At 72.1% G+C, this 51,497-nt stretch carries 51 protein-coding genes and 2 pseudogenes; 24 read left to right on the top strand and 29 right to left on the bottom strand.

Features of this window, described 5'->3' with window-relative positions:
- Positions 1-925: acetyl-CoA carboxylase biotin carboxylase subunit (locus OTB16_RS03765; RefSeq protein ID WP_267718352.1), on the bottom strand; the 925-nt coding region annotated here is incomplete at its 3' end.
- A 380-nt stretch (positions 926-1,305) separates the two neighbouring features.
- On the opposite strand from OTB16_RS03765, the gene OTB16_RS03760 reads away from it, so the two are divergent.
- Entirely contained in the window at positions 1,306-1,770 is a 465-nt protein-coding gene (locus tag OTB16_RS03760) for a hypothetical protein (RefSeq protein ID WP_267718351.1), read from the top strand.
- On the opposite strand, the gene OTB16_RS03755 is transcribed toward OTB16_RS03760, so the two are convergent.
- The 4 genes from OTB16_RS03755 to OTB16_RS03740 form a co-directional block, all read right to left on the bottom strand.
- Positions 1,751-2,365: a Maf family protein gene (locus OTB16_RS03755; RefSeq protein ID WP_267718350.1), complete on the bottom strand. Its 615-nt coding sequence runs from the start codon at positions 2,363-2,365 to the stop codon at positions 1,751-1,753. The two genes, OTB16_RS03760 and OTB16_RS03755, sit on opposite strands and share 20 nt — an antisense overlap.
- Positions 2,366-2,443: 78 nt before the next feature.
- Entirely contained in the window at positions 2,444-2,575 is a 132-nt protein-coding gene (gene mmpB / locus OTB16_RS03750) for a morphogenic membrane protein MmpB (protein WP_267718349.1), read from the bottom strand.
- An 89-nt stretch (positions 2,576-2,664) separates the two neighbouring features.
- Complete coding sequence (locus OTB16_RS03745) at positions 2,665-2,874, bottom strand: acyl-CoA carboxylase epsilon subunit (protein WP_267718348.1); 210 nt, start codon at positions 2,872-2,874, stop codon at positions 2,665-2,667.
- 26 nt (positions 2,875-2,900) lie between these two features.
- A complete protein-coding gene (locus OTB16_RS03740) occupies positions 2,901-4,496 on the bottom strand; it encodes an acyl-CoA carboxylase subunit beta (RefSeq protein WP_267718347.1) in 1,596 nt (531 codons plus the stop codon).
- Positions 4,497-4,627: 131 nt separating this feature from the next.
- On the opposite strand from OTB16_RS03740, the gene OTB16_RS03735 reads away from it, so the two are divergent.
- The 5 genes from OTB16_RS03735 (at position 4,628) to hutH (ending at position 10,806) form a co-directional block, all read left to right on the top strand.
- Complete coding sequence (locus tag OTB16_RS03735; protein WP_267718346.1) at positions 4,628-5,494, top strand: biotin--[acetyl-CoA-carboxylase] ligase; 867 nt, start codon at positions 4,628-4,630, stop codon at positions 5,492-5,494.
- 256 nt (positions 5,495-5,750) lie between these two features.
- Positions 5,751-6,908 (top strand): adenylate/guanylate cyclase domain-containing protein, encoded by a 1,158-nt coding sequence (locus tag OTB16_RS03730; protein WP_420717602.1) that lies wholly within the window; start codon positions 5,751-5,753, stop codon positions 6,906-6,908.
- A 152-nt stretch (positions 6,909-7,060) separates the two neighbouring features.
- Positions 7,061-7,864 carry an enoyl-CoA hydratase/isomerase family protein gene (locus OTB16_RS03725; RefSeq protein ID WP_267718410.1) on the top strand — a complete coding sequence of 268 codons (804 nt, stop codon included), beginning with the start codon at positions 7,061-7,063 and terminating at the stop codon, positions 7,862-7,864.
- A 159-nt stretch (positions 7,865-8,023) separates the two neighbouring features.
- Positions 8,024-9,136, top strand: coding sequence for a GGDEF domain-containing protein (locus OTB16_RS03720; protein WP_267718345.1), 1,113 nt, complete (start codon positions 8,024-8,026; stop codon positions 9,134-9,136).
- 128 nt (positions 9,137-9,264) lie between these two features.
- Positions 9,265-10,806 carry a histidine ammonia-lyase gene (gene hutH / locus OTB16_RS03715; protein ID WP_267718409.1) on the top strand — a complete coding sequence of 514 codons (1,542 nt, stop codon included), beginning with the start codon at positions 9,265-9,267 and terminating at the stop codon, positions 10,804-10,806.
- Positions 10,807-10,915: 109 nt separating this feature from the next.
- Here hutH and OTB16_RS03710 read toward each other — a convergent pair whose 3' ends face one another.
- Entirely contained in the window at positions 10,916-11,266 is a 351-nt protein-coding gene (locus tag OTB16_RS03710) for a hypothetical protein (protein ID WP_267718344.1), read from the bottom strand.
- Positions 11,267-11,430: 164 nt separating this feature from the next.
- Here OTB16_RS03710 and OTB16_RS03705 point away from each other — a divergent pair, with 164 nt between their 5' ends.
- Together OTB16_RS03705 and OTB16_RS03700 are read left to right on the top strand one after the other, a co-directional pair.
- On the top strand, positions 11,431-11,715 hold the full coding sequence (locus OTB16_RS03705) for a hypothetical protein (protein ID WP_267718343.1): 285 nt from the start codon (positions 11,431-11,433) through the stop codon (positions 11,713-11,715).
- Between the two features lie 146 nt (positions 11,716-11,861).
- Positions 11,862-13,121 (top strand): L,D-transpeptidase, encoded by a 1,260-nt coding sequence (locus OTB16_RS03700; RefSeq protein ID WP_267718342.1) that lies wholly within the window; start codon positions 11,862-11,864, stop codon positions 13,119-13,121.
- A 125-nt stretch (positions 13,122-13,246) separates the two neighbouring features.
- Here OTB16_RS03700 and OTB16_RS03695 read toward each other — a convergent pair whose 3' ends face one another.
- Complete coding sequence (locus tag OTB16_RS03695; RefSeq protein WP_267718341.1) at positions 13,247-14,176, bottom strand: helix-turn-helix domain-containing protein; 930 nt, start codon at positions 14,174-14,176, stop codon at positions 13,247-13,249.
- A gap of 263 nt (positions 14,177-14,439) precedes the next feature.
- Between OTB16_RS03695 and OTB16_RS03690 the strand changes: the two genes are divergently transcribed.
- The gene (locus OTB16_RS03690; protein ID WP_267718340.1) at positions 14,440-15,486 is read left to right on the top strand and encodes an NAD(P)-dependent alcohol dehydrogenase; all 1,047 of its coding nucleotides are present in this window, start codon (positions 14,440-14,442) and stop codon (positions 15,484-15,486) included.
- 164 nt (positions 15,487-15,650) lie between these two features.
- Positions 15,651-16,088: pseudogene (locus OTB16_RS03685) on the top strand (sulfatase-like hydrolase/transferase); the annotation flags it as partial.
- 93 nt (positions 16,089-16,181) lie between these two features.
- On the opposite strand, the gene OTB16_RS03680 reads toward OTB16_RS03685, so the two are convergent.
- The 3 genes from OTB16_RS03680 to OTB16_RS03670 all read right to left on the bottom strand — a co-directional run bounded on the left by OTB16_RS03680 (position 16,182) and on the right by OTB16_RS03670 (position 18,505).
- Positions 16,182-16,508: a hypothetical protein gene (locus tag OTB16_RS03680; protein WP_267718408.1), complete on the bottom strand. Its 327-nt coding sequence runs from the start codon at positions 16,506-16,508 to the stop codon at positions 16,182-16,184.
- 136 nt (positions 16,509-16,644) lie between these two features.
- Complete coding sequence (gene msrA / locus OTB16_RS03675; RefSeq protein WP_267718339.1) at positions 16,645-17,307, bottom strand: peptide-methionine (S)-S-oxide reductase MsrA; 663 nt, start codon at positions 17,305-17,307, stop codon at positions 16,645-16,647.
- 91 nt (positions 17,308-17,398) lie between these two features.
- A complete protein-coding gene (locus OTB16_RS03670) occupies positions 17,399-18,505 on the bottom strand; it encodes a hypothetical protein (RefSeq protein WP_267718338.1) in 1,107 nt (368 codons plus the stop codon).
- A 75-nt stretch (positions 18,506-18,580) separates the two neighbouring features.
- On the opposite strand from OTB16_RS03670, the gene OTB16_RS03665 reads away from it, so the two are divergent.
- A complete protein-coding gene (locus OTB16_RS03665) occupies positions 18,581-19,738 on the top strand; it encodes a cystathionine gamma-synthase (protein WP_267718337.1) in 1,158 nt (385 codons plus the stop codon).
- Positions 19,739-19,935: 197 nt separating this feature from the next.
- Here OTB16_RS03665 and OTB16_RS03660 read toward each other — a convergent pair whose 3' ends face one another.
- The 3 genes from OTB16_RS03660 to OTB16_RS03650 are packed head-to-tail and all read right to left on the bottom strand — an operon-like array spanning position 19,936 to position 21,190.
- Positions 19,936-20,190 (bottom strand): hypothetical protein, encoded by a 255-nt coding sequence (locus OTB16_RS03660; RefSeq protein ID WP_267718336.1) that lies wholly within the window; start codon positions 20,188-20,190, stop codon positions 19,936-19,938.
- Positions 20,187-20,609 (bottom strand): sigma factor-like helix-turn-helix DNA-binding protein, encoded by a 423-nt coding sequence (locus tag OTB16_RS03655; RefSeq protein ID WP_267718334.1) that lies wholly within the window; start codon positions 20,607-20,609, stop codon positions 20,187-20,189. Before OTB16_RS03655 ends, OTB16_RS03660 begins: the two co-directional genes overlap by 4 nt.
- Before the next feature lie 59 nt (positions 20,610-20,668).
- Positions 20,669-21,190 carry a MarR family winged helix-turn-helix transcriptional regulator gene (locus OTB16_RS03650; protein WP_267718332.1) on the bottom strand — a complete coding sequence of 174 codons (522 nt, stop codon included), beginning with the start codon at positions 21,188-21,190 and terminating at the stop codon, positions 20,669-20,671.
- Between the two features lie 236 nt (positions 21,191-21,426).
- On the opposite strand from OTB16_RS03650, the gene ilvA reads away from it, so the two are divergent.
- The 3 genes from ilvA (at position 21,427) to OTB16_RS03635 (ending at position 24,803) form a co-directional block, all read left to right on the top strand.
- Positions 21,427-22,659 carry a threonine ammonia-lyase gene (ilvA, locus tag OTB16_RS03645; protein WP_267718331.1) on the top strand — a complete coding sequence of 411 codons (1,233 nt, stop codon included), beginning with the start codon at positions 21,427-21,429 and terminating at the stop codon, positions 22,657-22,659.
- Positions 22,660-22,905: 246 nt separating this feature from the next.
- Complete coding sequence (locus OTB16_RS03640; RefSeq protein WP_267718330.1) at positions 22,906-23,937, top strand: ATP-binding cassette domain-containing protein; 1,032 nt, start codon at positions 22,906-22,908, stop codon at positions 23,935-23,937.
- Positions 23,934-24,803, top strand: a complete 870-nt coding sequence (locus OTB16_RS03635) for an ABC transporter permease (RefSeq protein WP_267718329.1) — start codon at positions 23,934-23,936, stop codon at positions 24,801-24,803. The genes OTB16_RS03640 and OTB16_RS03635 overlap by 4 nt, the downstream gene beginning before the upstream one ends.
- Before the next feature lie 90 nt (positions 24,804-24,893).
- Here OTB16_RS03635 and greA read toward each other — a convergent pair whose 3' ends face one another.
- Together greA and OTB16_RS03625 are read right to left on the bottom strand one after the other, a co-directional pair.
- Positions 24,894-25,391, bottom strand: a complete 498-nt coding sequence (gene greA / locus OTB16_RS03630) for a transcription elongation factor GreA (protein WP_267718328.1) — start codon at positions 25,389-25,391, stop codon at positions 24,894-24,896.
- 259 nt (positions 25,392-25,650) lie between these two features.
- The gene (locus OTB16_RS03625) at positions 25,651-26,070 is read right to left on the bottom strand and encodes a DUF4307 domain-containing protein (protein ID WP_267718327.1); all 420 of its coding nucleotides are present in this window, start codon (positions 26,068-26,070) and stop codon (positions 25,651-25,653) included.
- A 121-nt stretch (positions 26,071-26,191) separates the two neighbouring features.
- On the opposite strand from OTB16_RS03625, the gene mca reads away from it, so the two are divergent.
- Together mca and OTB16_RS03615 are read left to right on the top strand one after the other, a co-directional pair.
- The gene (gene mca / locus OTB16_RS03620; RefSeq protein ID WP_267718326.1) at positions 26,192-27,073 is read left to right on the top strand and encodes a mycothiol conjugate amidase Mca; all 882 of its coding nucleotides are present in this window, start codon (positions 26,192-26,194) and stop codon (positions 27,071-27,073) included.
- A gap of 2 nt (positions 27,074-27,075) precedes the next feature.
- The gene (locus tag OTB16_RS03615) at positions 27,076-27,306 is read left to right on the top strand and encodes a hypothetical protein (protein ID WP_267718325.1); all 231 of its coding nucleotides are present in this window, start codon (positions 27,076-27,078) and stop codon (positions 27,304-27,306) included.
- A 34-nt stretch (positions 27,307-27,340) separates the two neighbouring features.
- On the opposite strand, the gene OTB16_RS03610 is transcribed toward OTB16_RS03615, so the two are convergent.
- Entirely contained in the window at positions 27,341-30,709 is a 3,369-nt protein-coding gene (locus OTB16_RS03610) for a tetratricopeptide repeat protein (RefSeq protein ID WP_267718324.1), read from the bottom strand.
- 156 nt (positions 30,710-30,865) lie between these two features.
- Here OTB16_RS03610 and OTB16_RS03605 point away from each other — a divergent pair, with 156 nt between their 5' ends.
- On the top strand, positions 30,866-31,654 hold the full coding sequence (locus tag OTB16_RS03605; protein ID WP_267718323.1) for a DUF4344 domain-containing metallopeptidase: 789 nt from the start codon (positions 30,866-30,868) through the stop codon (positions 31,652-31,654).
- 31 nt (positions 31,655-31,685) lie between these two features.
- Here OTB16_RS03605 and OTB16_RS03600 read toward each other — a convergent pair whose 3' ends face one another.
- The gene (locus OTB16_RS03600) at positions 31,686-32,252 is read right to left on the bottom strand and encodes a Uma2 family endonuclease (RefSeq protein WP_267718322.1); all 567 of its coding nucleotides are present in this window, start codon (positions 32,250-32,252) and stop codon (positions 31,686-31,688) included.
- 333 nt (positions 32,253-32,585) lie between these two features.
- On the opposite strand from OTB16_RS03600, the pseudogene OTB16_RS03595 reads away from it, so the two are divergent.
- Together OTB16_RS03595 and OTB16_RS03590 are read left to right on the top strand one after the other, a co-directional pair.
- Positions 32,586-33,386 (top strand): annotated as a pseudogene (locus tag OTB16_RS03595) (thioredoxin domain-containing protein); the annotation flags it as partial.
- Between the two features lie 55 nt (positions 33,387-33,441).
- Positions 33,442-35,100: a recombinase family protein gene (locus tag OTB16_RS03590; protein ID WP_267718320.1), complete on the top strand. Its 1,659-nt coding sequence runs from the start codon at positions 33,442-33,444 to the stop codon at positions 35,098-35,100.
- Positions 35,101-35,374: 274 nt separating this feature from the next.
- Here the strand turns inward: OTB16_RS03590 and OTB16_RS03585 are convergent, their stop codons facing one another.
- From OTB16_RS03585 to OTB16_RS03575, 3 genes are read right to left on the bottom strand one after another with little or no spacing between them, the layout of a single operon-like run.
- Positions 35,375-36,223, bottom strand: coding sequence for a helix-turn-helix domain-containing protein (locus OTB16_RS03585; protein ID WP_267718319.1), 849 nt, complete (start codon positions 36,221-36,223; stop codon positions 35,375-35,377).
- A 14-nt stretch (positions 36,224-36,237) separates the two neighbouring features.
- Positions 36,238-36,753 carry a DUF6879 family protein gene (locus tag OTB16_RS03580; protein ID WP_267718318.1) on the bottom strand — a complete coding sequence of 172 codons (516 nt, stop codon included), beginning with the start codon at positions 36,751-36,753 and terminating at the stop codon, positions 36,238-36,240.
- Positions 36,725-36,979 carry a hypothetical protein gene (locus tag OTB16_RS03575; protein ID WP_267718317.1) on the bottom strand — a complete coding sequence of 85 codons (255 nt, stop codon included), beginning with the start codon at positions 36,977-36,979 and terminating at the stop codon, positions 36,725-36,727. The genes OTB16_RS03580 and OTB16_RS03575 overlap by 29 nt, the downstream gene beginning before the upstream one ends.
- A 180-nt stretch (positions 36,980-37,159) precedes the next feature.
- Between OTB16_RS03575 and OTB16_RS03570 the strand changes: the two genes are divergently transcribed.
- The 3 genes from OTB16_RS03570 to OTB16_RS03560 all read left to right on the top strand — a co-directional run bounded on the left by OTB16_RS03570 (position 37,160) and on the right by OTB16_RS03560 (position 40,257).
- Positions 37,160-37,567 (top strand): ATP-binding protein, encoded by a 408-nt coding sequence (locus OTB16_RS03570; RefSeq protein WP_267718316.1) that lies wholly within the window; start codon positions 37,160-37,162, stop codon positions 37,565-37,567.
- Positions 37,564-37,839 (top strand): hypothetical protein, encoded by a 276-nt coding sequence (locus OTB16_RS03565; protein WP_267718315.1) that lies wholly within the window; start codon positions 37,564-37,566, stop codon positions 37,837-37,839. The genes OTB16_RS03570 and OTB16_RS03565 overlap by 4 nt, the downstream gene beginning before the upstream one ends.
- A gap of 333 nt (positions 37,840-38,172) precedes the next feature.
- Positions 38,173-40,257: a thioredoxin domain-containing protein gene (locus OTB16_RS03560; RefSeq protein ID WP_267718313.1), complete on the top strand. Its 2,085-nt coding sequence runs from the start codon at positions 38,173-38,175 to the stop codon at positions 40,255-40,257.
- Positions 40,258-40,378: 121 nt separating this feature from the next.
- Here OTB16_RS03560 and trhA read toward each other — a convergent pair whose 3' ends face one another.
- The gene (trhA, locus tag OTB16_RS03555; protein WP_267718407.1) at positions 40,379-40,996 is read right to left on the bottom strand and encodes a PAQR family membrane homeostasis protein TrhA; all 618 of its coding nucleotides are present in this window, start codon (positions 40,994-40,996) and stop codon (positions 40,379-40,381) included.
- 373 nt (positions 40,997-41,369) lie between these two features.
- Here trhA and OTB16_RS03550 point away from each other — a divergent pair, with 373 nt between their 5' ends.
- A complete protein-coding gene (locus tag OTB16_RS03550; RefSeq protein ID WP_267718312.1) occupies positions 41,370-43,214 on the top strand; it encodes a phosphoenolpyruvate carboxykinase (GTP) in 1,845 nt (614 codons plus the stop codon).
- Between the two features lie 74 nt (positions 43,215-43,288).
- On the opposite strand, the gene OTB16_RS03545 is transcribed toward OTB16_RS03550, so the two are convergent.
- From OTB16_RS03545 to OTB16_RS03530, 4 genes are read right to left on the bottom strand one after another with little or no spacing between them, the layout of a single operon-like run.
- Positions 43,289-43,894: a hypothetical protein gene (locus OTB16_RS03545; protein WP_267718311.1), complete on the bottom strand. Its 606-nt coding sequence runs from the start codon at positions 43,892-43,894 to the stop codon at positions 43,289-43,291.
- Positions 43,881-45,524, bottom strand: a complete 1,644-nt coding sequence (locus OTB16_RS03540) for a substrate-binding and vWA domain-containing protein (RefSeq protein ID WP_267718310.1) — start codon at positions 45,522-45,524, stop codon at positions 43,881-43,883. Before OTB16_RS03540 ends, OTB16_RS03545 begins: the two co-directional genes overlap by 14 nt.
- Positions 45,521-46,714 (bottom strand): toxic anion resistance protein, encoded by a 1,194-nt coding sequence (locus OTB16_RS03535; protein WP_267718309.1) that lies wholly within the window; start codon positions 46,712-46,714, stop codon positions 45,521-45,523. The genes OTB16_RS03540 and OTB16_RS03535 overlap by 4 nt, the downstream gene beginning before the upstream one ends.
- On the bottom strand, positions 46,711-47,802 hold the full coding sequence (locus tag OTB16_RS03530; RefSeq protein ID WP_267718308.1) for a substrate-binding domain-containing protein: 1,092 nt from the start codon (positions 47,800-47,802) through the stop codon (positions 46,711-46,713). The genes OTB16_RS03535 and OTB16_RS03530 overlap by 4 nt, the downstream gene beginning before the upstream one ends.
- A 137-nt stretch (positions 47,803-47,939) precedes the next feature.
- On the opposite strand from OTB16_RS03530, the gene OTB16_RS03525 reads away from it, so the two are divergent.
- A complete protein-coding gene (locus OTB16_RS03525) occupies positions 47,940-48,422 on the top strand; it encodes a hypothetical protein (protein ID WP_267718307.1) in 483 nt (160 codons plus the stop codon).
- A 68-nt stretch (positions 48,423-48,490) separates the two neighbouring features.
- Here the strand turns inward: OTB16_RS03525 and OTB16_RS03520 are convergent, their stop codons facing one another.
- The 4 genes from OTB16_RS03520 to OTB16_RS03505 form a co-directional block, all read right to left on the bottom strand.
- A complete protein-coding gene (locus tag OTB16_RS03520) occupies positions 48,491-48,883 on the bottom strand; it encodes an SCO4983 family protein (protein ID WP_267718306.1) in 393 nt (130 codons plus the stop codon).
- A gap of 129 nt (positions 48,884-49,012) precedes the next feature.
- Entirely contained in the window at positions 49,013-50,224 is a 1,212-nt protein-coding gene (locus OTB16_RS03515; RefSeq protein ID WP_267718305.1) for a pyridoxal phosphate-dependent aminotransferase, read from the bottom strand.
- Between the two features lie 301 nt (positions 50,225-50,525).
- The gene (locus tag OTB16_RS03510) at positions 50,526-51,125 is read right to left on the bottom strand and encodes a hypothetical protein (protein ID WP_267718304.1); all 600 of its coding nucleotides are present in this window, start codon (positions 51,123-51,125) and stop codon (positions 50,526-50,528) included.
- Positions 51,122-51,487, bottom strand: a complete 366-nt coding sequence (locus tag OTB16_RS03505; RefSeq protein WP_267718303.1) for a hypothetical protein — start codon at positions 51,485-51,487, stop codon at positions 51,122-51,124. The genes OTB16_RS03510 and OTB16_RS03505 overlap by 4 nt, the downstream gene beginning before the upstream one ends.
- Positions 51,488-51,497: the final 10 nt, after the last annotated feature.

The following is a 51,497-nucleotide window of genomic DNA, read 5'->3' as shown; positions in this document are numbered from 1 at the left end:
GGACGAGGTCGATGCCGGAGACTTCTTCGGTGACGGGGTGTTCGACCTGGAGGCGGGTGTTGACCTCGAGGAAGGAGATGTAGCCGTCGGCGGAGACGAGGAATTCGACGGTGCCGGCGCCGACGTATCCGGCTTCTTTCAGGATGGCTTTGGACGCGGCGTACAGCTCGGCGTTCTGGGCGTCCGTCAGGAACGGGGCGGGGGCTTCCTCGACCAGTTTCTGGTGGCGTCGCTGGAGGGAGCAGTCGCGGGTGGAGACGACGACGACGTTGCCGTGGGTGTCGGCGAGGCACTGGGTTTCGACGTGGCGGGGCTTGTCGAGGTAGCGCTCGACGAAGCATTCGCCGCGGCCGAAGGCGGCGACGGCTTCGCGGACGGCGGAGTCGTAGAGTTCGGGGATTTCTTCGAGGGTGCGGGCGACTTTGAGGCCGCGGCCGCCGCCGCCGAAGGCGGCTTTGATGGCGATGGGGAGGCCGTGTTCCCTGGCGAACGTGACGACTTCGTCGGAGCCGGAGACGGGGTCGGGGGTGCCGGCGACGAGGGGGGCTCCGGCGCGTTGGGCGATGTGGCGGGCGGCGACTTTGTCGCCGAGGTCGCGGATCGCCTGGGGCGGGGGTCCGATCCAGGTGAGGCCGGCGTCCAGGACGGCCTGGGCGAAGTCGGCGTTCTCGGAGAGGAAGCCGTATCCGGGATGGATGGCGTCCGCTCCGGAGTCGGTGGCGGCCTGGAGGACTTTGGTGATGTCCAGGTAGCTGGTGGCCGGGGTGTCACCGCCCAGCGCGAACGCTTCGTCGGCCGCGCGGACGTGCAGGGCGTCCCGGTCCGGATCGGCGTAGACGGCTACGCTCGCGATCCCGGCGTCCCGGCAGGCCCGGGCAACGCGGACAGCGATTTCGCCACGGTTGGCGATGAGCACCTTGCGCACGATGGCTCCCTCCTTGAAAACAAGCTGAGTTTAGGGACAGCCCACACGGCCTTTCGACCCTTCCCCGGTGGTGACCTTGCCCACACGGAATGTGACGCGTGGTCGGATTCACCGGAAAACCCTTGTGGCGCCCCAGGTCAGGGGGATCCCCGACTGCACAGTAACCCTGTCGTGTGGCCGAGGTCTCTGTCCGGCCGGTCAGCGGGCCCGGGTGATTCTTTGTGGGGTCCCTACGAACGGGCCCTGATTTCTTTGCTTGATCGACACGCTCGGGGGTTCCGCCGCAACGAAGCGGGCCCGACCCCTTGTTCCGACGTTTACCCGTTAGTAGCCTCCAACCGTCGAACACGCTTGTGGCGTGTGGTGGGGGGGTGGACGTCGTGCTGCGCAGACTCGTGGCCGGGCTGGCCGCGATCGTGCTGGTCGCGGAAGCGGCGCTGCTCGTGCTGGTCCACGTCGTGCTGGGCCGGACCACGCAGAACCAGTCGATGTCCATCGCGGGCAGCGACCCGGAGCTGATGTCCAAGGCGACGTACGGACTCGGCGCCGGCATGGGCGTCTTCCTCGTGCTGTGCGCCGTGCTCGTCGCCGTCGCCGCCGTGCGCGACCGGGCTCCCGGCCGTTTCGCCCGCATCGTCCTGTTCACCGCCGCCGTCACCCACGGAGTGCTCGGGATCCTCACCGTCGCACTCGTCGGCTGGGCCGCCTTCGTGGCGATGATGCTGATCCTGTGTCTGCTCGTCCTGATCCTGATGCTCTACGCCGCCGAGCCCGCGGGCCGTGCGAAGGCCGGGGACACGCCGCCGTCACCGCCGTTCGGGGAGCTCAGGCCCACAAATCCGTGATGGATACACCCAGTTCGCCGAGCAGGGAGCGCAGCAGCGGCATCGACAGGCCGATCACGTTCCCGGGGTCCCCGTCGATGCCGTCGATGAACGGCGCCGACAGCCCGTCCAGCGTGAACGCGCCCGCCACGTGCAGCGGCTCGCCGCTGGCCACGTACGCCGCGACCTCCGCGTCCGTCGGCTCGCCGAACCGGACCGTCGTGGACGCCGTGGCCGACACCCGGCGGCCGTTCGCCGTGTCGATCACGCAGTGCCCGGTGCGCAGTACGCCCGCCCGCCCGCGCATCGACTTCCAGCGCGCGGTGGCCTCCTCGGCGTCGGCCGGCTTGCCCAGGGCCTCGCCGTCCAGCTCCAGTACGGAGTCGCAGCCGATCACCAGGGCGCCCGCGGCCTCCTCCAGGCCCGCCACGACGCCCGCCTTGGCCTCGGCGAGGGCGAGGGCCAGTTCGGACGGGGAGTCGGCCTGAAGCGCGTCCTCGTCGAAGCCGCTGACGATCACGTGCGGGGCGAGGCCGGCCTGCCGCAGCAGGTTCAGCCGGGCGGGGGAGGCGGAGGCGAGGACGAGCGAGCGCGGTTCGGCAGTCATGGGGGCCATCGTAGGGGCGCGGACGGGGCCCCCGGAGGGCGGTCCGGCCTCGCCGACGGTGACCGGGAGAGCGGCGCGGGACGCGGTCTAGAAGCCGACGCCCAGGACGTAGACCACCACGAGCATCGCGAGCCCCAGCACCAGGGTCAGCCGCCGGATCATCGCCTGGGCGTCGCGCATGTCCTTCGGGGGCTCGTTCTTCGGATCGGACCAGAGCATGCCCCGATCCTGGCCCCCGGGACAGGCGTGGCGCCTGAGTACCCGTACTCAGGCGCCACCCTCCGTTCACACCATCTTTCGCGCGCGGGCTAGCCCGGCCAGTACGTACGGCCCCACGCGGCCGGTCCCGGCTGCGGCAGCCGGTGCGCCGCCACCCGGGACGGTGCGGACCACGCGTCGGGCACCCGTGGCGCGCCCGGGGGCGCCGACGCCAGCGCCGCCGCGCGCGCCTGGACCACCGCCAGTGCGGCGGCCAGCTCCTCCGGGGTCGGATTGCCCTTGACGACCTTGATCACCACTGTGCGCTCCTCGCGGTCTGGGCGGTTTAGAGGGGGATGTTGCCGTGCTTCTTCGGCGGCAGGGACTCCCGCTTGGTGCGCAGCTGGCGCAGCCCCTTCACCACGTGCGCGCGCGTCTCGGACGGCATCACCACCGCGTCGACGTACCCGCGCTCGGCGGCCGTGTACGGGTTGAGCAGTGCGTCCTCGTACTCCGCGATGAGCCGCGCCCGGGTCTCCTCGCCCTCACCGGCGGCCTCCGCCTCGGCGATGGTCCGCCGGTGCAGGATGTTCACCGCGCCCTGCGCGCCCATGACGGCGATCTGGGCGGTCGGCCAGGCCAGGTTGAGGTCGGCGCCGAGGTGCTTGGACCCCATGACGTCGTACGCGCCGCCGAAGGCCTTGCGGGTGATGACGGTGATCAGGGGGACGGTGGCCTCGGCGTACGCGTAGATCAGCTTCGCGCCGCGCCGGATGATCCCGTTGTACTCCTGGTCGGTGCCCGGGAGGAAGCCCGGTACGTCCACGAACGTCAGCACCGGCACGTTGAACGCGTCGCAGGTCCGGACGAAGCGGGCCGCCTTCTCGGAGGCGTCGATGTCCAGACAGCCGGCGAACTGCATCGGCTGGTTGGCGACGATGCCGACCGGGTGGCCCTCGACCCGGCCGAAGCCGGTGAGGATGTTCGGGGCGAACAGGGACTGCGTCTCCAGGAACTCCGCGTCGTCCAGCACGTGCTCGATCACGGTGTGCATGTCGTACGGCTGGTTCGCGCTGTCCGGGATCAGGACGTCGAGCTCGCGGTCGGTGTCCGAGACCTCGGTGTCGGCGTCCTCGGGGAAGGCGGGGGCCTCGGAGAGGTTGTTCGACGGGAGGTAGGAGAGCAGCGACTTGACGTACTCGATCGCGTCCTTCTCGTCCCCGGCCATGTGGTGGGCCACGCCGGAGGTCGCGTTGTGCGTCCGGGCGCCGCCCAGCTCCTCGAAGCCCACGTCCTCGCCGGTGACGGTCTTGATGACGTCCGGGCCGGTGATGAACATGTGCGAGGTCTGGTCGACCATGACCGTGAAGTCGGTGATGGCGGGGGAGTACACGGCGCCGCCCGCGCACGGCCCGACGACGAGGCTGATCTGCGGGATCACCCCGGACGCGTGCACGTTGCGGCGGAAGATCTCGCCGTACATGCCCAGGGCGCTGACGCCCTCCTGGATGCGGGCGCCGCCGGAGTCGTTGATGCCGACGAGCGGACAGCCGGTCTTCAGCGCGAAGTCCATGACCTTCATGATCTTCTGGCCGTAGACCTCGCCGAGGGCCCCGCCGAAGACGGTGAAGTCCTGCGAGAACACGGCGACGGGCCGCCCGTCCACGGTGCCGTATCCGGTGACGACGCCGTCGCCGTACGGGCGGGTCTTCTCCAGCCCGAAGTTCGTGGAGCGGTGCCGGGCGAACTCGTCGAGTTCGACGAAGGACCCTTCGTCCAGCAGCAGGGCTACCCGCTCACGCGCCGTCAGCTTCCCCTTGGCGTGCTGCTTCTCCACGGCCCGTGCGGACCCGGCGTGGGTGGCTTCGTCGACGCGGCGCTGCAGATCCGCGATCTTGCCCGCGGTGGTGTGCATGTCGATCGGCTCTGACGGTTGTGACATCGGGGTCGCGGCTCCCTGCGTGGTGTCAACGGCCTGGTCAATTGATTGACTACTGCTGGCTACTGGTGCGTAGCGTATCGGCGGGCATGGCGCTCGGCAGTGCGGCGTTTGACACACCTACATTGGGTTGCATGACGCCTTCAGATGCATCAGCCGGAGCTTTTGCCGGCCGCTGGTCGAGCCTGGACCGGCCGCCGCTCAACGCCGCGGGCCTGCGGCGGGCCCTCGTCACCGACGGGGGGCTGTGGACCTCCCTGGAGGTGGTCGCCGCCACCGGGTCCACCAACAGCGACCTCGCCGCCCGGGCCGCGGAGCTCCCCGAGGGGGCCGTGCTCGTCGCCGAGGAGCAGACCGCCGGACGCGGGCGCCTCGACCGCAGCTGGGTCGCTCCGCCCCGGTCCGGCCTGTTCTTCTCCGTCCTGCTCAAGCCGGGCGACGCGGTGCCGCAGGAGCGCTGGGGGTGGCTGACCCTGCTGGCGGGGGTGGCCACCGCGACCGGGCTGTCCCGGGCGGCGGGCGTGGACACCGCCCTCAAGTGGCCCAACGACCTGCTGGTCACCGTGGACGGGGAGGAGCGCAAGACCGGCGGGATCCTCGCCGAGCGGGTCGCCGAAGGAGTGGTTCTCGGGATCGGGCTCAACGTCACCCTCACCGAGGACGAGCTGCCGGTGCCCACCGCCGGGTCCCTCGCCCTGGCCAAGGCCGCCGTGACCGACCGTGACCCGCTGCTGCGGGCCGTGCTGCGCTCCCTGGAGCAGTGGTACGGGAACTGGCGCGCGGCCGGCGGCGACCCCGCCGCCAGCGGCCTCCAGGAGACCTACGCGGCGGGCTGTGCCACCCTCGGCCGGCACGTCCGCGCGGACCTCCCGGGCGGGCGCACCCTCACCGGAACGGCCGAAGCGGTGGACGCCGACGGCCGCCTGGTGATCCGTACGGCCGAGGACCGGCACGAGGCGGTCGGTGCGGGCGACGTGATCCACCTGCGTTCCGTCCACTGAGCCGCCGCCCGGGGCCGCCTCCCCGCCCGTTTCCCGCCCCTGCCCGCCGTCCGCGCCGGCCCGGGCGGGTCCCCGCCGGTTTCCCCCGTACGGCCCAGGCGCCCTGGCGGGGAGGGCGCGGGCGGGGGAGTGCTCAAAGAACGAGTAGGGGGAGTGAGCTACGGCACACCTGCCGTATGGTTTAGGCGATCCCAGTGCTCGTGGTGATCAACCGGTTCGGCAGGGCATTGCGCACGGAATGGACAGGAGGCGGCCCTTGACCGTCGACGACCCTTCACCCAGCGCCTCCCCCAACGGGCCCGGGACCGGTCCCGGCACCCCCATCGGGCGGGACCAGCACACCTCCCACCACGAGGTCGACTACACGGCGCAGCCGACCGCGGATCCGCTCGCCATCCGGCTGGAGCAGCTGATCCTCGGCGCCGAGCGCCGCTACACCCCCTTCCAGGCCGCCCGCAGCGCCGGTGTCTCGATGGAGCTGGCCTCGCGCTTCTGGCGGGCCATGGGCTTCGCCGACATCGGTCAGGCCAAGGCGCTGACGGAGGCGGACGTACTGGCGCTGCGCCGCCTCGCGGGCCTGGTGGAGGCCGGGCTGCTGTCCGAGCCGATGGCGGTGCAGGTGGCGCGGTCCACCGGGCAGACCACGGCGAGGCTGGCGGAGTGGCAGATCGACTCGTTCCTGGAGGGGCTGACGGAGCCGCCGGAGCCGGGGATGACCCGTACGGAGGTCACGTACCCGCTGGTCGAGCTGCTGCTGCCGGAGCTGGAGGAGTTCCTCGTCTACGTGTGGCGCCGCCAGCTGGCGGCCGCCACCGGGCGCGTGGTGCAGGTGGCGGACGACGAGGAGATGGTCGACCGGCGCCTCGCGGTGGGCTTCGCGGACCTGGTGGGCTTCACCCGGCTGACGCGGCGGCTGGAGGAGGAGCAGCTCGGCGAGCTGGTCGAGGCCTTCGAGACGACGGCGGCGGACCTGGTGGCCGCGCACGGCGGCCGGCTGATCAAGACGCTGGGCGACGAGGTGCTGTACTGCGCCGACGACGCGGCGACGGCGGCAGAGATCGCGCTGCGGCTCATCGAGACCATGGAGGTGGACCCGCAGATGCCCGAGCTGCGGGTGGGGATCGCCTTCGGCACGGTGACGACCCGGATGGGCGACGTCTTCGGGACCACGGTGAACCTGGCGAGCCGGCTGACGTCGATAGCGCCGAAGGACGCGGTGCTGGTGGACGGCGCGATGGCCGAGGAACTGGGCCGGACCGGGGCCGCACCGGTGTCGGAGAAGGAAGCCGAGTCGGAGGAGGGCGGCGGCGTGTACCGCTTCGCGCTCCAGCCGATGTGGCAGCGGCCCGTCCGCGGGCTCGGGGTCGTGGAGCCGTGGTCGCTGACGCGGCGGAAGCGGGCGGGCTCCGCGTAGGCCGTCCCGGCCGGGCGGGCGAGGGCGGGTGCCGGTGCGGGCCTGGCCGTGCCGGCGGGTGTGGGCCTGGTCCGGGTGCGGGCCTGGTCCGGGTGCGGGCGGGCCCCCTAGGATCCCCCGGTAACGTTCGTTAACCGGGAGGGCCTGTGCCAGTGGAACCGTCGGCTGTCGAGTCGGAATTCGTATCGGTGCGCCGCCACGGCGATGACGGGGTCGTGGAGCTGGTCCTGGACCGCCCCAAGGCCATGAACGCGGTGTCGACCGAGATGGCCCGCGCCATCGGGGCGGCCTGCGCCGGCCTCGCCGCCGATCCTTCCGTACGGGTGGTCGTGGTCTCCTCGGCCGCCGAGCGGGCCTTCTGCGTCGGGGCGGACCTCAAGGAGCGGAACTCCCTCTCGGACGCCGAGCTGGTACGGCAGCGGCCGACCACGCGGGGGGCGTACGGGGGCGTGCTGGAGCTGCCGATGCCCACGATCGCGGCGGTCCACGGCTACGCCCTGGGCGGCGGCTTCGAACTGGCGCTGGCCTGTGACGTGATCGTCGCCGACGAGACGGCGGTGGTCGGCCTGCCCGAGGTGTCCGTGGGCGTCATCCCCGGCGGCGGGGGCACCCAGCTGCTGCCGCGCCGGGTGGGCGCGGCCCGGGCCGCCGAGCTGATCTTCACGGCGCGCCGGGTGGAGGCCGCCGAGGCGCTCGCCCTGGGGCTGGTGGACTCGGTGGTCGCGGCCGGTACGGACACCGCGGAGGCGCTGGCGCTGGCGGGCCGGATGGCGGCGAACTCCCCGGTGGGGCTGCGCGCGGCCAAGCGGGCGTTGCGGCTGGGGCACGGGATGGACCTCCAGGCCGGTCTGGAGATCGAGGACGCGGCCTGGCGCACGGTGGCCTTCTCGGGGGACCGCGCGGAGGGTGTGGCGGCGTTCAACGAGAAGCGCAAGCCGAACTGGCCGGGGCAGTAGCCCCGGCGCGGCCCGGGGCGGTCCGGGCCGGGCCGGCCCGGGGCGGTCCGGCGCGGCGCGACCTGGCGCGGCCCGGCTCGGGCGCCGCTCGGGGCTTCCGGGCGGTGGAACATCGCGCCAAATTGTCACTAAATCAGACAAACCCCCTAACCTGGTGTGATGGGCGTTGACGCACGGCTGCGGGCCGTGGTGGGACTCGCGCAGGCGATGGCCGCGGCGTGCGCGCCGCAGGACAGTGTGCGAGCGGCCGCGCGGGGCGCGCGGGTGGCGATGGGCGGGTCGTTCGCCGCGATCTCCGCGTGGGAGCGGGAGCGGGGCCGGCTGCGGGTGCTCGTGAACGAGGGGGAGCGGCGGGCGGGCGAGGAGGAGTTCCCCGAGGACGAGTCCTACCCGGTGCACGACTTCCCGGAGATCACCGAGTTCCTGCACGAACGCTGGGCCGGCGGCGGCGGACCGCACGCCTGGGTCGAGAGCGCCGTGGACAGCCGCCCCGGACGGCGCGGTCAGGCCCTGCGCCGCCGCGGGCGCGGTACGTGCGTGGTCGCCCCGATCGTGCTCAGCGGGCGGGCCTGGGGCGAGCTGTACGTGGCCCGGGACCAGGGCCTCCCGGACTTCGACGAGGACGACGCGGAGTTCGCGACCGTCCTGGCGGCGGTGGTCGCGGCGGGGCTCGCGCAGAACGAGCGGCTGGCGGAGGCCCGGCGCCTCGCCTTCACCGACCCGCTGACCGGGCTGGCCAACCGGCGGGCCGTGGACATGCGGCTCGACGAGGCGCTGGAGGAGCACCGGCGCACCGGGGCGGTGGTGAGCCTGGCGGTCTGCGACCTCAACGGGCTCAAGAAGGTCAACGACACCCTGGGCCACGCGATGGGCGACCGGCTGCTGGAGCGGTTCGGGTCGGTGCTGAGCCTGTGCGGGGCCATGCTGCCGGGTGCGCTGGTGGCGCGGCTCGGCGGGGACGAGTTCTGCCTGGTGAGCGCGGGTCCGACGGCGGACGAGGTGGTACGGGTCGCCGAGGAGGTGTGCGTCCGGGCCGGCGAGCTGGAGCTGGGCGACGGCGTGGCCTGCGGGGTGGCGTCGACCGGGGATCCGATCGGGCTCGTGAAGTCCTCCCGGCGGCTGTTCCGGCTGGCGGACGCGGCCCAGTACAAGGCGAAGGCCGCGCGCTCCGCGAAGCCGGTGGTCGCGGGCCGGGACACCGCCGTCGTCCGCCTCGCGGACGCCCCGCCCCGGGGTCCGGGCGACCGCCGCCGCTTCCGTGGCCGCGAGTGAGCCCCCGGGCCGGGGCGGGAGCACGGCCCGCCCCGGCTCCCGCCCCGGCTCACGCATCGCGTAAGGGGCCCTCGTCGAAGTCGCTAGTGACATGAAGGGATTCAGTCCGTAGGGTGCTGAATATGGATATGCACACTGTCGTGGTGGGGACGTCCGGGGTCACCGCCGAGGACGTCATCGCCGTCGCCCGCGGCAACGCCCGGATCGAGCTGTCCGGCGAGGCGCTCGACGCGCTCGCCCGCGCCCGCGAGATCGTCGAGGCCCTCGCCGCCAAGCCCGAGCCCGTCTACGGGGTGTCCACCGGGTTCGGCGCCCTCGCCTCCCGGCACATCAGCCCCGAGCTGCGCGCCCAGCTCCAGCGCAACATCGTCCGCTCGCACGCCGCCGGCATGGGTCCGCGCGTCGAGCGGGAGGTCGTCCGCGCCCTGATGTTCCTGCGGCTGAAGACCGTCGCCTCCGGGCACACCGGAGTCCGTCCCTCCGTCGCCCAGACCATGGCCGACGTGCTGAACGCGGGCATCACTCCCGTCGTCCACGAGTACGGCTCCCTCGGCTGCTCCGGCGACCTCGCGCCGCTCTCCCACTGCGCGCTCGCGCTCATGGGCGAGGGCGACGCCGAGGGCCCGGACGGGACCGTCCGCCCGGCCGGCGAGCTGCTCGCCGAGGCCGGCATCGAGCCCGTCGAGCTCCGCGAGAAGGAGGGCCTGGCCCTCCTCAACGGCACCGACGGCATGCTCGGCATGCTGGTCATGGCCCTCGCCGACCTCGGCAAGCTGTACACCTCCGCCGACATCACCGCCGCGCTCACCCTGGAGGCGCTGCTCGGCACCGAGAAGGTCCTCGCGCCCGAGCTGCACGCCATCCGCCCGCACCCGGGCCAGGGCGCCTCCGCCGCCAACATGGCCGCCGTACTGGCGGGCTCCGGACTCACCGGGCACTTCCAGGAGGAGTCCGCCCCGCGCGTCCAGGACGCCTACTCGGTGCGCTGCGCCCCCCAGGTCGCCGGCGCGGGCCGCGACACCATGGCGCACGCCGCCCTCGTCGCCTCCCGCGAGCTGGCCGCGTCCGTCGACAACCCCGTCGTCCTGCCCGACGGGCGCGTCGAGTCCAACGGCAACTTCCACGGCGCCCCGGTCGCCTACGTGCTGGACTTCCTCGCCATCGCCGCCGCCGACCTCGGCTCCATCGCCGAGCGCCGCACCGACCGGCTGCTCGACAAGAACCGCAGCCACGGCCTCCCGCCGTTCCTCGCGGACGACGCCGGCGTGGACTCCGGGCTGATGATCGCCCAGTACACGCAGGCCGCCCTGGTCAGCGAGATGAAGCGGCTCGCGGTCCCGGCCTCCGCCGACTCCATCCCCTCCTCCGCCATGCAGGAGGACCACGTCTCCATGGGGTGGTCGGCGGCGCGCAAGCTCCGTACCGCCATCGACAACCTGACCCGGATCATCGCGATCGAGCTGTACGCGGCCACCCGCGCCATCGAGCTGCGCCACGGGCTCACCCCGGCGCCGGCCAGCCGCGCCGCCATCGCCGCCGCCCGCGCGGCGGGCGTGCAGGGCCCCGGGCCGGATCGTTTCCTCGCCCCTGACCTGGCCGCCGCCGACGAGTTCATCCGTACGGGTGCTCTCCTCGCCGCCGTGGAGCCGGTGACGGGACCGCTGGCCTGACCCGGCCGGTGCGGTGCGGTGCGGCGCAAGGGGCCGCCTCCTGTCGGGGGCGGCCCCTTGCGTCTTCGTTTCCGTTTCCGCCGCCCGCGCGGCGCCCGCCGGCCCCGGGTCAGGGCGTCCGGGAGCGGCGTACCGAGAAGGCCACGAACCCCGCCCCGAGGCCCAGGCAGGCCGTACCGCCCAGCAGGTAGGGGGCGGTGTCCACGGAGCCGGTGTCCGCGAGCAGCAGCGGCGCGGGCTTCCCGGCGGCGTGCGGGACGGTTCCGCCCGCGGCGGTTCCGCGCGTGATGGTTCCGGTCGTCGCCGTGGCGGCGGGACCCGCGCTGTTCGCGGCGTCGGGCGCACCGGAACGGCTCGTGCCGGTACCCGGCGCGGTGGCACCCGCCGAGGGCACGAACCACAGGGCGGCGAGGAGGGTGGTCGCTCCGAGAGCGGTGAGCAGCGGTCGGCGTGCGGACACGGTGCGATCCCCCTTGTGGCAGCAGCGAATTGGCCGTGTGCGGTGATGCTACGGAAAGGGGCGGGTCGTGGGAAAGCCGGGGGTTCCCCGGGCTTACTCTCCGTCGTATGAACCCTTCTGAGACATCACGGTACGTACGACTTCGGGTTGATTTGGTACTGGAGGTGCCCGATCCGGAAGCACTCACCGGAGCGGCCCTCGCGCACATCAAGGACGACGAGTTCATGCCGGACGAGGAGCGCGGCCACGCCGAGACCGCCGTCCGCGAGGACGAGTCGGAGGCCCTCGCGTACCTCGTCGACCCCACTGACCTGGTCGTGGACATCCCGGGGGTGGAACTCGCGCAGGCCTCTTGGAGCAGCGAGCCCGTCGAATACGACCCCGAGTCCATGGAGTGGGACCTGGACGAGGAAGATGGGGACTTCGACCAAGAAACCGACAACGCCTGACCGTGGGGTTGCCCACATCCCAACGGATGATGGAACCGATCTCCAACGTTAACGCGTTGTCAGGGACGAGGCAGGGGGCTCTGCCCCCTGCCCGGCCAACCCCGCGACGGCAGCCGCGGGGTACCCGGCGACGATGGAGTGACGTGTTGAGGACGGACAGCAAGCGGCGGAGAAGGTCCCTGGTGGCCGTATCCGCCGTGCTCGGCGGCGTACTGGTGCTCTCGGCCTGCAGCGGCGAGGGCGGTGACAAGCCGAACGCGAGCGAGACCAGCAAGTCCCAGGCGGACGTCGACGCGGCCGCGGCCAAGGACGCGTCCAAGGCCCGAATAGCCATCACTCCCAAGGACGGCGCCACCAACGTCGGCCTCAACGACGCGACCAACGTGGCCGTCACCGACGGCACCCTGACCAAGGTCGAGCTGAAGAGCGCCGAGGGCGGCGCGGCCGTGGCGGGCAAGATCGCCGCCGACGGCAAGAGCTGGAAGCCCGACGGCGCCCTGAAGCGCTCGACGAAGTACGCGCTGGCGGCGACCGCGAAGGACGCCGACGGGCGCGAGGCGCACGAGAACGCCTCCTTCACCACCGTCTCCCCGGAGAACAGCTTCGTCGGCTCGTTCATCCCGGACGAGGGCCAGACCGTCGGCGTGGGCATGCCGGTCTCGATCACCTTCAACAAGCCGATCAAGGACCAGAAGGCCGTCCAGTCGGCCATCGAGGTGAACTCCAGCAGCGGCCAGGAGGTCGTCGGCCACTGGTTCGGGTCGCAGCGCCTCGACTTCCGCCCGGAGCAGTACTGGCAGGCGAACTCCACCGTCACGCTGAAGCTGGCGCTGGAGGGCGTGCAGGGGGCCCCCGGCGTCCAGGGCGTCCAGAGCAAGACGGTCACCTTCAAGATCGGCCGCAGCCAGGTCTCCACGGTCGACGCGAAGACCAAGCAGATGACGGTCACCCGGGACGGCGCGGTCCTCAAGACCATCCCGATCTCGGCGGGCTCCCCGGAGAACCCGACGTACAACGGTCAGATGGTGATCTCCGAGAAGTTCAAGGAGACCCGGATGAACGGCGCCACCGTCGGCTTCACGGACGACGACGGCAAGGGCGAGTACGACATCAAGGACGTCCCGCACGCGATGCGGCTGTCGAACTCCGGCACCTTCATCCACGGCAACTACTGGGGGTCGGACTCGATCTTCGGCAGCGCCAACACCAGCCACGGCTGTGTCGGCCTGAACGACGCCAAGGGCGCCAACGACCCGAACCAGCCGGGCGCCTGGTTCTTCGACAACTCGCTGATCGGCGACGTGGTCACCGTGGTCAACTCCCCGGACAAGACCATCCAGCCCGACAACGGCCTCAACGGCTGGAACATGAGCTGGGACAAGTGGAAGGCCGGCGCGGCCGCCTGACCTTCCGGCACGCGTGAGAGAACCCCGGCGGACGGCGGGGCCCGACCAGGGCCCCGCCGTCCGCTTCTTCGCGCGCGGCGTGCGCCCGCGCCCCGCGCCCCGTACCCCGGGCCCCGGCCCCCGGCTTACGCCTGGGTGCGGGCCTGCGGCGGGGCGGGAGACGACTCCGCCGCCGCGGACGGTGCGGAGGGCGTTGAGGCCGCGGACGGCGCGGACCACGACGACAGCATCCGCAGGGCGTCGGACGAGGGGGAGCCGGGCGCGGGGTGGAAGACCACCAGCGCCTGCTCCGCGTCGTCGGGCAGCCGCAGGGTCTCGAACGCCAGGCTCAGTTCGCCCACCAGCGGATGCCGCAGCCGCTTCACCCCGTGGGTCTTGTCCGCGGCGACCGTGTGCGCCGCCCACAGCTGCCGGAACTCCTCGTTCTTCACCGACAGCTCACCGACGAGCGCGGAGAGCTGCTCGTCCTCCGGGTGCCGGCCCGCGTACATCCGCAGGTTGCTCACCACCTCGCACGCCCGGCACTCCCAGTCGGCGTACAGCTCGGCCGTCGCCGGGTCGAGGAACACCAGCCGCACGAGGTTGCGCTCCTGCGTGGGCAGCGCCCCGAAGTCCCCGAAGACCGCCGCGGCCAGCCGGTTCCAGGCGATGACGTCCTGCCGGCGCCCCACCAGGTACGCGGGTACGCCGTCCATGGCGTCCATCAGCGTGCGCAGCTCGGGCCGCACCTGCTGGGGGCGGTGCGACCGGCTGCGCTGCTTGCGGGTCCGGGGGCGGGCCAGGTGGGTCAGGTGGGTGTACTCCGTGTCGTCCAGCCGCAGTGCCCGTGCGATCGCGTCCAGGACCTCCGCCGACACGTTGTGCCCGTTGCCCTGCTCCAGCCGCGTGTAGTACGCGACCGAGACCCCCGCCAGCTGGGCCAGCTCCTCGCGGCGCAGCCCGGGGACGCGCCGGTGCCGGCCGTAGTCGGGCAGGCCCACGTCCTCGGGGCGCAGCCGGGCCCGGCGGGAGCGCAGGAACTCGCCCAGTTCGGCTCGCTGATCAAGCTGGTCCATACCGCCAGTATCTCCGGGCGGCGGCCGCGGCGCGGGCCCCATCCTGACCCCGCCAGGGGTAGGTCCGGCAGTCCTAGGCAGGACAGGGGGCTGGGTGGGCGCGGCCGGGCGGGGCAGGCTGGACCGCGTACCGCGGCGCAGACGCCGCCGCGGTCCGGCGAGGCGCCGACACGGCACGTACGGCACGAAACGGCACGTACGGCCGGAGCGGCGCGGCGTCGCACCACACACCCCACCCGCGTCACCGCTGAGGAGCTCCCACCATGTCCGTCACCCAGGTCTCCGCCTACGCGGCCCCCGCCGCGAAGGCCCCGCTGGAGCGCACCACCGTCCCGCGCCGCCCGGTCGGCGAGCACGACGTCCTCATCGACATCAAGTACGCCGGCATCTGCCACTCCGACATCCACCAGGCCCGCGAGGGCTGGGGCGAGGCGATCTTCCCGATGGTCCCCGGCCACGAGATCGCCGGCGTCGTCGCCGAGGTCGGCCCCGGCGTCACGAAGCACGCGGTGGGCGACCGCGTCGGAGTCGGCTGTTTCGTGGATTCCTGCCGTGAGTGCGCGTACTGCCTGCGCGGCCAGGAGCAGTACTGCGTCAAGGGCATGACCGGCACGTACAACGCCCTCGACAAGAACGGCGAGCCCACCTACGGCGGCTACTCCACGCACATCGTCGTGGACGAGAACTACACGCTCCGGATCCCGGAGGGCGTCGCCCTCGACGTCGCCGCCCCGCTGCTGTGCGCCGGCATCACCCTGTACTCGCCGCTGAAGCACTGGGGTGCCGGTCCCGGCAAGAAGGTCGCCATCGTCGGCCTCGGCGGCCTCGGCCACATGGGCGTGAAGATCGCGAACGCGCTCGGCGCCGAGGTCACCGTGCTGTCGCAGTCCCTGCGCAAGCAGGCGGACGGGGTGAAGCTGGGCGCCTCCCACTACTACGCCACGAGTGACGAGACCACCTTCGAGAAGCTGGCCGGCAGCTTCGACCTGATCGTTTCCACCGTGTCGGCCCCCCTGCCGCTGGACGCCTACCTGGCGCTGCTCAAGGTCGACGGGGCGTTCGTGAACGTCGGCGCCCCGGAGGAGCCGGTGTCGCTGAACCTGTTCTCCGTCATCGGCGGCCGCAAGACCCTCGCCGGATCGATGATCGGCGGCATCCCCGAGACGCAGGAGATGCTGGACTTCTGCGCCGAGCACGGGCTGGGGGCGGAGATCGAGCTGATCGGCGCCGACCAGATCAACGAGGCGTACGAACGGGTCGTGGCGAGCGACGTGCGCTACCGCTTCGTGATCGACACGTCGACCATCTGAGCACGGCGGGGCACACGGCGGGCGCGGCGGCAACGGCAGCCACGGGCGGCCACGGCGGGCGCCGCGGGCGCGTGTCACACGCTTTTCACGCCCCGTGCACGGTCTCGGCAGGGCTGCCGCGCGGATGATCTCCTCACCGCCCGCCCGCAGCCCAGAAGTTCGAGATGCCCAGCCGCCGACACTTCCTCGCCGGATCGGCGGCCGCCGCCGGCCTCGCCGCCCTCGCGCAGCTCCCGGCGGCGGCGCCCGCGGCCGCCTCGGCGGGTCCGCCCAACCTGGTGGTGATCCTGGCCGACGACCTGGGCTACGGCGACCTCGGCGCGTACGGCCAGAAGCTGATCGCGACCCCGCGCCTCGACCAACTGGCCGCGCAGGGGCTCCGGTTCACCGACGCCTACGCCGCCGCAGCCGTCTGCGCGCCCTCGCGGGCCGCGCTGCTGACCGGGCTGCACACCGGCCACACCTTCGCGGAGGTGCTCCGGGCGCGGGGCTACCGTACGGGCCTGTTCGGCAAGTGGGGCTTCGGCCCGGAGGCCGGGGACCAGCCGAGCCATCCGGGTGCGCGGGGCTTCGAGGAGTTCTACGGCTACATCGACCACGGGTCGCCAGGCGCTCGACCTCGTCGACCACGTGGGCCGGAATGCCGCCTGCGACACGGGCGTGATCAGGGCTGTACTCCCAGCGCCAGCCGTCGCTCACGGGCGGACGCTGGTGAGCGCGGCGTGCGCCTCGTCCAGGATCCTGCCGATCTCGGAGGCGGCGCGCAGGGCCTGCGCGGCGTCGCCGGTCGTCGCTGCCGCCTCCCAGCGCCGGAGTTCACCGGCCAGGCGCGGCTGGCGCCGGATGTGAACGTACGCCGCCCACTGGGAGGTGAAACGCTGCAGCGGACCGAGGTCCGCCCCCTGCCGGGCCTGATCCGCCGCATGGTCCAGTTCGCGGGTGAACGCGGGCAGAGCCGCGGGGGCGATCTGTGCGACGGCCTGCCGCAGCGCGGTCACGGTGGCCGGTGGCTGCGGGATCAGCGGCTGCCGGCGGCGGAGGTGCTGGTCACGGTTGCTCCCATGAGCGAGATTCTGGGCCCCGGCGCCAGCGTACCCAGCGGAACGGCCGCGCCCCACCCGAACGGGTGAGGCGCGGGAACCGGGGGGCGTCGAGGGGTTACGGGGTGCCCATGACGCCGATCGGGCAGGAGACGCCCGTGCCGCCGGTGCCGCAGTAGCCGCCCGGGTTCTTGTCCAGGTACTGCTGGTGGCCCGCCTCCGCCGGCCAGAAGGGGCGCTCGGAGGCGGGGAGGACCGCCGTGGAGATCTGGCCGTGTCCTGAGGCCGTCAGGACCTGCTGGTAGGCCGTGCGGGAGGCCTCGGCCGCCGCCTGGTGGGCGGGGGAGTGGGTGTAGACGGCGGAGCGGTACTGGGTGCCGACGTCGTTGCCCTGGCGGAAGCCCTGGGTCGGGTCGTGGGACTCCCAGAACAGCTTCAGCAGGGTCTCGTAGGAGACGGCCGACGGGTCGAAGACCACCCGGACGACCTCGGTGTGCCCGGTACGGCCCGAGCACACCTCCTCGTACGTCGGGTTCTCCGTGAAACCGCCCTGGTATCCGGCGAGCGTCGTCCACACCCCCGGGGTCTGCCAGAACTTGCGCTCCGCGCCCCAGAAGCAGCCCAGCCCGAAGTCGGCGACCTCCAGACCGGCGGGGTAGGGCCCGGAGAGCGGGTTGCCGAGGACGGTGTGGCGGCCGGGGACGGCGAACAGCGGCTCCGGGCGGCCCGTGAGGGCCTCCTCGCGGGTGGGGAGCTCGGGCGTGCGGCGGTACGAGAACATGGATTCCCTCCTTGTTGCAATGTCAACGGGCGAGGGCGGGCCGGGATTCCCGACACCCGCCCCCGCCCGGCCCGCGTCAGTGCGGCCCACGTCAGTGCGGCAGGGTCGCCGGGGAGCCGCCGTTCGCCTCGTAGCCCGCCACGGCCAGGGCGCGGTGCACCGCGTACGACGCCGCCGGGTCCGGCGTCGCCGACCACGGCAGGGCGCCCACGTACCCGTCCACGTGCCGCACCTGCTCCATCGCCTCCGCCCAGCGCTCCATGCTGACCAGGAACGACAGCAGCAGGTGCCGTACGTGCGCCAGCATCGGGTCGTCCTGCCGCGCCGTGTGCACCGCGTACAGTGCGCCCTCCACCGCCCGCGTCACGACCGCGCTCTGCCAGAAGCTCCCGACCAGGACCACGTCCGGCAGGTTCTCGTACAGCGCGAACAGCGGCAGCGCCGCCAGCAGCGAGCCCTTCGGGGCGCGGGCCGCGGCCGCGTGCGAGAACGCGTCGGCCTTCTCCCGCGAGCCGTGCCACTTCTCGCCCCAGTAGTGCAGCGCCGCGATGTGCGCGCCCATGTGGTCCGGCGCGCGGTCGATGACGTTCGCCCACAGCGCGTCGAACTCCGCCTCCGGATAGGCCAGACCGCGCGCGATCGCCAGCTCCGTGATGTACGGGACCGGGTCGCCCGGCGCCAGCAGCGCCGCCTTGCGGCAGGCCTCCCGCGCCTCCTCCAGGATGATGCGGTGGTCGTCGGAACCGACCCCGCCCGAGTGCCGCCACGCCTGCTGCACCAGCAGCTCGGCGTGCACCTGCGCGCCGCCCGCGTCCTTCTCCGCCTCCAGCCGCCAGGCCTTCAGCCACTGCGCGCCCGCCCCCGGCTGCTGTACGAGCTCCAGCGCCGCCGCGCCGCCGAAGGCCTGCACGCGCTGCCAGCGCCGCTCGCCCTCCTTCGGGGTGCCGGCCAGCAGCCCCGACGCCGCCTGCCACGTTCCGCTGCGCTGCACGTTGCCGAGGGCGTCCATCAGGTCCTGGTCGGGCCCGGGGACGCGGATGTCGAGCTGCTCCTGCCGCGCGAACCCGTAGTTCTCGGGGTCCGCGGCGTCGGGGCTGCCGGGCGCGGCCAGCCGGATGCCGCCGCGCTTGCGCCGTATGTACGGGCCGACGATGGCCACGAGCAGGCCGATCGAGAACAGCAACCACAAAATCTCCATGTCCCAAGCGAACCAGACCGGGGGGTGCACAGGCCAATAGAGGGGGTGCCCCCGGGCGGGGCATAGCATCGGACCATGAGCGACCACAGCCACGAGCACCAGAGCTTCGAGACCCGCGCCATCCATGCGGGCAATACGGCGGACCCCCGGACCGGTGCGGTCGTGCCCCCGATCTACCAGGTATCCACGTACAAGCAGGACGGCGTCGGCGGACTGCGCGACGGATACGAGTACAGCCGCAGCGGCAACCCGACCCGCACCGCGCTGGAGGAGAACCTCGCGGCGCTCGAGGGCGGCCGGCGCGGCCTCGCCTTCGCGTCCGGGCTCGCCGCCGAGGACTGCCTGCTCCGTACGCTGCTCTCCCCGGGCGACCACGTGGTCATCCCGAACGACGCGTACGGCGGAACCTTCCGCCTCTTCGCGAAGGTCGTCTCCCGCTGGGGCGTGGAGTGGTCGGTGGCCGACACCTCCGACCCGGACTCGGTGCGGGCGGCGCTGACCCCGAAGACGAAGGTCATCTGGGTCGAGACCCCCTCCAACCCGCTCCTCGGCATCACCGACATCGCCGTGGTCGCGGACATCGCGCGCACGGCCGGCGCCAAGCTGGTCGTCGACAACACCTTCGCCTCGCCCTACCTCCAGCAGCCGCTGGCCCTGGGCGCCGACGTCGTCGTGCACTCGCTGACCAAGTACATGGGCGGGCACTCCGACGTGGTCGGCGGCGCCCTGGTCACCGCCGACGCGGCGCTCGGCGAGGAGCTGTTCTACCACCAGAACGCCATGGGCGCGGTGGCCGGCCCCTTCGACTCGTGGATCGTGCTGCGCGGCATCAAGACGCTGGCCGTCCGCATGGACCGGCACGCGGAGAACGCGGGCAAGGTCGTCGAGATGCTGGCCCGCCACCCGAAGGTCACCCAGGTCCTGTACCCGGGCCTGCCCGAGCACCCGGGCCACGAGGTCGCCGCCAAGCAGATGCGGAACTTCGGCGGGATGATCTCCTTCCGGGTCGCCGGCGGCGAGGAGGAGGCCGTCGCGGTGTGCGGCCGCACCGAGATCTTCACGCTGGCCGAGTCCCTGGGCGGCGTCGAGTCCCTGATCGAGCACCCGGGCCGCATGACGCACGCGTCGGTGGCCGGCTCGGCCCTGGAGGTCCCGGCGGACCTGATCCGCCTGTCGGTGGGCATCGAGAACGCCGATGACCTGGTGGCGGACCTGGTGCGGGCGCTGGGCTAGCCGTGCCGTGCCCCTGGCGGGGGGCTTGCCGGTCGCTGCCGGTGCCCTCCGCCTCCCGCCTCCCGCTGGGCGGGGCCCGTGTCCGTGCGTGCCGCGCCGCTCCCGGGGCTCCGCCCCGGACCCCGCGCCTCAAACGCCGGCGGGGCTGATTTTTGCCGGTAGGGATGGATGTTTTCCGGCGGGGCCGGGGCTGTGGGCTACCAGCCTTCCAGGGGTGGGGAGATGCCGCTTGGGGGGACTGACCAGGGGCGGGTCAGGGAGGCCCAGACCGTGAAGGCCGTCGCCGCCGCGAGGAGCAGGGCCCAGCCGAGGCGTCGCAGGGCCCGGCGCCGCCGCATGATGCGGGCGCCACGGGCCGCCGCCCCCGCCGCCAGGCCGGGCGGGATCACCGGGTACGGGGCCTCCAGCGCCTGCCTGACCTCCGTTTCCTTCCGGTCCGGGAACCCGCTCACGCCGCCTCCCGGGACCGCATCGCGGCCACCGCCCGGTTGCACAGCACCCGGACCCGTTCCACCGGCAGCCCCAGCTGCGCCGCCGCGACCTCGTCGGCGACCCCCTCGTACACCCGCAGCACCAGCACGAGCCGCTCCAGCGGGCTCAGCCGGGCCAGCAGGCCCGTGCCGCCGTGGTGGCGCCAGCCCGTGCGCGCGAAGGCGGCGCACAGCTCCTGGCGGGTGAAGTCGTACGGGTCGTCCCCGCGCAGCCGCCGCCAGTCCGCGTACGTACGGGCCAGTGCTCCCGCCAGCAGCCGCCGGGCCGACTCGGCGTCGCCGGTCAGCAGGATCGCGACGTGCAGGAGCCGCCCCGCCGCGCCAGCGACGAAGGCCTCGAACTCCGCGTAGGGGCCTGCCCGGTGGTCCACCGCCCGCATAGCGACATAGTGCGGGCACCGGGACCGCCCCGGTCAAGAGGTGGGACGCAGCGAGCCGTTCAGGACGCCGGACCGGCGTCGGACACGGCCGCCATCAGCTCCGACAGCGACAGGTTGAACCGGGTCAGCAGCCCGGTGAAGGACTCGCGCTCGTCCTCGCTCCAGCCGTCCGTCACGCGCGCCATCAGTTCGCGCCGCGAGGAGCGGACCTCCTCCAGCCGCGTCAGCCCGCGCGCGGACAGCGCCAGCACCACGGCCCGCCCGTCCTCCGGGTGCGAGGTCCGCTTGACCAGGCCGCTGTCGACCAGCGGCGCGACCTGCCGGGTGACGGTCGAGGAGTCGATGCCCATGCCGCCGGCGAGCGCCTTGACGCCCATCGGGCCCTCCAGGTCGAGCCGGTTCAGCAGCAGGTACGCGGCGCGGTCCATCGAGTTGCGCGCCTGGCCGACGCCGCCCAGGCGGGTCTGCTCGGCGCGGCGCGCGAAGACCGCCACCTGGTGCTGGAGCGCGTCGAGGAGACCGCCTCCGGCGGGCGCTTCGGCCGCCGCGGGCAGCTCGGAATTGGCCGGGGTGGAAGGCATGGCCGTGGGCTCTCTTCGCGTGGTCCGACAAGGATGGGGGACAGAGTACGCGGCCGTACGGCGGCCTGTACGCCTCGTACGAGAACTCGTGCGGCCCGTGCGCGTGCCCGCTCCGGGCCCGTCCCGGATGGCGGGATATCGCCTCTCGCGGCGGTCCGACCCCGGGCCCGCCCCGGCCGCCGTCTCAGGGGCCGGCGGCCCGAGCCGGGCCGGGCGGGGACTGCGAGACTGGCGGCATGAACTACCGCGTGCCCCAGCCCGTTCCCCAGGTCATCCTCGACGACGTGCGGGGGGCGCAGAAGATGCTGTCCGGCGTCTCGCGGGTCACCGCGATGGAAGGCAGCCGGCACCTCTCCTCGCTCACCGGGTCCCCGGTCCACTTCAAGTGCGAGAACCTCCAGCGGACCGGCTCCTTCAAGCTGCGCGGGGCGTACGTGCGCATCGCGGGCCTGCGCCCCGAGCAGCGCGCGGCCGGCGTCGTGGCGGCCAGCGCGGGCAACCACGCGCAGGGCGTCGCGCTGGCCTCCTCCCTGCTCGGGGTGCGCTCGACGGTGTTCATGCCGGTCGGGGCGCCGCTGCCGAAGGTGGCCGCGACCCAGGAGTACGGCGCCGAGGTGCGCATGTACGGCGAGGTGGTGGACGAGACGCTGGCCGCCGCCCAGGAGTACGCGGACCGCACCGGGGCGGTGTTCATCCACCCCTTCGACCACCGCGACATCATCGCGGGCCAGGGCACGGTGGGCCTGGAGATCCTGGAGCAGTGCCCCGAGGTGCGCACGATCCTCGTCGGGATCGGCGGCGGCGGCCTCGCCGCCGGGATCGCGGTCGCGGTGAAGGCGCTGCGGCCGGACGTACGGGTCATCGGGGTGCAGGCGGCCGGCGCGGCCGCGTACCCGCCCTCGCTCAAGGTGGGGCACCCGGTGTCGATCGACCACCCCAGCACGATGGCGGACGGCATCAAGGTCGGCCGCCCCGGCGACGTCCCCTTCAAAATCATCGGGGAGCTCCTCGACGACGTGCGGACGGTCTCCGAGGACGCGCTCTCCAGCGCCCTGCTGCTGTGCCTGGAGCGGGCCAAGCTCGTGGTGGAGCCGGCCGGGTGCAGCCCGGTCGCCGCCCTGCTGAGCGAGCCCGAGCGGTACGGCGACGGCCCGGTGGTGGCCGTGCTGTCCGGCGGCAACGTGGACCCGCTGCTGCTGCAGCGGATCCTGCGCCACGGCATGGCGGCGGCGGGCCGCTACCTGTCGCTGCGGCTGCGCGTGACGGACCGGCCGGGCGCCCTGGCCGGACTGCTGGGCGTGCTGTCGGGCTCCGACGCGAACGTGCTGGACGTGAGTCACGTGCGGACCGACCCGCGGCTGGGGCTCACCGAGGTGGAGGTGGAGCTGCACCTGGAGACGAAGGGCCCCGAGCACTGCGCGGAGGTCGCGCGGTCCCTGCACGGCGCGGGGTACAAGGTGACGGGCTGACCCGGGCTGACCCCGACCCGAAAGGAACGCGGGGAAACAGGTGGGGACCAGGTGGGGATCAGGTGGGGACCAAGTGGGGAAAAGGCGTGGCCGTACGCGATATGACGCGATAGTGTCCGCCCGGGCGGGTGCGGCCCCGGCCGCATCCGGATCCCCCGAACTGCTGGGCGGGGCACGCCCGGCACCCCTAGGATTTGCCTAGGAAACACCCGATTCGAACACCCGATTCGCACTGGGAGAATCCGTATGCCAGGCGCCATATACGCCGAAGGGCTGGTCAAGACCTTCGGTGACGTGCGGGCTCTGGACGGCGTGGACCTCGATGTCCCGGAAGGCACCGTACTGGGCCTGCTCGGCCCCAACGGCGCGGGCAAGACCACGGCCGTGCGCGTCCTGACCACCCTCCTGCAGCCCGACAGCGGCAAGGCCGTCGTTGCCGGGATCGACGTGCTCAAGCACCCCAACGAGGTCCGGCGGGCGATCGGCCTCTCCGGCCAGTTCGCCGCCGTCGACGAGTACCTCACCGGCCGCGAGAACCTCCAGATGGTCGGGCAGCTCTACCAGATGAAAGCCCGGGCGGCGAAGGCCCGGGCCGCCGAACTGCTGGAGCGCTTCAACCTCGCCGACGCCGCCGACCGCACCGCCAAGACGTACTCCGGAGGCATGCGCAGGCGCCTCGACCTCGCGGCCGCCCTCGTCGTCAGCCCGCCCGTGATGTTCATGGACGAGCCGACCACCGGACTCGACCCGCGCAACCGCCAGCAGCTGTGGGGGATCATCCAGGAGCTGGTCGCCGGCGGCACCACCCTCCTGCTCACCACCCAGTACCTGGAGGAGGCCGACCACCTCGCCCACGACATCTGTGTGGTCGACCACGGCAAGGTCATCGCCCGCGGCACCTCCGACGAGCTCAAGGCACGCACCGGCGGCGAGCGCGTGGAGGTCGTCGTCCACGAGCGGCACCACATCGGCACGGCCCGCGAGGTCCTCGCCGGATTCGGCAAGGGCGAGACCACCGTCGAGGAGCACACCCGCAAGCTGACCGTGCCGGTCTCCGGCGGCGCCAAGCTGCTCGCCGAGGTCATCCGCGAACTGGACGGCAGGGGCATCGAGATCGACGACATCGGGCTGCGCCGCCCCACCCTCGACGACGTGTTCATCTCCCTGACCGGCCACGCGGCGGAACGGGACACCGGGGAGAACGGCGGCCCCGCGGGTACGCCCGACGCGCCGGGCGCCAAGGGCCGCGCGGCGGCCAGGAAGGAGACGGCGAAGTGACCCTCACCTCCCCGACCCCCGGCACCTCCCCGAGCAGGGAGCTCGCGGCGCCCCGCCCCCGCGGCGGCCTCGTCCAGAGCGTCAACGACTCCCTCGTGATCGCCAAGCGGAACCTCATCCGGATGTCCCGCATCCCCGAGATGGTCATCTTCGGGCTGATCCAGCCGATCATGTTCGTCGTGCTCTTCAGCTACGTGTTCGGCGGATCGATGATGATCGGCGGCTCGACCAGCGCCGTCGACTACCGGAACTTCCTGATGGCCGGCATCTTCGCGCAGACCGTCACCTTCGCCACGGCCGGCGCGGGCGCGGGCATCGCGGACGACATGCACAAGGGCCTCATCGACCGCTTCCGCTCGCTGCCGATGGCCCGCGGCGCCGTTCTCACCGGACGCACCCTCGCCGACCTCGTACAGACCGCGCTGACCCTGGTGGTCCTGGCGATCGTGGCCCTGCTCGTCGGCTGGCGCATCCACGAGGGCATCCCCAAGGCCCTCGCCGGATTCGCCCTGCTCCTCCTGCTGGGGTACGCGTTCTCGTGGATCGGGGCGCTGATCGGCCTGTCGGTGCGGACCCCGGAGGCAGCCACGTCGGGCGGCCTGATCTGGCTCTTCCCCGTCACGTTCATCTCCAACGCCTTCGTCCCCACCGAGAACATGGCGAGCTGGCTGCAGCCCATCGCCGAGTGGAACCCGTTCAGCGCCACCGTGCAGGCCTGCCGCGAACTCTTCGGCAATCCCGGCGTGTCCACGTCCGAGGCCTGGCCGATGGTCCACCCGGTCTGGGCCTCGCTGATCTGGTCGGTGCTGATCGTCGTGGTCTTCCGGACCCTCGCGGTCCGCAAGTACCGCTCGGCGAGCGTCTAGCGTCTAGCGTCCGGCGCATGGCGCCTTGCGTGACGATGCCCGGCCGGGAGGACCCGGCCGGGCATCGTCGCGTACGAAGGGGGTGGGCGGTCAGCCGGTGAAGGGCTTGACGTCCAGGATCTTGACCGAGGCCTTCTTGCCGTTCGGCAGCTCGTACTCGGCGTCGTCGCCGATCGCCTTGCCCATCACGCCGGTGCCCAGCGGGGACTGCGGGGAGTACGTCTCGAAGTCCGAGGAGGCGTACTCGCGCGAGGCGAGCAGGAACTCCGTGGTGTCGTCCTCGTCGCCGTCGAAGGCGATCTTGACGAGCGTGCCGGGAGCGACGACGCCGTCCGAGGCGGGCGCCGTGCCGACCTTGGCGTTCTCCAGGAGCTGCGTGAGCTGGCGCACGCGGAGCTCCTGCTTGCCCTGCTCCTCCTTGGCGGCGTGGTAGCCGCCGTTCTCGCGCAGGTCGCCCTCCTCGCGGGCGGCTGCGATCTTCGTCGCGATCTCCGTGCGGGCGGGACCAGAGAGGTAGTCCAGCTCCGCCTTCAGCTGGTCGTACGCCGCCTGGGTCAGCCAGGTGACGCTTTCGCTCGTCTGGGTCACGGGGTGCTCCTCGTCGGTACAGGGGACTACAAAGCCGCCAGCGGCGGACGAAACCACGAGCCTAACAATTCGGGAAGAAAAGGGGGAGGACCCAGGGGGTTCATTGCCCTCCCGGGAAGCCCGCGACACCGCCCGCGCAGGAGTGCGAATCCTGCCGCCCGGAGCCCGCCGTGCCGCGTCCCGCAAGCCCTCCGGCGGGTTCCGCGCCGTTCCCGGGGGCCTCCGCAGACCTCCGGTGCCGCCGGGCGCGGCGGCCGGGTCAGCGCGTGGAGCCGCCGGCCGCCGGCCGGCAGGCGACCAGCTCGATCATCGTGGCCCGGCCGGTGGTCTTCAGCGAGACCACCTCGTCCACGCGCGCGTCCGGCTGGGCGAAGGTGAAGTCGGCCCGGCCCACCTCGCCGTGCCCCTCGTCCTGGGAGCTCAGGGTGCAGACACCGGTCACCGAGGCCTCCTTGCGCACCTCGAGGTGGACCTTCACCTCGGTATCGGACACCACCTGGAACTTGATCACCTCGGCGCTGACGCTCTTGCCCGCGACGTAGCCCCAGCCGATCCAGCCGACCACGCCCAGCAGGGCCACGCCCAGCACCGACCCGATGATCTTGAGCTTCCGGTCGGCACGCTCGTCCGCCGACCGGCCGTACCGGCCCTCGGGCAGCTCCTGGCGCACCGTGCTCATCGATCGTCCCTTCAGCGAGGCCCGCAGGCCCGGCCCCCGCGGGCCACCCCCCGGAATTTTCCATCCCCCGATTCAGTCACTATAGAGACGTCGTCATCACCGAATTGCAGAGGATCCCGTCTTGACCGAGCAGCTTCGACTGATGGCCGTGCACGCCCACCCCGACGACGAGTCGAGCAAGGGCGCGGCCACCATGGCCAAGTACGTGTCCGAGGGGGTGCCCGTCCTGGTCGTGACCTGCACCGGCGGCGAGCGGGGCTCGGTCCTGAACCCCAAGCTCCAGGGCGACAAGTACATCGAGGAGAACATCCACGAGGTGCGCGCCAAGGAGATGGACGAGGCGCGCGAGATCCTCGGGATCGAGCAGGAGTGGCTCGGCTACGTCGACTCCGGGCTCCCCGAGGGCGACCCGCTGCCCCCGCTCCCCGAGGGCTGCTTCGCCCTGGCGGACGTCGACGAGGCGGCCGGGCGCCTGGTGAGGAAGATCCGCGCCTTCAAGCCGCAGGTCGTCACCACGTACGACGAGAACGGCGGCTACCCGCACCCCGACCACATCATGACCCACAAGATCACGATGGTGGCCTTCGACGGCGCGACCGACACCGTGAAGTACCCCGAGGCCGAGTTCGGCCCCGCCTACCAGCCGCGGAAGCTCTACTACAACCAGGGCTTCAACAAGCCGCGCACCGTCGCCCTCCACGAGGCCCTCCTCGCGCGCGGCATGGAGTCCCCGTACGGGGAGTGGCTGGAGCGCTGGAAGGAGTTCGAGCGCACGGAGCGGACCCTGACCACCCACGTCCCCTGCGCCGACTTCTTCGAGATCCGCGACAAGGCCCTCATCGCGCACGCCACGCAGATCGACCCCGACGGCGGCTGGTTCCGCGTCCCGATGGACGTCCAGAAGGAGGTCTGGCCGACGGAGGAGTACGAACTGGCGAAGTCCCTCGTCGACACTTCCCTCCCCGAGTCCGACCTCTTCGCGGGCATCCGGGAGAATGCGTAGCTATGAGCGCTACGCAGGCAGCACTGAACGAGCTCCTTCCGCTGGCCGGGGACACCTTCGACAAGAACAAGGTGACCCCCGGGATCCTCGGATTCCTCGTGTTCGCGGCCCTCGCCCTCGGCGTGTGGGGCCTGATGAAGTCGATGAGCCGCCACATGGGCCGGGTCGACTTCCAGGAGGCGCCCGAGCAGGCCGCCCCGAAACCCGCCGCCGAAGGCACCCGGGCCCCGTAGACACCGGTCCCGGGCCCGGTCCGGCCCCCCCGGGTCAGGCCGGGGGGACCGGGACGCCCATGATCTCCCGCGCGTGCAGGTTCGGGACCAGGCCCAGGCGCCACGCCTGCCAGCCCTCCGCCGGGTCCACCCCGCGGCCCAGGATCACCCCGTACGTCTCCAGGCAGTCCTCGAGGCGCCGGTCCCGCGCCGGGTGCGGGGCCGCCGACAGCCGGGCCAGCTCCGTCCGCGCCTCCTCCGGGGCGCCCGGCACCGCGTACGGCAGCAGCGTGCACCGCAGGAAGCGGGCCCAGTCCTCCCCGCGCCGGTCCCCGTACGAGACGAACAGCCGCACCGCCTCCTCGCACAGCCCCAGCGCCTGCGAGACCCGCCCGTTCCCCGCGTCCACCACCGCCAGCTCCAGGCAGGTCCACGCCTCCCCGTGGGCCAGACCGATCCGCCGGAAGTCCGCCCGCGCGTCCACCAGCAGCTGGCGGGCGAAGCCGGAGTTCTTCAGGTTGCCCGTCTGCGCCGCCCGCTGGTCCCGCGTCACGCGCCCCGAGTGGTGGCGGGCGTGCGCCAGCCCGTACACGTCCCGCATCCGCGAGAACATCGTCCGGGCCCGCTCCAGCTCGCGCACCGCCCGGTCGCGCTCCCCGCCCTCCTCCAGCGCCTGCCCCAGGTAGTACAGCGTCCAGGCCTCGCCGCGCGCGTCCTCCGCGTCCCGGTGCCGGGCCAGCGCCTCGGTCAGCCGCTCCACCGCCGGCCCCGGATCGCCGTCCACCACCCGGGCCCGGCCCAGCTGGGTCAGCGCCCACGCCTCGCCGCGGTCGTCGCGCGTGCGCCCGTACAGGTCCAGGGCCACGCGCAGCTCCGCCTCCGCCCGCGGCACGTCACCGAGCCGCAGGTGCACCTGGCCCAGCTGGAAGTGCGCCCAGGCCTCACCGTGCACGCTCTCGTTCTCCCGGTGCAGGACCAGCGACCGCTCCAGCAGCGACAGCGCCTCGCCCAGGTGGGCCAGGTCGCGCTCGACGGCCGCCAGGGCGTGCAGCCCCCACGCCCGGTCGCCCGCCAGCTCCGCCGGCTCCTGGAGCACGAGGGCCTCGCGGATCCGGGCCGCCGCCTCCGGCAGGTTCCCCTGGTGGTGCAGGGTGATCCCGAGCGAGACCAGCGCCATCGCGGCGCCCGCCTCCTGGTGCGCCTCCATGTACTGGTCCACCACCGAGGTCAGCGTGGTCCGCGCCTTGTCCAGCTCGCCCAGCTGGCGCGCGGCGATGCCCGTACGCCACTGCACCGACCGGACCAGCCGCCCGGGCTGCCCGCCGGGACCACCGGGGTGGCCCGCGGCCACCGCCCGCGTCAGCTCGTCGATCTCCCCCAGCCGGTACAGGTCCCCGCGCAGCAGGCAGAAGTCGCACAGCGCGCCCAGCAGGTCCAGCACCGCCTGCTGGTCCACGCCCTCCGTGTGCCGCAGCGCCGCCGTGATCACGCTCGACTCGTCGTCCAGCCAGCGCAGCGCCGCGTCCAGCGAGGCGAAACCGTGCCCGCCGAAGTGGTTCGCCCGCGTCGACATCTTCCCGTCGACCATCCGGATCACCGAGTCCGCGAGCTGCGCGTAGTTGCGGATCAGCCGCTCGTGGGCCGCCGAGGCCCGCGCCCGCTGCTCGTCCGAGGCCGGCCGGGCCGCCGCGTACGCCCGTACCGCGTCGTGCATCCGGAACCGCTGGCCGCGCACCCGCTCGATCAGCCCCGCCTCCCACAGCTCCTCCAGCGTGCGCAGCGCCGCCTGCTCCGTTACGTCCGCCAGCGCGGCGGCCGCCGCCCCGCCCAGGGAGGCCCGCCCGGCCAGCGGCAGCAGCCGCAGCAACTGCCGGGCGGGCTCGGCCAGGCGCGCGTCGGCGGCCCGCAGCGCGCGCTCCACCGGATGCCCGCCGTCCGGCGCGCCCGAGCCCTCGGCGGCCGGCACCCGGCCGGCGCGGGCCAGCGGGGCCAGCATCCGCAGGGCCAGCGGGAGCCCGCCGCCCAGCCGCACCGCGGCCGCGGCCGCCTCGGGGTCGACGGCGGGGGCGGAGGCGGGCGTGCTGCCGGGGCTCGGCGTACCGGATCCCGTCGTGCCGCCGGGGCTGGTCGAGTCGCCGGGGCCGCTTGGGCGGCCGTTGGCCCGGCCGGGCTCCGGGGAGCGTGCCGGCCGCGCGGGCCCCGACTCCGCGGCCGCGGACCGGACCAGCTCCTGCGCCTCCGCCTCCGCCAGCCGCTCCACCGGCAGCCGGTGCACCCACGCCGGCAGGTCCGCCGGCAGCTCCAGCGGCTCCCGCGCCGTCACCAGCACCAGGCTCTCCGACCGCTCCGGCACCAGCAGCCGCACCTGCTCCGCGTCCACCGCGTCGTCCAGCACCACCGTCACCGGCAGCCCCCGCAGGTACTGGTGGTACAGCTCGGCGAGCCGCCGCACCTGCTGCTCCGCCGAAGCGCCCTCGCGGAACAGCAGCTGCTCCCGGGGCGCGCCCAGCCGGTTCAGCAGGTGCAGCAGCGCCTCCCGCGTCGACAGCGGAGCCTCCGAGCCGCCGCCCCGCAGGTCCACCACGCACGCGCCCCGGAACTGGTCCCGCAGCGCGTGCGCCGCCCGCAGCGCCAGCGCCGTACGCCCCACCCCCGGCTCGCCGTGCAGCACCACGACCACCGGCCGGGTCTCCGTACTGGCCCGCGCCGCCCGCACCCACTGCGCGACGCGCGTCAGCTCCGCCCGCCGCCCCGCGAACAGACCCGCCGGCTCCGGGAGCTGCCCGAACGACTGCTCCAGCACACTGCGCCGCCGGGCCTCCGCGCTGCGGTCCGTCCCGCGCAGCGGGGTCGGCGCCTGGCGCGGGACCTTCCGGGGCGCCCGCGCCGCCGCGGTCACCGCGCGCTGCTGCTCCAGGAACGGCCGTATCCCGCGCACCTCCAGTGCCGTCAGCCACTGCAGCCGCAGCTGTTCGGCCCCGCCCGGCCGGCCCAGCTCCCCGGCCCGCCGGTTCGCGGCCGGCACGTGCAGCGCCGTCACCCGGGCCACCGTGGCCGCCGCCCCGGCGACGCCCACGACGGCCCCCGCCGTCAGGGACGCGCCGGCCGCGACCCCGAGCGCGAGATCGGTCCCGACCGCGGCGGCCGCGGCGACGGCCACCGCCAGCAGCGCCGTCGACGCGTTGCCCCGCCGGAAGGCCTGCCCCAGGGACTCGTCCCCGGCCGCCGCCTCGTCCAGTGCCCGTACGTACGCCTCGTACTCCGGCGCCGCGCTCGCGGACAACGCGTCCAGCGCCTCCCTGCCGCGGGCCAGCAGCGCTGTCCTGTCGACCGGCGCGCCCGCGGCCCCCGAACCCCGCCGGACCTCCTCGTCCACGGCCCGCCCCAACAGCAGCTCGGCCTCACCGCGATGGGTGTCCCGCATCGGCGTCCCCTCCGAGAGTTCCGGTCGACTCGATTCCCAAGTGTCGTGGGTGAGGAACGCCAAGGCGAGGGAATCTGAGCGAGTTCAGAGTTAACCGATGTGTGCGCGAACGAAATTGACGGACTGTCGCTCGTCCCGGCGGCCTACCCTGACCCCATGAGCCGACGGTGGGGGACCCTGGCGCTGTGCGCGGCCGCGCTGCTGCCGATGGCGGCCGGAGCCGGATGCGCCGGCCCGGAGCCGCAACCCGCGACGACGGGATTCACCCTGCGCTACGAGGAACCGGCCGCCGCCGACCGCGCGCACCACCTCTTCCTCCGGGACCGGCGGATCGTCGAACCGGTCCTCGCCACCCTCAACGCCCACCTCGGCCTGCCCCACGAGGTCGCCGTCGTCGCCCGTTCCTGCGACGGCGAGGGCAGCGGCTACGACCCGCCGACCCACCGCATCGAGCTCTGCTACGACGACCTGCCCGAGGAACGCGCCCTGTTCGCGGCCGCCGCCGCCCCACCGGGCTCCCCGCGGCCGGACGGGGATCCGGACGCGGAACTCGCCCAGGTCGTCCGCGAGACCGTCCACCACGAAGCCGGCCACGCCCTCCTTGACGCCCTGCACCTCCCCGCCGAAGGGGACCGCGCCGAGGAGGACGCCGCCGACCGCTTCGCCCGCCTGATGCTGCTCCGCGGCGGCCGGGCGGGCGCGGCCACCCTCCTGACGGCGGCCCGCGCCTACGACCTCGCCGCCGCGGCCGACCCCGCCCCCGACCCGGACGACGAGCACGCCCCGCCCGCCGAGCGCGCGGAGTCCCACCGCTGCGCCGTCTACGCCGAGGCCCCCGCCCGGCACCCCGACCTCGCGACCCCGGCCCGCGCGACGTGCCCCACGACCTGGCCCCAGGCCCGCGAGACCTGGACCCACGCCCTGACCCCGCTGCTGCGCCGCTGACCGGGCGCCCCTCGAGGGGCTTCCGACGCGGTCAGACGGTTCCCAGGTCCACGGTGACGGAGAAGGGCACGGCGGTCTTGATCGCGCCGGTGAACATCTCGCCGTCCCGGTACGCCTTGGTGGCGGGGTCGAGGACGTAGGTGTAAACGATGGGGACACCGGTGGCGGCCTGCTCGACGCGCCAGTAGAAAGGGATGCCGGCCTTGGCGTACTGGTCCACCTTCACGATCCGGTCCGTGGTCTCCGAGCCGGGTGACACGACCTCGACGACCAGGAGTACGTGTTCGGGGCGGGTGGGCGTGAGGTCGATGGTCTCCGCCCGGTAGACGATGACGTCCGGACGGCGGTTGGTGAGCGGAACGTCCTGCAGGCGGACGTCGAAGTCCGTGTCGGCGTTCCAGTCCGGGCCGGCCGCGGCGTCCAGCTCGTTGGCCAGGATTCGCGCCAGCCGGTTGTGCCGCTTGGAGGCGCTCGGGCTCACGACGACCATCCCGTCCACGATCTCGATGCCGGCGCACTGCTCCTCGGACCAGGAGTCGTACTGCTCCGCGCTGATCTGGGTGTGCATCCACGCGGGCGCCACCATCTCGGCGGTCATGGTGTGCCTCCTTCGAGGAGCCTCAACAGTTCCAGCGCTGCCGGACTCAGCCTACTGTCCCGCGCTGCCGGGGCGCCCGATTTCGGCCGGGCGAGGCAGGGCCCGTGCGGGCCTCGCCGACGGCGCCGGGCCCGGTGGGAGGCTGGGCCGCATGAACCGGTCGGCTGGAGTGACCTCGCCTCGTCTGCTCCACGTGCCACCGGTGTCGGTGAACACCCCTCCTGTCTACCGAGGATGCGGAGAACGGCCTGTTCAGGGGCTGCCCCGCCGCCCCTCTTCCTGACGGCCGTGCCGCGGACAGCTCCCGTCGCCCGCGTGAGCGAGGATGGGCCCATGTCGAACCGCCTTGCTGACGAGACGTCCCCCTACCTCCTCCAGCACGCCGACAATCCGGTTGACTGGTGGCCCTGGTCCCCCGAGGCCTTCGCGGAGGCACGCGAGCGTGGGGTGCCCGTGCTGCTGAGCGTCGGATATTCGAGCTGTCACTGGTGCCATGTCATGGCCCACGAGTCCTTCGAGGACGAGTTGACGGCCGCCTACATGAACGAGCACTTCGTCAACGTCAAGGTGGACCGCGAGGAGCGGCCCGATGTCGACGCCGTCTACATGGAGGCCGTCCAGGCCGCCACCGGGCAGGGCGGCTGGCCCATGACCGTGTTCCTGAACGCCGACGCCGAGCCGTTCTACTTCGGGACCTACTTCCCGCCCGAGTCCCGGCACGGGATGCCCTCCTTCACGCAGGTCCTCGAAGGCGTGCGTTCCGCCTGGGTGGGGCGGCCCGAGGAGGTCACGGAGGTCGCGCGGCGGATCGTACGGGACCTGGCCGGGCGGCAGTTGGACTACGGCAAGGCCGGGACCCCGGGGGCCGGGGAGCTGGCGCAGGCGCTGCTCGGGCTGACGCGGGAGTACGACTCCGTGCGCGGCGGATTCGGCGGGGCGCCGAAGTTCCCGCCGTCCATGGTGCTGGAGTTCCTGCTCCGCCACCACGCGCGCACCGGGGCCGAGGGCGCGTTGCAGATGGCCGCCGACACGTGCGAGGCGATGGCCCGGGGCGGCATCTACGACCAGCTCGGCGGCGGGTTCGCGCGGTACGCGGTGGACCGGGAGTGGATCGTCCCGCACTTCGAGAAAGTAGCGGTCTAAGGTCCATCATTTCCGTACCCTTTCCCTGAGAGCAGAGGGGGTTGTGGTGCGCGAGGATCACGCGACGCTGGTCGGGTTGGGGCTCAGCCCCGAGGAACTGGAAGCCCTGGGACTGGGCAAGCCCATGACGGCGGAGCCGTCCGGACTCATGGACGCCTACCTGCGACGAAGCAACAAGAAGGAAGACCTGGCCACGCTGCGGGGACACTTGCGGGACGTGGCGCGCTGGGCGCAGGCGAACGGACTTCAGATTCGACACGTCTGGTTCGAGCAGCTCTCGGCATCCAAGACGCACGTGCGGCGACGGGAGTTCGAGAAGGCCACGCAAGCGGTCATGGACGGCAGGTCCAAGACGCTCGGTGTGTGGAAGACCGACCGCTTCGACCGGCGCGGCATGGGGGCGGTAGGCCGGATGCTCGACGAGTTCGACCGCCGGCAATCGCGGCTCGTCTCTGTTTCCGAAGGACTGGACTCGTCACAGGGCGGTCGCATGGTCTTCGCGATCCTGAGCGAGCGTGCCAGGGAAGAAGCGAGGGACATTGCGAAGCGCGTGAAGATCGGCCACGACTCGCACAAGGCGGAAGGTAGAAGGGGAACGGGCAGACCCCCGTTCGGTCTCTACAGTGCGCCCGGAAGCGGCAAGGTCGTACGCCATCCCGACGAGTACGGCACAGCCCGCAGGCTGGCGGACCTCTTGCTCGACAAGAAGACGACGAAGGACACGGCCCATCAACTCAATGAGGAGGGCTACCGGACCCGGAGCGGTGCTACCTGGTCGCCCACGGCGGTGAGCAAGCTGGCTCAGTCCCCGCTCTTCGCGGGCATGGTCCCGGTCCGGCGGCGCAAGACGGACGAGCACGGCAACCCCTTGGACGTCTGGGAGGGGTACGGCGAGCCTCTGCGCAACGAGAAGGGCGAAGCCATCTTGTGCGGCACGGGCGTCGTGACGCCGGGCGAGTGGTTCAAGATAAAGGCGCTCATCGCCGAGCGGACCGATGAACGATGGGCGAAGGGAAAGCCGGAAGCGAAGTACCTGGGCACCGGGAGCTACCGGTGCGGACGGCTGCGGGACAAGAAGGGCACGGGGGAGCTCGAATCGTGTGGGGGCTCGATGAGCCACCGGGGCGGACGCTACCGGTGTGAGGTCCGCCAGACGCGGGGCAAGTCCATCTGTGAGGGTGTGGTGACCCTTGCCGACCGCATCGACCACGCGGTTGGACAGGCTTGGGTCCACCACATCACGGCCCTTGAACCAGGTGACCCGGTGGTCATCGAGATAGCCCGCCGGTGGCTGGCCTTCGCGGACCCTGAAACGCAGGCGAAGAAGGACGAGGCCCAGAAAGCCCTTGAGGCAGCCCTGCGGCGTGTGAAGAAGCTCGAAGACGACTTCTACGTGTACGGGAAGATGGACGAAGAGCGCTTCGAGGAGCTGAGCGAGGGGCAGCGCGCCGTTATCGAGAGCACCACCGCGACCCTTGAGGCGCTGGACTCAGAGGCAGACCTCTCGCCCCTCACGCAGATCGACAGCCTGCGTGAGGCGTGGGAAGCGGCGGACATGGCAGACAAGCGGATGCTTTTGAAGTGCGCGCTTGGGAAGAAGGGCATCATGGTCAGGCCCGCCGCGCGACAGGGGGACCACACCCCGATCTTGGAACGACTTGAGTTCGGCTGGCTGTCGAAGAAGGACACCACCACCGAGAAGTGAGTTCGAAGCGGAAGGCCAGGCCTTAGCGCCCGGCGGACGGGACCCCTGCCTCTCGACGTGGTGACGAAGTGACGGAATGACGGGTTGCCGCTGTTCTATGTGTAGAACTAAAACACCATCTATAAGAGGTAACCAGCATTCAGGGTCACTTCATCACTTCGTCACTGCTCGCGCCTCCCGCCGTTCTCTCGCCGAGTGGGGGCGGCCCGGAAATTGGTGTCAACGTGTCCCGAAGAAGGACCCGAGACCAACGACCTGGCGTCATGGCTGTCGTTCAGCCCAGGGCTGCCAGTGCACTTGCGATGAGGGAACGCGTCGCCGCGCTCCGAGTCGCGCCGTGCGAGAGCCGATCGAAAGCTCGTGTGTATAGCTCGACTTGGCTCGGCTGGGTGAGCGTGGAGGCAGCGTCCAGAGAGTCGGCGTGAACCCTGGTGTCGTCGAAGATCGTGAAGGTTGGCATGGGCCACACGGTCCGTTGCGCCGAGAACCCGATGATGCCCACTGCGACGTTCGGAAGGTCCATGGCTCCGAGCAAGTGGCCAAGCTGTGCCGCCATGGTCTCGGCGCTGCACAGTCGGTAGCGCAACACCGACTCCTCCAGCACGAAGGAGAATTGGTGAGCACTGTTGCTCACCACCTCGTTGCGCCGCATGCGCGCCGCTACGGCATCACTCACATCGTCCGGGGTGCCCCGGAAGTCCGCGATGGAGGACAGTAGCGCGGTGGCGTATCCGGGTGTCTGGAGAAAGCCGGGGATCACGTCCGAGACGTAGACCCGGAACATGCGGGTCTGCCGGTACAGGTCCTCCGTGGACTCTTGCAGGCGGCGGAGCCCACTCCGCTGGAGTCGCTTCCACTGGACGTGAGCGTCGTCAGACTGCCTGTTCGCCGCGATCAAGTCGGAGATTTGATCGTCACCGCCGCAGGCTAGGCACCACGCCCGGATGTCCGCGTCCGAGGGCGGCGTCTTGGCGTGCTCGATCCGGGAGGACTTCGATTCCGACCAGCCGCACCGGACGGCCAGCTCCCGCCCGGTGATCCCCGCGTCCTTCCGGATCTCGCGCAGACGACCCGCCAGATCCTCGCGGGCCTTCTGAACGTTCGAAGATGGATGTGGGGGCAAGGAGCCGGCCTTCGTCAGATTTCGTACAGGTGGTGCGGGACGGCATGCTCCCAGACCGCCTCGAAGGCGGCGGAGCACAGCTTCACTGTCATTGCGTCGTCCGTGATCTCATCCTCGACCACCATGCCATCACCGGAAAAGTGGTGGACGCGAAGCAACGTGCCGTCGAAGAGCCAGAAGTCATTCCCCGGTAGAGGGATGCCCGTAGCGCGTCGTCGTGGCAGCCACCGCACCTCTTCACCCGCTGTGATGTTGGCGTGAGTGACGTAGTGCTCCCACCGGATGTACTCGGACACGGGTTCGGAGACGATGCGGGCCCTGCGGATCGACACGCCCCGAGCTACGGTGTCCGTGATCAATTGATCGTAGGGGTGCCACCAGGATGCGCGGTCTTCCCATCTGACCCGCTCGCCACGCTTCCACGCCTCGAACCTGTCTGTCGGCGCGTAGGAGTCGCGCAACTCCAGGTGGATGGCGGATCGTTCGCACCGGCCAAGCAGCTCAGCGAAGCTGGGCACGCTCGACGGCATCGCACGCCTCCCTGACCACCGGGATCATCCGGGCGGGAATCCTGACGATGGCTTCACTCTCCGGTACAGAGCCGTTCGCCGGGCTGCTTTCCTCGCACTCGGTCTGAGTCTCGGGACTCGGCTTCCACCCCTGCAAAAGGATCTCCTGAGCTTCCGTGTCGGCCCATACGGTGGGGCAGTGATCCCGGTCGGTGTTGGGGTCGATTCCCACGAACTCTACGGCCATGGTCGGCTCCCTGGTCTAGGTTCTTGCTCGGGCTTGCATAAGCTTGGCTGACCTGTGAGAACAGCGTCAAGACCTGTACAGGCAAAGCGAATTGGTGTGCAAGCTCATGCAAGTTCCTTGAGTGTGTGGGATCAATCTCACTAGCGTGTTCGGCATCGGACCACGTGAGGCGACGGTTCCATGACTGCTGCTGGTACGGCCTTTGCCCAGCGATTCAGTGCGACCGCGCGGGGTGCCCGCCTCGCCCGGCAACTTGCGCTGATCGAGTTGGCCGACTGGGGCATTCTCCTTGGCTCTAACGCCTCGGATACGGCTGGGCTGGTCATTGCGGAACTGGCGTCGAACGCCGTGCGGCACGGGCACGTTTCCGGGCGGGACTTCGAGCTGTGCATGGCCATGTCCGGTGACGTTCTCCGTCTGGCGGTAACGGACGCGCGGGGCGAGAGACTTCCGTGTATCCAGTCGTCCGGCGCCGGGGAGAGCGGCTACGGGCTGCAGCTCATCACGGCACTCGCCACTGATTGGGGAGTGGCCGACCGGGTCGTCGGCAAGACGGTTTGGGTTGAGCTTGTGGTGGAGCGAATGTGAGCACTGTCCCGGAGTGGGGCCCCAAGGAGCGCGCGTTCCTGAATGAGGGACTCACGCGCATTCTGGCCCGCCGGTTCGGCCCTGCCTTGGAACTCAGCCAGACGGCCGGCGCACGAGCGGACGACGAACTGATCGCTGCTGTCATCCAGGCACTTCCGGGCTTGCTGACGGCGGTGGTGGCAAGCCTTGACCCGTCAGCGGAGGCGCTGACGAATGACCAGGCTCAGTGCGCGCGAGGCGCGGGAAGCGCGGCAGTACATCGGGAGCCATGAACTGAAGCTCCGGCAGCGCTTGGCGGACGGTGAGACGCATGAGGAGATCGCCTTACGGGTCGGTGTCAGCGTCCGGACGCTTCGGCACATGCTCGAAGTAGTGCTACCGGGTACGGGAGTCCCGAAGTGCCAGTACCCCTCGTTGTCCGCCGGACAAAACGAACCCACTGCGGAGCCTGGGCGCTCCTGGGCATCGGACACATCGGGGCGCTAAGGCGCGGCCTCCGGGGTGAGTCCAGGGGGCCTGCCGACGCGTCCCCCTCCAGAGCCCCGCCCACGTGCTGCCCCCGTGGCGCTTGGGCGGGGCGGAGGCGGGTGCGCAAGGATGGGGGGATGTCCAACCGACTTGCGCAGGCCACGTCCCCGTACCTCCTCCAGCACGCGGACAACCCCGTCGACTGGCGGCCCTGGGAGGCTGAGGCGTTCGAAGAAGCCCGGCGGCGCGGGGTACCCGTGTTCCTGAGCGTTGGCTATAGCTCTTGCCACTGGTGTCATGTCATGGCCCACGAGTCCTTCGAGGACGAGTTGACGGCCGCCTACATGAACGAGCACTTCGTGAACATCAAGGTGGACCGGGAGGAGCGGCCGGACGTCGACGCCGTCTACATGGAGGCGGTTCAGGCGGCGACAGGGCAAGGGGGCTGGCCGATGTCCGTCTTCATGACGGCCGAGGGGGAGCCCTTCTACTTCGGTACCTATTTCCCGCCCGAGCCCCGACACGGGATGGGCTCGTTCATGCAGGTGCTCGAAGGTGTACGGACCGCGTGGGTCGGCCGACGTGAGGAGGTGGCCGAGGTCGCGCAGAAGATCACCCGTGACCTCGCCGGCCGTGCACTCGGAGCAGGGGGCGAGGGCCTGCCGACCGCCGAGTCCCAGGGCAACGCCCTCCTCCAGCTGACCCGGGACTATGACCCGGCGAGCGGGTGGTTCGGCGGAGGCGATACGAAGTTCCCGCCGAGCATGGTCGTCGAGTTCCTCCTCCGCCACCATGCCCGGACCGGTTCCGAAGGTGCCAGGGAGATGGCGGAAGGTGCCTGCGAGGCCATGGTGCGGTCGAGCCTGTTCGACCAGGTGGGAGGCGGGTTCCACCGCTACGTGCTGCGCGCCAAACCAGATGGGTCTTTGGTACCGCACTTCGAGAAGATGCTGTACGACAACGCGCTGCTCTGCCGGGTGTACGCGCACCTGTGGCGGGCCACCGGGTCCGACCTCGCGCGGCGGGTCGCCCTGGAGACCGCCGACTTCATGGTCCGGGAGCTGCGTACCGAGCACGGCGGTTTCGCCTCCGCGCTCGACGCCGACAGCGCGGACCCGCTGACCGGCGCGCACGTCGAGGGGGCGTACTACGCGTGGACCCCGGCCCAGTTGCGGGACGTGCTGGGGGAGGACGACGGGGACCTGGCCGCCGCGTACTTCGGGGTGACCGAGGAGGGCACCTTCGAGCACGGCGCCTCCGTGCTCCAGCTGCCCCAGGACGGTCCGGCGGCGGAGGCCGGGCGGATCGCCTCGATCCGGGAGCGGCTGCTCGCCGCGCGGGCGGCGCGGCCGGCGCCCGGGCGGGACGACAAGGTCGTGGCGGCCTGGAACGGGCTGGCCGTCGCCGCGCTCGCCGAGTGCGGGGCCTACTTCGACCGGCCCGACCTGGTGGAACGGGCGACGGAGGCCGCCGACCTGCTGGTACGGGTCCACTTCGACGTGCCCTCGGGCCGGGCCCGGCTGGCGCGGACCAGCAAGGACGGCCGCGTCGGCGTGAACGCGGGGGTGCTGGAGGACTACGGCGACGTCGCGGAGGGGTTCCTCGCGCTGGCCTCGGTGACCGGTGAGGGGGTGTGGCTGGAGTTCGCCGGCTTCCTCGTCGACCTGGTGCTGGACCTGTTCGCCGCAGAGGACGGGTCGCTGTACGACACCGCGCACGACGCGGAGCAGCTGATCAGGCGGCCGCAGGACCCCACCGACACGGCGGCGCCGTCCGGCTGGACGGCCGCCGCCGGGGCGTTGCTCTCGTACGCCGCGCACACCGGTTCGCAGGCGCACCGGACCGCGGCCGAGAGGGCGCTCGGTGTGGTGCACGCGCTCGGTCCGCGCGCCCCGCGCTTCATCGGGCACGGGCTGGCGGTGGCCGAGGCGCTGCTCGACGGGCCGCGCGAGGTGGCGGTGGTCGGCCGCCCGGAGGACCCGGCGCTGGCGGAGCTGCACCGGGTCGCGTTGCTGGGGACGGCTCCCGGGGCGGTCGTCGCGACGGGCATGCCGCGCGCGGCGGACGGCAGCGGCGGGGAGTTCCCCCTCCTGGCAGAGCGCACGCTCGTGGGGGGCCTGCCCACCGCGTACGTGTGCCGGCACTTCGTCTGCGCGCGGCCCACGACGGATCCGGACGAACTCGCCGGGCAGGTGGGGGCGGAGGCCTCCCGGGGCGTGTGACGGCACCGCGCCCGCCGGCGCCGCGCCCACCCGTACCGCGCCCGCCGTACGGGAACGGCTCCGCCCCCGGCACGGGTGCCGGGGGCGGAGCCGGGAACCGCCGCTGTCGCAGGAGCGGCCTTCAGTGCTGGTAGGCGGCCATCGAGATGCCGACGTAGTGGGCCACGAAGGCCGCCAGCGTCAGCGAGTGGAAGACCTCGTGGAAGCCGAAGAAGCGGGGGGAGGGGTTGGGGCGCTTCATGCCGTAGATGACCCCGCCCACGCTGTACAGCAGGCCGCCGACGATCACCAGGACGAGCACGGCGATGCCGCCGGTGCGCATGAAGTCGGGCAGGAAGAAGACGGCCGCCCAGCCCATCGCGATGTAGCAGGGGGTGTAGAGCCAGCGCGGGGCGCCGACCCAGAAGACCCGGAAGGCGATGCCGGCGGCGGCCGCGATCCACACCGCCCACAACAAAATCCGCCCGCTGGAGGGTGGGAGCAGCAGGACGGTCAGCGGGGTGTAGGTGCCCGCGATGATCAGGAAGATGTTGGCGTGGTCGAGGCGCCGCAGGATGGCCTCGCCGCGCGGCCCCCACGTACCGCGGTGGTAGACGGCGCTGACGCCGAAGAGCAGGCAGGCGGTGAGGACGTAGACGCCGCAGGCCACGCGCGCCTCGGTCGAGTCGGTGAACGCCATCAGCACCAGACCGGCGATCACCACGGCGGGGAACATCCCGGTGTGCAGCCAGCCGCGCATGAGCGGCTTCGCCTCCAGGGCGGCTTCGGCGGTCTCCAGGGCCTGGACGATCGGGGAGGGCTCGGCGGCCTGGGGGGAGGGCTCGGCGGCCCGGGAGGCCTCGGTGGCCTGGACGGCCTCGGCGGCCGGTCCGGCGGCGGCGTCAGAAGTCATGGCCCACATGCTACCTACGGGTCCGTAGGTTTCCGTCAGTCCTCTTTACGGAAGATTGACGGACGTGGCGATGCTCACGTGAGAGGCCCTCTGGACATATGCGCACATCCACCGGATGATCAGATGAGTGCGGTCGGCACCGGATGAGCGGAGCGCGAAGCGTCCGGGTCGCAGCCCCCACGGGGCAAACACCAAACAAACCCCTCAACAAGGAGCAATCGTGGCGCGCGACAACGCGGCTCCCACCATCCCGACGACCCACCAAGGACTGATCTCCTGGGTGGACGAGATCGCTGCCCTCACCCAGCCGGACCGCGTCGTCTGGTGCGACGGCTCCGAGGCCGAGTACGAGCGCCTGTGCGGGGAGCTCGTCGCCCAGGGCACGTTCAAGAAGCTCGACGAGACGAAGCGCCCGAACTCCTACTACGCCGCCTCCGACCCCTCCGACGTCGCGCGCGTCGAGGACCGGACCTTCATCTGCTCCGAGAAGGAGGAGGACGCGGGCCCCACGAACCACTGGAAGGCCCCGGCCGAGATGAAGGCCATCTTTACCGGGGAAGGAAACAGTTCCGCCGGCGAGAAGGGGATCTTCCGCGGCTCCATGAAGGGTCGGACGCTGTACGTCGTCCCCTTCTGCATGGGCCCCCTCGGCTCCGAGCTGTCCGCGATCGGCGTCGAGATCACCGACTCCGCCTACGTCGCGGTCGCCATGCGCACCATGACCCGCATGGGCAAGGCCGTCCTGGACGAGCTCGGCACCGACGGCTTCTTCGTCAGGGCCGTGCACACCCTGGGCGCTCCGCTCGCCGAGGGCCAGGCCGACGTCCCGTGGCCGTGCAACACGACCAAGTACATCTCGCACTTCCCGGAGACCCGCGAGATCTGGTCCTACGGATCCGGTTACGGCGGCAACGCCCTGCTCGGCAAGAAGTGCTACGCCCTGCGCATCGCGTCCGTGATGGCCCGCGACGAGGGCTGGCTCGCCGAGCACATGCTCATCCTCAAGCTGACCCCGCCGCAGGGCGAAGCGAAGTACATCGCCGCCGCCTTCCCCTCCGCCTGCGGCAAGACCAACCTCGCCATGCTGGAGCCCACGATCCCCGGCTGGACCGTCGAGACGGTCGGTGACGACATCGCCTGGATGCGCTTCGGCGAGGACGGCCGCCTCTACGCGATCAACCCCGAGGCCGGCTTCTTCGGCGTCGCCCCCGGCACCGGCGAGCACACCAACGCCAACGCCATGAAGACGATGTACGCGAACACCGTCTTCACCAACGTCGCGCTCACCCCGGACGGCTCCGACGTCTGGTGGGAGGGCATGACCGAGGAGGCCCCGGCCGAGCTCATCGACTGGAAGGGCAACCGCTGGACCCCGGAGTCCGAGACCCCGGCGGCCCACCCGAACGCCCGTTTCGCCGTCCCGGCGTCCCAGTGCCCGACGATCGCCCCCGAGTGGGAGGACCCCAAGGGCGTCCCGATCTCCGCGATCCTCTTCGGCGGCCGCCGCGCCTCCGCCGTCCCGCTGGTCACCGAGTCCTTCGACTGGAACCACGGCGTCTTCATCGGCTCGAACATCGCCTCCGAGAAGACCGCCGCCGCCGAGGGCAAGGTCGGCGAGCTGCGCCGCGACCCCTTCGCCATGCTGCCGTTCTGCGGCTACAACATGGGCGACTACATGGGGCACTGGGTCAAGGTCGGCGCTGACAAGGACCAGTCCAAGCTCCCGAAGATCTACTACGTGAACTGGTTCCGCAAGAACGAGGCGGGCACGTTCGTGTGGCCCGGCTTCGGCGAGAACAGCCGCGTCCTGAAGTGGATCGTCGAGCGCCTCGACGGCACCGCCGAGGGCGTCGAGACCCCCATCGGCGTCCTGCCGACGGTCGCGTCCCTCGACACCGACGGCCTGGACCTGCCCGCCGCCGACCTGGAGTTCCTCCTCACGGTCGACAAGGAGATCTGGCGCGACGAGGCCGCCCTGGTCCCCGAGCACCTCAACACCTACGGCGACCACACTCCCAAGGAGCTGTGGGACCAGTACCACGCGCTCGTCGAGCGCCTGGGCTGACCCGCCCGCCCCGCACCCGGGGCCATGAACGTGGGAACCCCCGACCAAGCGGTTCCCGCCGCCGCACCCGCCGATCAGGAGCGACCCCGGTCCTCCAGGTAGGTCGTGTGCGTTTGCTGACGGCGGACCTCCATCTCGTGGAGGTCCGCCGTTACGCGTTCCGCCTCCGCGACGAGCACCGCCAGCTGCCGCTCCAGGTGCCGTTCGGGGGACTCGCCGCCCGGCGACAGCCGCGTCCACCACCGCGTCCGGTGGTAGGTGTCCACGCACTCCGGGACGTCCGTGCGGACCGCCCGCGACAGCGCGTGCACCGCCTCCGGATCGGCGGCCAGCACCTCGGCCGCCCACCGCGGGTCGAGCAGCGCCGCGTACAGCTCCAGCAGCCCGGCCAGCGCCTCGCCCGCCGCCCGCGGCAGCTCCACCTCCGCCAGGTACTCCCGCAGGCGCCCGAGGTCCTCCCGTACGACGCCCAGCCGCTCGGCCGGGTCCGGGACCGCCGGCGGGGCGACCCGCTCGGGCGGGGCGATCAGCGCGCCCGCCCCGTACAGCCCGGCGACGACCAGCGGCCAGTACGCGCCGGCCGCGCCGGCCAGGGCGAGGCCCACCCCGGCGACCCCGCAGGCCGAGCCCGCCAGGTTCTTCCCCGACTCCAGGTAGCGGAGCGCCCTACTGGTAGCCACGGATCTCCTCGAAGGCGCCGTCCAGCGAGCCGTTGCCGTCGGTGGCGTCGAAGAGCCGCCCGCCCGTCAGCTCGGTGATGTGGGCCAGCTCCGCGCGGTCCGAGTCGCCGAACAGCACCGCGAAGACCGGCGTCCGCTTCCCGGCCTCGGGCAGCGCGGCGTAGAAGGCGTCGAAGTCCTTCGCCTTGTCCCCGCTGCGCCCGTCCGTCATCAGCACGATCGAGGTGAACGCGTCCGCGTCTTCCCGCCCCAGGTGCTGGTAGGCCGCCTTCAGGCTGCCGTACACGGCCGTGCCCCCCGCCGGCTGCAGCGCCCGTACGTCCGCCCTGATCGCGTCCAGGGAAGCCCCCGGATCACCCGGCTCCACGACGTGCGTCAGCACCTTCTTCACCTTGTCGCCGAACGGCAGCAGCGTCACCTCCTCACGGTCCCGGAACCGCTGTCCGGGCCCCGAACTCCCGCTGCCCGTCAGCTCCGTGAGCGCCGCCTTCAGCCGCCCGATCCGGTCCTCCTCGGCCATCGAACCCGAGGTGTCGAGGACGTACACCGTCCGCGAGGGCCGCCGCAGCTCGTTCTCGTAGCTCGCCAGCAGCCCGTCGGCCACCGACCGCGACCCGGGGAACGGCAGCTCCCGCCGCTTCTCCGCGTCCAGACCGGCCGCCGGAGCCACCCCGGCCGCGACCGGCCGCCGCAACGTCCGCTCGGTGATCGCCTGCTGCGCCTCGGGGCCGCGCAGCCACTCGGTCAGCGCCCGCCCCGACTCGCGGGCGCCGGCGGGGGCCGCGGTCAGCAGCGTCAGCGGGTAGTGGGCGGTGACCACTCCGTCGCGCGGCCGGACCACCGTCAGACCGGCCTGCGCGTCACGGTTCGCGGACAGCAGCACCGACTCGTAGTTGACCAGCGCGTCCACGTCCCCGCGCTTCGCGTAGGCCGTGGCGAGCCAGCCGGAGGAGCCCGAGGTCAGCTTCTGCCCGGCGAAGAACTCCTTCAGCCGCGGCGCGGCCGCCTTCACGTCCGCGTCGGTCAGCGCGGACTGCGCCCCCGACAGACCGGAGGCCACCGACACCAGCGCGGAGAAACCGGAGTTGGAGCGCACCGGGTCGGTCATCCCGTATGTCAGCTTCCCCGCGGCCACCGCCTCGTGGACCGCCGACCACGTGACGTCGCCGGGCTGCCAGCCGAGCCGGGCCAGCGCCTGCGGCTTCACGCCGAGGGCGACGGGCGAGGACATCACCGGGGTCTCGTTGGCGAGCTTTCCGGCCGCCTCCGGGCGCAGCCGCAGGTAGTCGTTGGAGGAGAGCCAGATCGCGTCGTACGCCCCGTCCGCCTTCCCCGAGGCGACCTGCTCGGCCGCGTCGAGCGTCCCCGACCAGGTCAGCTTCACCGTGACCCCGGTGGCCTTCTTCGCCCGGTCCAGCACCGGCTGCATGTCGGCCAGCTCGCTGGAGGCCAGGACCCGCAGGGTGCCCTCCTTGTACGCGGTGGGCTTCGACCCGCCGGGCCCTTCGGAGCCGCCGGGCCCGGCGGGGGAGGAGGAGGTGCAGGCGCTCGCCGCCACGAGGGCGACCAGCGCGAGGACGCGGGCGAGCGGGGCCCGCCGGAGCCGGCCGCCCGGCCGGGACGGGCTCATCGGGCACCGCCGTCGAGGACGCCCGCGGTGCGGGTGCGCGCCAGGTGGGCGGAGGCCTGCCGCAGTTCGTCCGCCAGGGACTCCACGGTGGCCGCCATGTTCTCCGTGGCCTGCGCCTTGAAGGAGTCGATCGCGTCGAGCGTCCGGTAGATCTGGGCGAAGGCCGTGCGCAGTGTCTCCGCGCCCACCGCCGGGTCGGCCGCGATCCGCTGGATCTCGCCGCTCTGCGTCGACAGCATCTCGGCATTGCCCCGGATCAGGTTCTCGGTGGTGCCCTTCAGTGCGTTGACCTGGTCGATCACCTGCCGCTGGTGCTCCAGCGCCGAGGCCAGCATCACCGCGGTCCGCAGCGCGGACACGGTGGTGGTCGCGGCCCGGTCGACGCCCTTGACCAGTTCGTCGTTGTTGCGGCGGACGACGTCCATCGCGAGGTAGCCCTGCGCGCAGACCGCCAGCTGCGTCAGCAGGTCCTGGTGCTTCTGCCGGACCGGGAAGAGCACGTCCGCGCGGAGCGTGTCGGCCTGGGCGGGGTCGGCCGCCTCCGCCGCGGCGATCCGCTGGACGACGGCCGCGTCCAGGGCCTCGGTGAGGACCGCGTGCTCCTGGAGCCGGCCCATGGTCTCCCACAGGCGGGTCCGTTCGGTGTGCAGGGCGGCGTTGTCGCGGCGCAGTTCGTCCTGGCCGCCGCGGAGCGCGCCCACGATCCTGTCGAGGGTGGCCTGTGCCGAGGCGTACGCGGCCACGTGGTCGCGGAACCGGTTGCCGCCCGGCAGCTTCGCGAGGAGCCCCCGCACCCCGGTGGCGGGCGCGTCCCGCGGGCCGAGGTCCTCGACGGTGCGCCGCAGTTCGACGAGGGATCCGGCCACCCGGGCCTGGGCGTCGCCGCCGCCCGCTCCGGAGGAGCCGAGGGAGCGTACGGCGCGCTCCAGCATCCGGTTGGACTGCTGGGCGGCGGAGCGGACGTCGGCGGAGCCGAGCCCGGCGATCTCGCCGATCCGCTGCGCGAACTCGGGGGAGCGGGCGTCGAGCCCGGCGAGCGAGCCGACGTACTCCCCGGCCCTGCGGGCCATCTCCTCGCGGACGCCGTCCTGGAGCGGGACGAGGCCGGCGGCCTGCTCCCGGCGGACGGGGGCGACGGGGTCGGGTGCGGTGAGGACCAGCGGGGCGTCCTCGGGCGGTGTCAGTGTCATGGTGTGTCCCCCTGGCCCTTGGCGCGCGCGGCCAGCGCCATCAGGTTCTTGACGGTCGGGGTGCCGACCTGGCGGATGCCGGTCAGCCCCGGGTTGAGGTAGTCGGTGTGCTGTGCGGTGGCCGCGGTGAACGCGGGTACGCCGTCCTGCGGGCGGAACCCGTGGCGCAGGGCCAGGTCGCGCAGGCCGGGATCGGTGGCGAGGAGGGTGCCGAGGTCCCGGGCGGCGTCGCTGATCGGCACGAAGGTGTGCGCGGTGTTGACCGTGGTGTCCGGGTACAGCACGTCCATGTCCTGGGGCTGCTGGCCTTGCAGGAGCATGGCCGCGACCTGGGACTCGTACACGAGGATGAGCGGTTCGCCGCTGCCGCTGATGAAGGCCCGGAACGGGGCGTCGGTGCTGGGCTCCAGGGCGCCCTGGACGGAGATCAGCTTGTGCATCAGGGGCGCGGTGCGGTCGATGGCGGCGTCGTCGGCGACGAGGTTGCCGCCGTTGGCCACGGTGGAGGCGGCGGCGAGGAAGAGCGCGCCGGAGTTGGAGGTGGCCGGGTCGGTGGTCTTGACGAACACCGTGCCGGTCAGTTCGGCGTGGGCGGCGGAGCCGGTCAGCTGCTGCCAGGTGCGGTCCTCGCCGGCGGCCTTGAGGAAGGGGCCCATGAGGAGGGTCCCGGAGTTCTTGCCGGTCCGCTTCGCGAGGCCGTTGCCGACGAGGACCTCGGCGGCGTTGCCGCGGGCGATGACGACGAGCGGGGAGTAGAAGGGCTTCGTCTCCTGGGCGCCCTTCACGCCGGCCGCGGCCGCGATCTCCTTGGCCGGCTCACTGCTGCTGGGGAAGGCGAAGTCGTAGTCCTTGAGGGCGAGTTGGTCCATCGCCCAGGAGCCCGAGGTTTCGGCCTTCACGGTGTAGCCCTGTGCGGCAAGGGCTTTGACGACGCCGGGGTCGCGGAAGAACTCGGACTTCTCCGACCCGATGACGCCGCGCACGGTCTTCGTTGCCGTGGGTTCCGGGCTCTGCCCCCTGGCGAGGACGACGGCTGCGACGCCGCCGATCAGGAGGAGGCCCAGGAGGATTCCTAGGATGCGTCTCACGAGTGCAGCGTGCTCGCGGAAACCCACATTCCACGGCGGGTTAAATGAACGTCAGGTGTCCAGGCGGTCCCACTTCGAAATGCTGTGTGGGCCCGTGGGTGCTGGTGGGAGGGGCGGCGGCCCGGGAAGATCGTCGCATGAGCGTGAGCGCGTTGAAGTGGCAGGGCTGGCTGGTCGGGCTGGTGACGCTGGCCGGGCTGCTGGTGTTCGCCCCGCTGGCGCTGTACGTGTGGGCCAGCGGTGGCGGACCGAGCGGGGCGGCGGCGCCGCGGGCCGCCCTGGAGGACGTACGGGTCACCGGGTGCCGAATCGATCCGGCAAGCCGGCGGGTGGTGGCCGCGGTGGAGGCGGCGGGCCGGCCCGAGGGGCTGGGCGCGTACGTGGTGACGGTGGAGTTCCGCGACTCCGCGCAGGCCCGGCCGGGTGGGCGCACGGCCCGCTCCCTGGTCCGGATCCCGGGAGTGGCACCGGCGGCGACGGAACACGCCGAGGCCCTGGGCCCGGTCTGGCCCCCGGAGTCGGTCCCGTGGTGCGGCGCGGCGGAGGCGACGTTCACCCCGGATGCGGGGGCGGACGGGAGGGTCACGCCGGGTACGGCGGTCACCCCGGACGCCCCCTGAGCGAAGGGGGCGATCCCGCAGGGGTATGGCGCCCGGTCCGGAGCCTCCGCGGCCCCGGACCGGGGCCGTCAGTGGGCGCCGGCCAGGTCCAGGGACTCCAGGGCGGCGGCGTGGGCGTCCATGCGCTCGGCGGCGAGGATCGCAGCCGTGGTGTCGGCGCGGGACGCGGCGACGAGCAGGGCGCGGGCGGCGAGGTCGTGGGCGCGCTGGTGCAGGGCGGCGGCGGTGTCCGGGGCTCCGCGGAGGGCGGCGCGGGCCGGCGCGGTTCCGCGCAGGCGCTCCACCTGGCCGGCAATGCGGGCGGCGGCCTCGTCGAGACCGAGCTCGTCGGTCACGGCCAGCAGGGCGGAGAGGTGGCCGGCGAGCTGGATGTCCAGGGCCTCGTTACGGCTGCTCCGCGGGTATCCGGCCCGGTTGCCGCCCATGCGGACGACCGACTTCGTGCGACTCGGTTCGTACATGGAGGCCTCCTGCGTGGGTCAGGGGACCATCCTACATTGGAATGCGTCTAAAGTTGAGTTCGATCCTGACATGTGGGCACGCCCCCGCGGGGGACCGGCCGGGCCCCGGCCCCGCCCCGCCGGGTCGCCCTACGTCTGGCTGTAGCCGGCCAGGAAGTTCCCGATCCGCGTCACGGCGTCCGCCAGGTCCTTCGCGTTCGGCAGCGTCACGATCCGGAAGTGGTCCGGGTCGGGCCAGTTGAAGCCCGTACCGTGCACGACCATGATCTTCTCGGCCCGCAGCAGGTCCAGGACCATCTGCCGGTCGTCCTTGATCTTGTAGACGGACGGGTCCAGGCGCGGGAACGCGTACAGCGCGCCCTTCGGCTTCACGCAGGTGACGCCGGGGATCTGGGTCAGCAGGTCGTAGGCGACATTGCGCTGTTCCAGGATGCGGCCGCCCGGCAGGACCAGGTCCTCGATCGACTGCCGGCCGCCCAGTGCGGTGGCCACGGCGTGCTGCGACGGCATGTTCGCGCACAGTCGCATGTTGGCCAGGATCGTGAGGCCCTCGATGTACGAGGCCGCGTGCTTCTTGGGGCCGCAGACCGCCATCCAGCCGGACCGGAACCCGGCGACGCGGTAGTTCTTCGAGAGCCCGTTGAAGGTGAGCGTCAGCAGGTCGGGCGCGATGGCGGCCGTGTTCGTGTGGGTGGTGCCGTCGTAGAGGATCCGGTCGTAGATCTCGTCCGAACAGACGATCAGGTTGTGGCGGCGCGCGATGTCCGTGAGCCCGCGCAGCATCTCGTCGTCGTAGACGGCGCCGGTCGGGTTGTTCGGGTTGATGATCACGATGGCGCGGGTGCGGTCGGTGATCTTGCGCTCGATGTCGGCGAGGTCCGGCATCCAGTCGGACTGCTCGTCGCAGCGGTAGTGCACGGCCGTGCCGCCCGCGAGGGAGACCGAGGCCGTCCACAGCGGGTAGTCCGGCGCCGGGACCAGCACCTCGTCGCCGTCGTCGAGCAGGGCCTGCATCGACATCTGGATCAGCTCGGAGACGCCGTTGCCGAGGTAGACGTCCTCGACGTCCAGTGCGATGCCCTTGGTCTGGTAGTGCTGCATGACCGCGCGGCGCGCGGAGAGCAGCCCCTTCGCGTCCCCGTACCCGTGGGCGGTGCCCAGGTTGCGGAGCATGTCCTCAAGGATCTCCGGCGGGCACTCGAAGCCGAAGGCCGCGGGGTTGCCGGTGTTGAGCTTGAGGATGCGATGACCTGCTGCTTCGAGCCGCATCGCCTCTTCGAGGACGGGTCCGCGGATCTCGTAGCAGACATTGGCGAGTTTCGTTGACTGGATCACCTGCATGACGGGAGCTTACGGGCCCCCGGTGCGGCCTGTCCCCGTCATTCCGAGGGAAGGCCGGAGGGGGATATGTCCCGTTTCGGGCAATGGGTGGGTCGGGGTGAGGTCCACCCTTGGAATCCGGGGTCGGCCCCGCGCCCCGGCCTGCGGAATGGGTGGGGCCGGGCGGCACGCCGCGGAACGTGTTGCGCTCGTCACCTCCGGGCGCCCGCACACCCTCCGGAGTGGTGGCCCTACGGTTCGCGGCGCCCCGCGCCGTCGGGGCGGGCCGACGGCGCGGCACGGCGGCGCCCCTCAGGAGACGTCAGCCGCCGGTCGGTACCGGCGTGGTCGCGGACCAGAAGCCGTCGTGCACGTCCGGCCGCTGCGGGTAGGGGGTGGTGCGCTTCGGGGTGTTCGGAGTGGTGGTGGGCTCCTGGACGCCGGTGTCGTCCAGGCAGGGTGTGGCGGCTTCCAGAAAGAACTGCCCCTCACCGGCGACTTCGACGGACAGGCTGTAGCCGCCGGGGGTACTGGCGAAGATGGCGGGGAAGGTCGGGCTCGTGTTCACGTTGGTGATCTTGTAGCCGTGTTCCTTCCAGGCCCGTTCGATGATGCCCAGCAGGGAGCCCCGGCGCTGCTCGGAGACGATCGTCAGGATGAGGATGGTCCGGTTGGCGGATGCCGTCCCCGTGTTCCCTCCCGATGCTGTCGTGCAACCGGCATTGGAGGACGAGCCGTGGTTCCACTTCAGTTCCGGCTGTACGGCGGCCAGGGTCTCCTGGAGGATGGCGTCGGCGCGATCGGCGTCCTGCTGCAGCGGCAGGGTGTTTTTCCTCTTCGCGGATCCGTCGTCGGCGCCCAGCCCGCAGCCGGCAAGAGTCACCAGGGTGAGCAGTGCGACCGCGCTGCGGGGTGGCTTCATCGGTGTTCCTCGGTGGTGATGTCCTGGGCGTGGCCTGAGATGATCCGTGGGATGTTGGACGCGGAGTCCTTGTCCTTGTTGGGGTTGAAGTAGTTTGAGTGGGCGTCCATGGGGCCGCCACCCTCGATGAGGGGCACTGGTCCGTCGTCGACGAGGAAGCGGTTGGCGCCGAAGTCGCCGTGTGCCGGATCCGTGCCGAAGTAGATCTGACTGTCGTCGCTGACCGCGTCGGCCACGACGAAACCGTGCACACCGCCCCCGACGCCTCCGATGACGGCCCCGCCCACGGTACCGAGGGGACCGAGGGCCGACCCCACCACACCCCCGGCCACGGCGCCCGCTCCCGCACCACCCAGCATCACGCCTGACTCA

Source organism: Streptomyces antarcticus, assembly GCF_026627255.1.
GTDB classification, from domain to species: Bacteria; Actinomycetota; Actinomycetes; order Streptomycetales; family Streptomycetaceae; genus Streptomyces; species Streptomyces antarcticus.
This window is presented reverse-complemented; position numbering and strand designations above follow the sequence as displayed.

Bases quoted from the DNA above. Each gene is read 5' to 3' on its own strand.
- OTB16_RS03755 (WP_267718350.1), bottom strand. From the start codon at position 2,365: ATGGCCCCCATGACTGCCGAACCGCGCTCGCTCGTCCTCGCCTCCGCC.
- mmpB (WP_267718349.1), bottom strand. From the start codon at position 2,575: ATGCTCTGGTCCGATCCGAAGAACGAGCCCCCGAAGGACATGCGCGAC.
- OTB16_RS03740 (WP_267718347.1), bottom strand. From the start codon at position 4,496: ATGTCACAACCGTCAGAGCCGATCGACATGCACACCACCGCGGGCAAG.
- OTB16_RS03735 (WP_267718346.1), top strand. From the start codon at position 4,628: ATGACGCCTTCAGATGCATCAGCCGGAGCTTTTGCCGGCCGCTGGTCG.
- OTB16_RS03720 (WP_267718345.1), top strand. From the start codon at position 8,024: ATGGGCGTTGACGCACGGCTGCGGGCCGTGGTGGGACTCGCGCAGGCG.
- hutH (WP_267718409.1), top strand. From the start codon at position 9,265: ATGCACACTGTCGTGGTGGGGACGTCCGGGGTCACCGCCGAGGACGTC.
- OTB16_RS03695 (WP_267718341.1), bottom strand. From the start codon at position 14,176: ATGGACCAGCTTGATCAGCGAGCCGAACTGGGCGAGTTCCTGCGCTCC.
- OTB16_RS03690 (WP_267718340.1), top strand. From the start codon at position 14,440: ATGTCCGTCACCCAGGTCTCCGCCTACGCGGCCCCCGCCGCGAAGGCC.
- msrA (WP_267718339.1), bottom strand. From the start codon at position 17,307: ATGTTCTCGTACCGCCGCACGCCCGAGCTCCCCACCCGCGAGGAGGCC.
- OTB16_RS03670 (WP_267718338.1), bottom strand. From the start codon at position 18,505: ATGGAGATTTTGTGGTTGCTGTTCTCGATCGGCCTGCTCGTGGCCATC.
- OTB16_RS03665 (WP_267718337.1), top strand. From the start codon at position 18,581: ATGAGCGACCACAGCCACGAGCACCAGAGCTTCGAGACCCGCGCCATC.
- OTB16_RS03655 (WP_267718334.1), bottom strand. From the start codon at position 20,609: ATGCGGGCGGTGGACCACCGGGCAGGCCCCTACGCGGAGTTCGAGGCC.
- OTB16_RS03650 (WP_267718332.1), bottom strand. From the start codon at position 21,190: ATGCCTTCCACCCCGGCCAATTCCGAGCTGCCCGCGGCGGCCGAAGCG.
- ilvA (WP_267718331.1), top strand. From the start codon at position 21,427: ATGAACTACCGCGTGCCCCAGCCCGTTCCCCAGGTCATCCTCGACGAC.
- OTB16_RS03640 (WP_267718330.1), top strand. From the start codon at position 22,906: ATGCCAGGCGCCATATACGCCGAAGGGCTGGTCAAGACCTTCGGTGAC.
- OTB16_RS03625 (WP_267718327.1), bottom strand. From the start codon at position 26,070: ATGAGCACGGTGCGCCAGGAGCTGCCCGAGGGCCGGTACGGCCGGTCG.
- OTB16_RS03615 (WP_267718325.1), top strand. From the start codon at position 27,076: ATGAGCGCTACGCAGGCAGCACTGAACGAGCTCCTTCCGCTGGCCGGG.
- OTB16_RS03610 (WP_267718324.1), bottom strand. From the start codon at position 30,709: ATGCGGGACACCCATCGCGGTGAGGCCGAGCTGCTGTTGGGGCGGGCC.
- OTB16_RS03605 (WP_267718323.1), top strand. From the start codon at position 30,866: ATGAGCCGACGGTGGGGGACCCTGGCGCTGTGCGCGGCCGCGCTGCTG.
- OTB16_RS03600 (WP_267718322.1), bottom strand. From the start codon at position 32,252: ATGACCGCCGAGATGGTGGCGCCCGCGTGGATGCACACCCAGATCAGC.
- OTB16_RS03580 (WP_267718318.1), bottom strand. From the start codon at position 36,753: ATGCCGTCGAGCGTGCCCAGCTTCGCTGAGCTGCTTGGCCGGTGCGAA.
- OTB16_RS03575 (WP_267718317.1), bottom strand. From the start codon at position 36,979: ATGGCCGTAGAGTTCGTGGGAATCGACCCCAACACCGACCGGGATCAC.
- OTB16_RS03570 (WP_267718316.1), top strand. From the start codon at position 37,160: ATGACTGCTGCTGGTACGGCCTTTGCCCAGCGATTCAGTGCGACCGCG.
- OTB16_RS03560 (WP_267718313.1), top strand. From the start codon at position 38,173: ATGTCCAACCGACTTGCGCAGGCCACGTCCCCGTACCTCCTCCAGCAC.
- trhA (WP_267718407.1), bottom strand. From the start codon at position 40,996: ATGCGCGGCTGGCTGCACACCGGGATGTTCCCCGCCGTGGTGATCGCC.
- OTB16_RS03540 (WP_267718310.1), bottom strand. From the start codon at position 45,524: ATGAGCCCGTCCCGGCCGGGCGGCCGGCTCCGGCGGGCCCCGCTCGCC.
- OTB16_RS03535 (WP_267718309.1), bottom strand. From the start codon at position 46,714: ATGACACTGACACCGCCCGAGGACGCCCCGCTGGTCCTCACCGCACCC.
- OTB16_RS03525 (WP_267718307.1), top strand. From the start codon at position 47,940: ATGAGCGTGAGCGCGTTGAAGTGGCAGGGCTGGCTGGTCGGGCTGGTG.
- OTB16_RS03520 (WP_267718306.1), bottom strand. From the start codon at position 48,883: ATGTACGAACCGAGTCGCACGAAGTCGGTCGTCCGCATGGGCGGCAAC.
- OTB16_RS03515 (WP_267718305.1), bottom strand. From the start codon at position 50,224: ATGCAGGTGATCCAGTCAACGAAACTCGCCAATGTCTGCTACGAGATC.
- OTB16_RS03510 (WP_267718304.1), bottom strand. From the start codon at position 51,125: ATGAAGCCACCCCGCAGCGCGGTCGCACTGCTCACCCTGGTGACTCTT.